This is a genomic window from Shimazuella kribbensis DSM 45090, assembly GCF_000428065.1.
GTDB classification, from domain to species: domain Bacteria; phylum Bacillota; class Bacilli; order Thermoactinomycetales; family Thermoactinomycetaceae; genus Shimazuella; species Shimazuella kribbensis.
The window spans coordinates 1-57,671 of sequence record NZ_ATZF01000016.1 but is presented as its reverse complement, the minus strand read 5'-3'; the positions used below and the strand labels follow the sequence as shown (position 1 = coordinate 57,671).

42 protein-coding genes (1 of these 42 running past the window's edge) are annotated in these 57,671 nt (G+C 39.6%); 33 read left to right on the top strand and 9 right to left on the bottom strand.

From position 1 onward, the window contains the following. Positions 1-68: the 3' portion of a SepM family pheromone-processing serine protease gene (locus tag A3GQ_RS0118460; RefSeq protein WP_037465494.1), read on the top strand. The gene continues 973 nt to the left of window position 1, outside the view; the window shows 68 of its 1,041 coding nt (coding positions 974-1,041); its start codon lies beyond the left edge, outside the window; the stop codon is at positions 66-68. 177 nt (positions 69-245) lie between these two features. On the opposite strand, the gene A3GQ_RS27325 is transcribed toward A3GQ_RS0118460, so the two are convergent. Both A3GQ_RS27325 and A3GQ_RS27320 read right to left on the bottom strand, forming a co-directional pair. Then, positions 246-593 carry a hypothetical protein gene (locus A3GQ_RS27325; RefSeq protein ID WP_156877807.1) on the bottom strand — a complete coding sequence of 116 codons (348 nt, stop codon included), beginning with the start codon at positions 591-593 and terminating at the stop codon, positions 246-248. Between the two features lie 322 nt (positions 594-915). Next, on the bottom strand, positions 916-1,212 hold the full coding sequence (locus A3GQ_RS27320) for a hypothetical protein (protein ID WP_156877806.1): 297 nt from the start codon (positions 1,210-1,212) through the stop codon (positions 916-918). A 324-nt stretch (positions 1,213-1,536) separates the two neighbouring features. Here A3GQ_RS27320 and A3GQ_RS25835 point away from each other — a divergent pair, with 324 nt between their 5' ends. The 10 genes from A3GQ_RS25835 (at position 1,537) to rnc (ending at position 9,085) form a co-directional block, all read left to right on the top strand. Then, positions 1,537-2,067 carry a YceD family protein gene (locus tag A3GQ_RS25835; RefSeq protein ID WP_051272051.1) on the top strand — a complete coding sequence of 177 codons (531 nt, stop codon included), beginning with the start codon at positions 1,537-1,539 and terminating at the stop codon, positions 2,065-2,067. 64 nt (positions 2,068-2,131) lie between these two features. After that, positions 2,132-2,314: a 50S ribosomal protein L32 gene (rpmF, locus tag A3GQ_RS0118440; RefSeq protein WP_028778327.1), complete on the top strand. Its 183-nt coding sequence runs from the start codon at positions 2,132-2,134 to the stop codon at positions 2,312-2,314. Between the two features lie 152 nt (positions 2,315-2,466). Beyond that, complete coding sequence (fapR, locus tag A3GQ_RS0118435) at positions 2,467-3,015, top strand: transcription factor FapR (protein ID WP_028778326.1); 549 nt, start codon at positions 2,467-2,469, stop codon at positions 3,013-3,015. A gap of 13 nt (positions 3,016-3,028) precedes the next feature. Then, on the top strand, positions 3,029-4,027 hold the full coding sequence (plsX, locus tag A3GQ_RS0118430; protein WP_028778325.1) for a phosphate acyltransferase PlsX: 999 nt from the start codon (positions 3,029-3,031) through the stop codon (positions 4,025-4,027). Continuing rightward, positions 4,028-5,032, top strand: coding sequence for a beta-ketoacyl-ACP synthase III (locus A3GQ_RS0118425; protein WP_028778324.1), 1,005 nt, complete (start codon positions 4,028-4,030; stop codon positions 5,030-5,032). Then, on the top strand, positions 5,025-6,002 hold the full coding sequence (fabD, locus tag A3GQ_RS0118420; protein ID WP_028778323.1) for an ACP S-malonyltransferase: 978 nt from the start codon (positions 5,025-5,027) through the stop codon (positions 6,000-6,002). The genes A3GQ_RS0118425 and fabD overlap by 8 nt, the downstream gene beginning before the upstream one ends. Beyond that, positions 5,989-6,732 (top strand): 3-oxoacyl-[acyl-carrier-protein] reductase, encoded by a 744-nt coding sequence (fabG, locus tag A3GQ_RS0118415; RefSeq protein ID WP_028778322.1) that lies wholly within the window; start codon positions 5,989-5,991, stop codon positions 6,730-6,732. Before fabD ends, fabG begins: the two co-directional genes overlap by 14 nt. Positions 6,733-6,801: 69 nt before the next feature. Next, entirely contained in the window at positions 6,802-7,044 is a 243-nt protein-coding gene (gene acpP, locus A3GQ_RS0118410; protein ID WP_028778321.1) for an acyl carrier protein, read from the top strand. A gap of 89 nt (positions 7,045-7,133) precedes the next feature. Then, entirely contained in the window at positions 7,134-8,390 is a 1,257-nt protein-coding gene (gene fabF / locus A3GQ_RS0118405) for a beta-ketoacyl-ACP synthase II (protein WP_028778320.1), read from the top strand. Continuing rightward, positions 8,390-9,085, top strand: a complete 696-nt coding sequence (gene rnc / locus A3GQ_RS0118400) for a ribonuclease III (protein WP_028778319.1) — start codon at positions 8,390-8,392, stop codon at positions 9,083-9,085. The genes fabF and rnc overlap by 1 nt, the downstream gene beginning before the upstream one ends. A gap of 31 nt (positions 9,086-9,116) precedes the next feature. Here the strand turns inward: rnc and A3GQ_RS0118395 are convergent, their stop codons facing one another. After that, positions 9,117-9,722 (bottom strand): trimeric intracellular cation channel family protein, encoded by a 606-nt coding sequence (locus A3GQ_RS0118395; protein WP_028778318.1) that lies wholly within the window; start codon positions 9,720-9,722, stop codon positions 9,117-9,119. Positions 9,723-9,964: 242 nt separating this feature from the next. Between A3GQ_RS0118395 and smc the strand changes: the two genes are divergently transcribed. Both smc and ftsY read left to right on the top strand, forming a co-directional pair. After that, positions 9,965-13,534: a chromosome segregation protein SMC gene (smc, locus tag A3GQ_RS0118390; protein ID WP_028778317.1), complete on the top strand. Its 3,570-nt coding sequence runs from the start codon at positions 9,965-9,967 to the stop codon at positions 13,532-13,534. 12 nt (positions 13,535-13,546) lie between these two features. Further along, a complete protein-coding gene (gene ftsY / locus A3GQ_RS0118385) occupies positions 13,547-14,518 on the top strand; it encodes a signal recognition particle-docking protein FtsY (protein ID WP_028778316.1) in 972 nt (323 codons plus the stop codon). An 84-nt stretch (positions 14,519-14,602) separates the two neighbouring features. On the opposite strand, the gene A3GQ_RS0118380 is transcribed toward ftsY, so the two are convergent. The 4 genes from A3GQ_RS0118380 to A3GQ_RS0118365 all read right to left on the bottom strand — a co-directional run bounded on the left by A3GQ_RS0118380 (position 14,603) and on the right by A3GQ_RS0118365 (position 17,856). Beyond that, a complete protein-coding gene (locus A3GQ_RS0118380; RefSeq protein ID WP_028778315.1) occupies positions 14,603-14,782 on the bottom strand; it encodes an H-type small acid-soluble spore protein in 180 nt (59 codons plus the stop codon). 194 nt (positions 14,783-14,976) lie between these two features. After that, on the bottom strand, positions 14,977-15,744 hold the full coding sequence (locus A3GQ_RS0118375) for a sulfite exporter TauE/SafE family protein (RefSeq protein ID WP_028778314.1): 768 nt from the start codon (positions 15,742-15,744) through the stop codon (positions 14,977-14,979). A 224-nt stretch (positions 15,745-15,968) separates the two neighbouring features. Beyond that, entirely contained in the window at positions 15,969-16,883 is a 915-nt protein-coding gene (locus A3GQ_RS24910) for a DMT family transporter (RefSeq protein ID WP_051272048.1), read from the bottom strand. A 103-nt stretch (positions 16,884-16,986) separates the two neighbouring features. Continuing rightward, entirely contained in the window at positions 16,987-17,856 is an 870-nt protein-coding gene (locus tag A3GQ_RS0118365) for a LysR family transcriptional regulator (RefSeq protein WP_028778313.1), read from the bottom strand. 140 nt (positions 17,857-17,996) lie between these two features. On the opposite strand from A3GQ_RS0118365, the gene A3GQ_RS0118360 reads away from it, so the two are divergent. From A3GQ_RS0118360 to A3GQ_RS0118335, 6 genes are all read left to right on the top strand, one after another. After that, a complete protein-coding gene (locus A3GQ_RS0118360) occupies positions 17,997-19,046 on the top strand; it encodes an ornithine cyclodeaminase family protein (RefSeq protein WP_028778312.1) in 1,050 nt (349 codons plus the stop codon). A 19-nt stretch (positions 19,047-19,065) separates the two neighbouring features. Then, complete coding sequence (locus tag A3GQ_RS0118355; RefSeq protein ID WP_028778311.1) at positions 19,066-20,190, top strand: aminotransferase; 1,125 nt, start codon at positions 19,066-19,068, stop codon at positions 20,188-20,190. Positions 20,191-20,414: 224 nt separating this feature from the next. Continuing rightward, positions 20,415-21,818 carry a YfcC family protein gene (locus A3GQ_RS0118350; protein WP_028778310.1) on the top strand — a complete coding sequence of 468 codons (1,404 nt, stop codon included), beginning with the start codon at positions 20,415-20,417 and terminating at the stop codon, positions 21,816-21,818. Between the two features lie 18 nt (positions 21,819-21,836). Continuing rightward, positions 21,837-22,982 carry a M20 metallopeptidase family protein gene (locus A3GQ_RS0118345; RefSeq protein ID WP_028778309.1) on the top strand — a complete coding sequence of 382 codons (1,146 nt, stop codon included), beginning with the start codon at positions 21,837-21,839 and terminating at the stop codon, positions 22,980-22,982. A gap of 21 nt (positions 22,983-23,003) precedes the next feature. Then, positions 23,004-23,966 (top strand): threonine ammonia-lyase, encoded by a 963-nt coding sequence (locus tag A3GQ_RS0118340; RefSeq protein WP_028778308.1) that lies wholly within the window; start codon positions 23,004-23,006, stop codon positions 23,964-23,966. Between the two features lie 133 nt (positions 23,967-24,099). Further along, positions 24,100-25,029, top strand: a complete 930-nt coding sequence (locus A3GQ_RS0118335) for a PhzF family phenazine biosynthesis protein (protein ID WP_028778307.1) — start codon at positions 24,100-24,102, stop codon at positions 25,027-25,029. Between the two features lie 73 nt (positions 25,030-25,102). On the opposite strand, the gene A3GQ_RS27315 is transcribed toward A3GQ_RS0118335, so the two are convergent. Next, positions 25,103-26,023 (bottom strand): hypothetical protein, encoded by a 921-nt coding sequence (locus A3GQ_RS27315; RefSeq protein ID WP_156877805.1) that lies wholly within the window; start codon positions 26,021-26,023, stop codon positions 25,103-25,105. A 253-nt stretch (positions 26,024-26,276) separates the two neighbouring features. Between A3GQ_RS27315 and ylxM the strand changes: the two genes are divergently transcribed. The 11 genes from ylxM (at position 26,277) to A3GQ_RS0118270 (ending at position 34,012) form a co-directional block, all read left to right on the top strand. Further along, a complete protein-coding gene (gene ylxM / locus A3GQ_RS0118320) occupies positions 26,277-26,600 on the top strand; it encodes a YlxM family DNA-binding protein (protein WP_245596816.1) in 324 nt (107 codons plus the stop codon). Positions 26,601-26,616: 16 nt separating this feature from the next. Beyond that, positions 26,617-27,960: a signal recognition particle protein gene (gene ffh / locus A3GQ_RS0118315; protein ID WP_028778303.1), complete on the top strand. Its 1,344-nt coding sequence runs from the start codon at positions 26,617-26,619 to the stop codon at positions 27,958-27,960. A 35-nt stretch (positions 27,961-27,995) separates the two neighbouring features. Continuing rightward, positions 27,996-28,253 (top strand): 30S ribosomal protein S16, encoded by a 258-nt coding sequence (gene rpsP / locus A3GQ_RS0118310; RefSeq protein WP_028778302.1) that lies wholly within the window; start codon positions 27,996-27,998, stop codon positions 28,251-28,253. Between the two features lie 18 nt (positions 28,254-28,271). Further along, entirely contained in the window at positions 28,272-28,784 is a 513-nt protein-coding gene (gene rimM, locus A3GQ_RS0118305; protein ID WP_028778301.1) for a ribosome maturation factor RimM, read from the top strand. A 6-nt stretch (positions 28,785-28,790) separates the two neighbouring features. Continuing rightward, positions 28,791-29,531, top strand: a complete 741-nt coding sequence (trmD, locus tag A3GQ_RS0118300; protein WP_083964318.1) for a tRNA (guanosine(37)-N1)-methyltransferase TrmD — start codon at positions 28,791-28,793, stop codon at positions 29,529-29,531. 86 nt (positions 29,532-29,617) lie between these two features. Further along, positions 29,618-29,971 (top strand): 50S ribosomal protein L19, encoded by a 354-nt coding sequence (gene rplS, locus A3GQ_RS0118295; RefSeq protein WP_028778299.1) that lies wholly within the window; start codon positions 29,618-29,620, stop codon positions 29,969-29,971. A 71-nt stretch (positions 29,972-30,042) separates the two neighbouring features. Beyond that, entirely contained in the window at positions 30,043-30,618 is a 576-nt protein-coding gene (gene lepB, locus A3GQ_RS24905) for a signal peptidase I (RefSeq protein ID WP_037465491.1), read from the top strand. Positions 30,619-30,643: 25 nt separating this feature from the next. After that, a complete protein-coding gene (gene ylqF / locus A3GQ_RS0118285; RefSeq protein ID WP_028778298.1) occupies positions 30,644-31,522 on the top strand; it encodes a ribosome biogenesis GTPase YlqF in 879 nt (292 codons plus the stop codon). Continuing rightward, a complete protein-coding gene (locus tag A3GQ_RS0118280; protein WP_028778297.1) occupies positions 31,506-32,282 on the top strand; it encodes a ribonuclease HII in 777 nt (258 codons plus the stop codon). The genes ylqF and A3GQ_RS0118280 overlap by 17 nt, the downstream gene beginning before the upstream one ends. Then, the gene (locus A3GQ_RS0118275) at positions 32,279-32,641 is read left to right on the top strand and encodes a YraN family protein (RefSeq protein WP_028778296.1); all 363 of its coding nucleotides are present in this window, start codon (positions 32,279-32,281) and stop codon (positions 32,639-32,641) included. Before A3GQ_RS0118280 ends, A3GQ_RS0118275 begins: the two co-directional genes overlap by 4 nt. Before the next feature lie 213 nt (positions 32,642-32,854). Continuing rightward, on the top strand, positions 32,855-34,012 hold the full coding sequence (locus A3GQ_RS0118270) for a D-alanyl-D-alanine carboxypeptidase family protein (RefSeq protein WP_028778295.1): 1,158 nt from the start codon (positions 32,855-32,857) through the stop codon (positions 34,010-34,012). 262 nt (positions 34,013-34,274) lie between these two features. Here A3GQ_RS0118270 and ilvA read toward each other — a convergent pair whose 3' ends face one another. After that, the gene (gene ilvA, locus A3GQ_RS0118265) at positions 34,275-35,531 is read right to left on the bottom strand and encodes a threonine ammonia-lyase IlvA (RefSeq protein WP_028778294.1); all 1,257 of its coding nucleotides are present in this window, start codon (positions 35,529-35,531) and stop codon (positions 34,275-34,277) included. A 241-nt stretch (positions 35,532-35,772) separates the two neighbouring features. On the opposite strand from ilvA, the gene A3GQ_RS0118260 reads away from it, so the two are divergent. The 3 genes from A3GQ_RS0118260 to A3GQ_RS0118250 all read left to right on the top strand — a co-directional run. Beyond that, on the top strand, positions 35,773-42,258 hold the full coding sequence (locus A3GQ_RS0118260; RefSeq protein ID WP_028778293.1) for a non-ribosomal peptide synthetase: 6,486 nt from the start codon (positions 35,773-35,775) through the stop codon (positions 42,256-42,258). Then, the gene (locus tag A3GQ_RS0118255; RefSeq protein WP_028778292.1) at positions 42,259-52,941 is read left to right on the top strand and encodes a non-ribosomal peptide synthetase; all 10,683 of its coding nucleotides are present in this window, start codon (positions 42,259-42,261) and stop codon (positions 52,939-52,941) included. It begins immediately after the preceding gene. A 5-nt stretch (positions 52,942-52,946) separates the two neighbouring features. Then, on the top strand, positions 52,947-57,671 hold a 4,725-nt coding region (locus tag A3GQ_RS0118250; RefSeq protein ID WP_028778291.1), incomplete at its 3' end, for a non-ribosomal peptide synthetase.

Genomic DNA, 57,671 nt, shown 5'->3' with positions numbered 1-57,671 from the left:
CAGAGATGAAGGTAGTTCCTGTGGCAACACTGCAAGAGGCAATTGATTATTTGAATAAGTTAAAGTAGGAGTTTTAATTTTATTTAAAATGATTCATTACAATCTTTCCCTGTGGAAATGAAAATTCAAAAAGAAAAACATGCTCAAAGGCATGTTTTTTTATTTATATTTGTTGTGCATTCTAGTCGTTCCCCCCCCCTGCTTGAGAAGCAGAGGGGGGGACTTACCTCCTAGAGGAGATAAGATCAGGCCTTGGTGGTGGTCGGCGTCGGCACCACGATCGTCACGTCCACGAGCCACATGCCCGGAGTCCTGATGGAGCGAGCGATCGTTACGCTCAGCACATCATCGGCGGCGACCCGTGTCTTGACCTCAGAACCGATCTGGATGATGAGGTCGGTCCCCGGGATGTAGAGCGTCTGCTTGGGATCGGTGACGTCGATCTTGAAGTTGCATCGGGTCTGATCCTTCAGCTTCCTGTTCTTGCCGGTGTACAGGTAGGTTCGACACTGAGTGATCTCCGAACCGATGATCACAGAAGTGTCGATGTTGGAGGTGTCGATCTTGGTCGTGGTGGTCGCGTTGACAAGCATCTGTCGACCTTTCACCTAGATGGGAATGAACTTGCCTGATCTCATTTTAGTTAAATTTCAGAAAAAAGTCCATATCAAAAAGAAATTTCACCTAAAATGATTTCTCACTCCAAGAGTATTTAGCATTTAAAGAGTTGAAGAGAAAAGGCAATCAATGATTACAATGAGTGCAAATAAGTAACTAAAGTTAGCATAAAAAAACGGCTGATCTCTACAGGTAGCAGATAAGCCGTTTACTATATAAAAAATATATTATTTTCGATCCCCCTCTTTTTAAAGAGGGGGCACTCCCTGTTATGTGTAACGAGGAGTGATTTATCCGTTACTCCTTGGCAGGCTGGTCGTTGTTCGAGGTCTCGAGGAACTCGATCTCGACCTTCAGCTCACCGCCTCGGTATACGTGGCGGACATCCCTGACACTCTCACGAGGGATGCGCATGTGACGCTTTTCACGCCACATCACCTCGATGTTGGTGAAGGGGAGGTACACACCACCACCGTACTTGAACACGATGACTCGGATGCCATCGCTGTCTTCACCAGGCAGAAGCCTGCTGTCCTCGGGGATGATGAGCACGCTGGTGTCCACGCCCTTCGGAACAGCAATGGTCTTGGCCATGGTTTTCCTTCCGGTAAACGGATGTTACTTGTCTTATATTTTAAACAATTATTAAAAAGAAGTCGAGATAATTTTAGTTTATTTTTAAAAAATAAAACAAACTTTAAATAACTATGTTTTGATATGGAAATAATTTATAAATACCATAATTATAAATAAAAATTACCAAGTACTTTTATTAAAGGTTTCCTTATACAAAATATTTTATGGACATCATAAGAAAGAGTTATTTCAGTCTGGAAATATCAACTGGACTGTAAACATAAATAGGTTGACACTAAAAATCGTTATCTCGTATAATTCACCTGTTAGGGAGTGGGCAGATTGATCATTACTATAAACCAAATAAATCAAACAGCAGAAGGTCTCTATCCTTTTGCAGGTAAGATATATTTGGACGACTTAGTGGAAGAAGAGGCAAATATTGTGATGTTGGAGCCTGTCCAAGTGGAGGGACAAGCCAGTATTTTGGATTCCCATCTCTATCAGGTGACAGCAAAGCAGAAATGTGTTGGTAAATTAATCTGTGCGAGATGTTTAACGACATTTCCCACATCATTGGAAGCCAAATGGCAAGAAAAATTTACCGATAAAAAAGAATTGGCTTGCGACACAGAAGAAGAGACTATCCATTTTTTTTCGGAAGGACAGATAGACCTCGATCTCTTTGTGAGAGAACAATTGTTGATCCATCTTCCATATGCCCCCTTATGTAAGCCTGATTGTGCAGGTCTTTGTCCGGTATGTGGAGTAAATAAAAACGAGAAACCTTGTGAATGTGATACCCAGCGGATTGATCCGAGGCTCGCGAAGTTACAAGATTTGCTTGCAGAAGATAAAGATTCTGTATCCTAGCACTCTTTCTAGATTTGTAGTATAATGTTTCACATTGGAGTTTTTTCTCAGGAGGTGATTTTTCATGGCAGTACCTTTTCGTCGTACATCCAAAACACGTAAAAGAATGCGTCGCACCCACTTCAAGTTGACAGTAGCTGGAATGGCTACTTGTGAAAAATGTGGATCAGCTAAACTAGCTCACCACGTTTGTAAAGAGTGTGGACATTACAAAGGCGCAGAAGTAGAAGGCGTTGTAAGTCAGTAAAAAGTCGGTTATGCCGGCTTTTTTTTGTAGTTTAAATAGGGTATAACTTGTAACAAAGACTTTTGTTATTGCCAAACAAAATCATATTTTGTATACTAATTTAGGACTAGGTACTAGAATGTGGTCACAAAGGGGCTGGTTTCATTTTGCGCCTGTCCAAAAAAAAGCGTCAATCGCAGTTGATTGAATCTTTCCAAAAAAATCCTTTTTTAACGGATGAAGAAGTAGCGAGACAATGCGACGTAAGTATTCAGACCATTCGTTTAGATCGTATGGAGCTCGGTATTCCTGAGATGCGAGAACGTTTAAAACATATGGCAGAAAGAAGTTTTGACGAAGTTCGATCCCTTTCTCCTGAAGAAGTGATCGGGGAAGTAGTCTCGTTAGAGCTGGATCATAGCGGGGTTTCCGTATTGGAAATAAGTGCAGATCATGTTTTTGAACGCAATCAAATTGCAAGAGGACATTATTTGTTTGCGCAGGCCAATTCTTTGGCAGTAGCCATTGTGAATGCGGATCTTGTATTGACTCGTTCAGCAGCTATTCGTTTTGTACGCCCAGTTACACTGGGTGAGAAGTGTGTAGCACATGCAAAAGTGGTGCAAAAACAACCATCTCGTTTTCAAGTGGATGTAGAGACAAAAGTACTCGACGATATGGTATTTCAGGGAGTATTCGACGTATACCGTGCAACCAATTGAAAGGAGTTCGCTCATGCGGATCGCGCTAGATGCACATGGTGGGGATGATGCACCAAACTCTGTTTTAGCAGGATTAAAACTAGCCGCTGAAAAGTGGCCAGATATTTCTTTTACTCTAATTGGTACAGATGATTCGTTACTGAAAGGTAACGATCTTCCAAATATACAGTTTCATCAGGTTTCTGAAATTATTTTACCAGAGGACGAGCCAGTGAGATCGGTTCGGAAAAAGCGTGACTCTTCAATGGTAGTGGGTTGTCAAATGGTTCGTTCCGGTGAGGCAGATGCATTTATTAGTGCAGGTAATACAGGTGCATTGATGGCTTCCGGTCTTTTTTATACAGGCAGAATGAAAGGTGTAGATCGTCCTGCTTTATCACCTGTCTTTCCTACATTGCAAAATAAAGGTATTTTGGTCCTAGATGTTGGAGCAAATCCAGAAGCCAAAGCGAGTCACTTGCACCAATACGCTCTGCTTGGTAGTGTGTATACAAAATACGTGTTAGGGATAGAAAACCCGAAAGTAGGACTGCTCAACATTGGTGCAGAAAATGGAAAAGGTACCACTTTGACCAAAGAAGCATTTGATCTCTTGCAAAGAGATTCGCGATTCCAATTTGTTGGAAATGTAGAAGCGCGAGAAGTGTTATATCGACCATGTGATGTGCTTGTATGTGATGGGTTCAGTGGGAATATCCTCTTAAAAAGTACCGAGGGCGTAGCCAAGGCTTTATTTGATCGTTTGAAAGATGTATTTACCAAAAATATTTTTACAAAGTTAGCAGCTGGTGTGTTGCTGCCACATTTGAAAACATTGAAATCAGAAATGGATTATAAAGAGCATGGTGGCGCCCCATTGCTAGGTTTGGCTGGTGTGATTATTAAAGCACATGGTTCTTCTGATGCAACGGCTATTTTTCATGCCATTCGTCAAGCGCGTCTGTTTGCTGGAGATAATGTCATCAAACAAATGGAAGAACATCTACACCCTACAGAAGGGAAAGCGGAATAAATGAGAAACGTAGGTATTCTTGGTACAGGTGCATATTTACCTGAAAAAAGATTAACCAATTTTGATTTAGAAAAAATGGTAGACACCAGCGATGAATGGATTACCTCTCGTACAGGTATTAAAGAAAGAAGAATCGCATCAGAAGAACAGGCTTCTTCTGATCTTGCTGTAAAAGCAGCCAAACAAGCGATGGAAAACGCAGGAATTACTGCTGATCAAGTCGATTTAATCATTGTTGCTACGGTAACGCCAGATATGTCTTTCCCTGCTACTGCTTGTCTTGTACAAGAGCAGATCGGTGCGCCTAAAGCAGCAACATTTGATTTATCCGCAGCATGTACAGGTTTTATTTATGGGCTCTCTACTGCTACGCAGTTTATCGCTACCGGTATGTATCAACATGCACTTGTTATTGGAGTCGAGTGTCTCTCTCGGATAGTAGATTGGACAGATCGAAATACTTGTGTATTATTTGGTGATGGTGCAGGAGCCGCCGTTCTAGGACCAGTGAAAGAAGGTTATGGATTCCAATCTTTCGAACTCGGTGGAGATGGCAGTGGAAAAGATTTACTCAAAGTAGCAGCTGGCGGATCTCGCCTGCCAGCATCAGAAGAGACGATTGCTAACCGTCGTCTTCATAGTCTCCATATGAATGGACGAGAAGTGTTTAAATTTGCTGTTCGTGTGATGACATCTGCTTCAGATGAAGTATTAGAAAAAGCAAATCTTAGTACGGAAGATATTGATTTGTTTATCCCCCATCAGGCAAACTTGAGAATTATTGATGCTGCGATGAAACGTTATGGATTACCAGAAGAAAAAGTAGTGGTTAATCTCGATCGTTATGGAAATATGTCCTCTGCATCTATCCCTGTTGCTTTACATGAAGCGATTGAACAAGGAAGAGTTTCAGATGGAGATACTTTAGTCCTTTGTGGATTTGGCGGAGGTCTCACATGGGGTGCCACCGTGTTAAACTGGGGAGGGGCTATGGAACATGAGTAAGATCGCTGTACTTTTTCCAGGGCAAGGATCTCAAAAAGTAGGAATGGGAAAAGAAGCATATGAACTGTCTGCAGAGGCTCGAAACATTTTTGAAACAGCAGATCAGGCATTGGACTTTTCTTTATCTGATATTATTTTTGATGGTCCAGAAGAAGAATTAAAATTGACCTATCATACTCAACCAGCATTGCTTACTACTAGTATTGCGTTATACCGCTGGTTGCAAACAAAAATAAATATTCAACCATCGTTTGTTGCAGGTCATAGTTTAGGAGAATATGCTGCTTTGGTAGCAGCTGAATCCTTGTCTTTTTCGGATGCGGTTGCGGCTGTATATCAGCGGGGGCTATTCATGGATCAAGCAGTACCAGCTGGGGTTGGAGCGATGTCAGCAGTTTTAAATCTGGATCGATCGGTTTTGGATCAAATATGTGAAGATATCTCTGTTCCCGGAAATGTCGTACAAGCAGCCAACTATAATTGTCCAGGGCAGATTGTTATCTCCGGACATGCTGATGCGGTGAAGACTGCCGGAGAAAAAGCCCTCGAAGCAGGTGCAAGGAAAGTCGTTTCTTTAGCGGTGAGCGGTCCATTTCATTCTTCCTTGATGCAGCCAGCTGCGGAAAAATTACAAACCAAATTTTCATCCTATATGTTTGAACAAGCCAACATTCCTGTTGTAACGAATGTGACAGCTACTTCGATTACAGCTGCGACAGATATTCAAACATCCCTTGTCCGCCAAGTAGCTTCACCTGTTTTGTGGGAAGATACTATTCGTTATTTGCTCAAAGAGGGTGTGGATACCTTTATTGAGGTTGGATCCGGAACTGTGCTTGCTGGATTAACTCGAAAAGTAGATCGTAAAGTAACCATGTTAAATGTCCAAGATCAAGCTTCCTTAGAAAAAACGATTTCCCATCTTCAAGCGAGGACGGAAGGATTGATGACTAGCGATGTTAACAAATAAAGTAGCTGTAGTAACAGGAGGTTCTCGTGGTATCGGGAAATCCATTGCTTTGGACCTAGCGAAAGAAGGCGCAAAAGTAGTTGTTTTTTATGCCGGTAACCATGCAGCAGCAGAAGAAACAGTTTCAACTATGAAAGAACTGGGTACAGAGGCAGCAGCGTTCCAAGTAGATGTTGCCAATAGTGAACAAGTCGATCAAGCATTCAAACAAGTATTGACCCAATTTGGAAGAATCGATATTTTAGTAAATAATGCAGGTATTACAAAAGACAATCTTTTAATGCGAATCAAAGAAGCAGATTGGGATCAAGTAGTAGATACCAATTTGAAGGGTGTTTTTCTTTGTTGCAAGGCTGTCATCCGTCCGATGATGAAGCAAAGAGGCGGTAGAATTATAAACATTAGCTCGGTCGTGGGTGTTTCTGGTAATCCAGGGCAAGCTAACTATGTTGCTGCTAAAGCAGGAGTAATTGGACTTACCAAAACAATGGCAAAAGAATTTGCTAGCCGCAATATTACTGTCAATGCGATTGCACCAGGATTTATTCAAACAGATATGACCTCTGTTTTAGATGAAAAAGTGAAAGAGGCAACCCTCTCTTCTATCCCGCTGGGTAGATTTGGTGAGGCAACAGAAGTTGCAAATACAGTATCTTTCTTAGCTAGCGACAAAGCAAGTTACATAACAGGACAAACTATCCATGTAGATGGTGGATTGGTACCAAATTAAGAAAATGAATGAGAAACGTTTGCGTCTATACCTATCATTCAACTATACTACGAAAGGGAGGTGAAGAGCATGGCAGACACTTTGGAACGAGTGACACAAATTATCGTGGAACGTCTAGATGTTGAAGCAGACGAGGTAACTCTAGAAGCAGGCATTAAAGAAGACCTCGGAGCTGACTCCCTAGATGTTGTGGATTTGATCATGGAATTAGAAGATGAATTTAACCTAACCATTGAAGAAGAAGACGCAGAAAAAATCAACACCGTTGGGGATATTGTTAATTATATTAGTGGTGTAAACAAAGTCTCATAATTATTAGGTAAGTCCCGAATTATCGGGACTTATCCGTCTTTCATCTAAAAAATAAGGTCAACTTAAATGCGAAAGGCAGTTGATCACGTATGTTAAATAGAGTTGTAGTAACAGGACTAGGGGTCGTTTCACCGATTGGGAACGATCTATCTACTTTTTGGGATAGTCTGCTTGCAGGCAAATCTGGAGCTGGACCACTTACTCGTTTCGATCCTGATTCATTCCCCACTCCTTTTACAACGAGGATAGCGGCAGAAGTGAAAGACTTCGATCCTCTTCCTTATATAGATAAAAAAGAAGTTCGCAAGATGGATATTTTTATCCAATATGCTGTAGCAGCGGCAAAAATGGCAATTGCAGATGCAAAATTGGATATGGAAAAAGAAGATTTGGATGAAGTAGGTGTGTATATAGGTTCTGGTATTGGTGGTATGAATACAATCGAAACCAATGCTCGTCTCTTACATGAGCGTGGACCTAAACGAGTAAGCCCATTTTTCATTCCTATGCTAATCGCTAATATGGCTTCTGGACAAGTTTCGATTTTAACAGGAGCGAAAGGTCCAAATAGTGCTTCCGTCACCGCTTGTGCATCTGGAACCCATAGTATCGGAGAAGCTTTCCGTATTTTACAGCGTGGCGAGGCTTCTGTGATGATCACAGGTGGAACAGAGGCAACCATAACCCCACTTTCTTTTGCTGGTTTTTGTTCCGCTCATGCTATGTCTACCCGTAATGATGATCCTGGGCGTGCAAGTCGCCCATTTGATAAAGAACGTGATGGTTTTGTAATGGGAGAAGGTTCTGGTATTTTGGTATTAGAAACATTGGAACATGCTTTGGCACGTGGAGCAAACATTATAGCAGAAATGGTTGGTTATGGTATGACCGCAGATGCTCATCATTTGACTGCTCCAGCACCAGAAGGTGAAGGCGCGCGACGCAGTATGATTCGTGCGTTAAAAGATGCAGATTTAGAGCCAACTGAAGTCAATTACATCAATGCCCATGGTACTTCAACTGATTTGAACGATAAATTTGAAACGATGGCGATCAAAGGTGCATTTGGAAACCACGCTTACAAATTAGCTGTTAGTTCAACCAAATCCATGACTGGGCATTTATTGGGCGCAGCTGGTGGGATAGAAGCGATTGTGTTGGCAAAGTCTATTCAAGATCAAGTAATACCTGCAACGATAAATTACGAATACCCAGATCCAGAGTGTGACCTTGATTATGTGCCAAATGAAGCTCGTAAAGCCAATGTGCGAGTTGCTTTATCCAATTCCCTTGGATTTGGAGGCCACAACGCGACGATTATTATGAAAGCCGTTGAGGAAGTATAATGTTGATAGATTTTGAAAAAGTGGAGCAAGTGACGGGAATCTACATTCAAAATAGAAATCTATTTGTACAAGCATTTACTCACACATCCTTTGCCCACGAACGAAAATCTCCCGGGCGAGTTCAGGATAATGAACGCTTGGAGTATCTAGGAGATGCAGTACTTGAGTTACTCGTCTCCGAATTTCTGTATTATCGCTTTCCTAAAATGAGTGAAGGGGAACTAACCAGAACGCGAGCAAGAGTGGTTTGCGAACCATCGCTTGCTTCCTTTGCTCGTGAACTCCAATTTGGTCAATTTGTTCGTTTAGGTAAAGGAGAAGAACTGACAGGAGGTCGAGAGAGACCGTCCTTATTGGCGGATTTATTTGAGGCATTCATTGGCGCACTGTATTTGGATCAAGGTTTGGAGAAAGTTCGGCAGTTTCTCAATAAGTTAGTTTTCCCGCAGATAAATGGAACGTGGTTGGATCAGATGACGGATGCCAAAAGTCAACTTCAAGAGTTGGCACAGCAAGAGAAAAGGGGATCATTGGAGTATCGCATTGTGGATGTACAAGGACCAGCACATGATCGTTTCTTTTCGGCTGAAGTATATCTAGATGATCGAAAACTAGGTAGAGGGTCCGGGCGTTCCAAAAAAGAAGCAGAGCAACAAGCAGCTAGTACTGCTCTTAAAGCATGGAAAGCACGTTAAACCACTGTGAGGAAATCACGGTGGTTTTATTTCACTTGTATTTCATTATTTTAAGCGGTAATTTTAGTTGGTAATGGACAGAAATCATACGCAGCATAATAACAAGAATAAATAAGAAAAACAGTTCGATATCCGTAATTTTGGTGTGCAGACCGATAATAAATCCACTCAGCATAGACCATACAGCATAAACATCCTCTTTGAGTAAGAGAGGTTTTCTACCAGCTAGTATATCTCGGATCAATCCGCCTCCAATACCTGTTAAAGTGGAAGCGACCACAACGGCATGGATCGAAAGATGTTGGTCTACCGCAAATAGTGCACCTTGAATGGAAAAAGCAGATAGACCAATTGCATCAAAAAAAACAAGCCATCGTTTCCATTTATGAAACCACAACGTAGGAGTAATAATGGTCAGGGTAATAGCAATTAATGCTGTATAGATACCTATGTTTTGCTCCCATAGCAAGGAAGCTGGCAATCCAATCAATATATTTCTAACCACGCCCCCTCCAAATGTAGTGATAAAACCTAGTACATAGACACCAAATAAATCATATTCTTCTTCGATTGCCATCATTGCACCGCTTATGGCAAAGGCTGCGATTCCAATATAGCTAAAAATATCCCAAATCATGGCATGACCTCACTAATCAATCAAAAACATATTATTTTCTTGGAGATAAATATAATTTATGTCTTTTATCAGTAGAATAGTCACATTTACAATGAAAGAAGAAGAAAGGAAAGCCTAGAGGTATTCTTTTACAAATGCTTATTTCTATTCTGTAATACTCATACGGGTTAAGATACCCTCTTTTTCTGAATTTTGTGCTACAATATGCAAGTTAAGGGCTTATGAGAGGAGGTAGCTTTTTCGTGCATTTAAAAAGGTTGGAAATGTCAGGGTTTAAGTCTTTTGCGAGTCGAACGGAATTGGAATTTGTTCCTGGTATTACAGCAGTAGTAGGGCCTAATGGTAGCGGAAAGAGCAATGTTACAGATGCGATCAGATGGGTCTTAGGAGAACAAAGTGCGAAATCATTACGTGGCTCCAAAATGGAAGATGTCATTTTTATTGGAAGTGACTCACGTAAGCCAGTAGGGTTTTGTGAAGTCTCTATTACAATGGACAATTCGAAACGAATCTTGCCACTGGATTATGCGGAAGTGACAGTAACACGACGAGTGTATCGTTCTGGGGATAGTGAATATTTACTCAATCGACAAGCATGTCGGTTAAAAGATATCCAAGAACTGTTTATGGATACAGGGATCGGTAAAGAAGCATATTCGATGATTGGACAAGGTCGTATTGAAGAAATGATCAGTAATAAATCAGAAGATCGAAGAGCTATTTTTGAAGAAGCTGCTGGAATTGTGAAATATAAATCTCGTAAAAAAGAAGCAGAGAAAAAACTAGCCGATGCAGAACAAAATCTTGTTCGTATCCGAGATTTGATACACGAACTTCGAAATCAATTGGAACCATTGCAGGAACAAGCAGAACGTGCAGAGCAATTTAAAGAATGGCAACAAGAATTAACTGATGTAGAGATTTCCTTTTATGTACATAAAATCGAGACATTACATGAAGATTGGACCAAAACATCCAAGCAAGTGAAACAACTTCGAGAGGAACATGTTTCAGGTGCCTCCAAACAAAGTAAAGAAGAAGCTGATCTTGCTCAAGTCAAATTTCAACTGATGGAATTAGAAAAAAAGTGGGAAGCCCTCCAAACGGAGTTGCTTGAAACAAGTGAAAAACTGGAGAAGGTTGATGCAGAAAGACAAGTATGGCAAGAACGTAGTAAAAACAGAGAAGAAATGGAAGTCAAGTTGCAGAAACAACTAGATGATTATTTGTTGGAACAGGAAACAATAGTAAAGGAAAGAGAAGAAAAGCAAGCGTTATCTATAGCGAGAAAAGAAGATCTTATTCAATTACGCAACAAAATTGCAAGATTGAAAGAACTATCCGTGCATAATCAGACAGAACAAGATGCTTCTGCTACTCAAAAAGAGTGGGAAACGCTCAAAAATGATCTGTATCGTTTAGAGAGTGAAAAAAAGTACTTGATCAATCAACAAGAAGAAATGGAGCGGAATGTTGTTTTCCAACAACAAGAATCCCAAGCCTTACACCACGAGCAGGAAACATTAAAACAAACAGGGATTCATATCGAACTAGAAATAGAGAAGATCCAAGCGGAAATAAAAACACAAGCAAGTCATGCTTCGACTCTTCATTCGCGAAAGATAGATGACCTATCCGCACAAAAAAACATACATAATGAGTTATTACTGATGGAAAAGCAGTTGGTGCGTTCTCAATCTGAACGAGATGTTTTGCAATCTATGGAGCAGAACCATGCTGGTTTTTTCCAAGGAGTAAAAGCGGTTCTCGAAAACCGCTCTATTTCAGGAATTATTGGTGCAGTTGCAGAATTGATACAAGTACCAAAAAGAGTAGAATTAGCAATGGAGACAGCTCTAGGTGGGGCTTTGCAACATGTTGTAGTAGAAGATGAAATTTCAGCTCGAGAAGCAATCGCTTTTTTAAAAGAAAAGCGATTGGGAAGAGCAACCTTTTTGCCAATGAATGTGATAAAAGGAAGAAGTATTTCATCTGCGGAGCTGGCAAAACTAGAACATATTAGTGGATATTTAGGTGTAGCAGATACGTTGGTTACTACTGATTCTTTCTATCGTCCTTTATGTTCACAACTTTTGGGTAATGTTTTGGTGACAGACACTTTAGCAACAGCTAACGCCGTAGCAAAAACAATGGCACATCGTTATCGAGTGGTAACATTAGAAGGGGATGTTGTGAATCCTGGTGGCTCGATGACGGGAGGGAGCAGACAATCCAAAGCACCAAATCTCCTTTCCAGAGGAAGACAACTAGAAGAATTAAATCAACAAGTGAATCAAGTCCAGGTCAAACTAGCAGCTTTGCAATCCGAAGAAAAGAAAATTAGGGCAGATCTAATAGATTTAGAAGAACAAATCCAAACCATTCAATCGAAAATAGATGAACAGAAAAACTTCCAAAAAGCAAAGGAAACAGAGGGACAAGAAAATCATCTGCAATTACAAAATCTTGCCCATCGGATCGAGCATTTTTTAAAACAAGAACAGGAAGTAAATACCAAAAGAAGTCATTTGCAACAACAACTCACTGCAATGGATGATAGATATCAACAAAATGCGGATAGAATGAAAGAATTAGAGTTGCTACTCAAAGAAGAAGAAAAAATGCGTCGTCAACAAGTAGATGAAGAAAAGGAAAGAGATTCTCAATTAACAGAGCATCGCATCGAAGAAGCGAAATTACAACAAATAATAAGAGGCTTGGAAGAAGATCTCCAACGAATTATAGAAACACAACAAAAAAATCAAATCTTGGTGCAGAGTACGAGAGAAGAACAACAGAAGTTAATGGAAATAGGTGATTTAGGAGAAGAGGGATGGCAAGCTCTGCTATCTTCACTCTATCATTATCAAGAAACGAAAAAATCACTCCAAACTCAAATAGCAGAGCTTCGTGAAGAGCGAGATGCTTGCAGCAGACAACATCAAGAACTAGAGCAAGTCGTATATGAAAATAGCAAGTTGCTCCGATCGTATGAAGAGAAATTACATCAACAAGAAGTAAGGGTCAATCGATTGGATGTTGAGTTGAATCACTTGTTGCAAAAGCTTGCTGAAGAATACGAGACTAGTTTTGAAGGAGCAAAAGAGAAATACGGTGTTCCCGAAAATCCAGCACAAGCAGAAAGAAAAGTAAGGTCGTTGAAACAAAAACTGGATCAACTCGGCGATGTAAATATTGGGGCGATTGAGGAATACCAACGACTGACAGAGCGTCTTACGTTTTTGACCACACAAGAGGACGATCTTTTACAAGCGAAACAACAGCTCTACCAAATGATTGCGCAGATGGTCTCTGAAATGGGGAAACGCTTTGCCGATAGTTTTGCTCTTATTCGAGAAGAATTTCAGGATGTTTTTGTAAAGATGTTCGGTGGGGGACGGGCAGACTTACAACTTTCTGATCCGAGTAATTTATTGGATACTGGAATTGATATCGTCGCTCAACCTCCAGGGAAAAAATTACAACAACTATCTTTATTATCTGGTGGAGAACGTTCTCTTGCTGCGTTAGCTCTGCTTTTTGCAGTTCTTCGGATCAAACCAGTCCCATTTTGTTTTCTAGACGAAGTCGATGCAGCTTTAGATGAAGCTAATTTGACTCGATTCACGTACTATTTACAGAAATTTGCCAACCAGACTCAATTCATTATTATTACACACCGCAAACATACGATGGAAGGTGCACATGTATTGTATGGAATTACCATGCAGGAATCTGGTGTCTCTACTCTGGTATCTGTCAAACTAGAAGAGTATGATGAAAAAAGAGAAGTTGCTGCGGTACAAGCATGAGGAGGATAACCATTGAGTTTTTTTTCAAAGTTAAAAGAAAGTGTTGCAAGAACAACGGAAACTGTGACACAAAAATTTGTTTCTGGTTTGAGCAAAACAAGCTCTAACCTAGTTGGAGCAATGGGCAGTATTTTTTCGGGTAGAAGTAAAATTGATGAAGATTTGTATGAAGAACTAGAAGAAGTGTTGATTAGTGCTGATGTAGGTGTTCCTACAACGATGCATTTGGTAGAGCGCCTAAGAGAAGAAGTAAAAACAAGAAAAATCAAAGAACCAAATGAGCTGCAACCAGTAATGTCTGAACTTATCGCAGAATTGTTAGAAGACCAAGACGAACCAGCTTTACGACTTAATGCCAATGGGATGAGTATTATATTGTTTGTTGGTGTGAATGGAGTCGGTAAAACTACCACCATCGGGAAATTGGCGCATACTCTAAAACGAGAAGGAAAAAAAGTGGTTTTAGCAGCTGGAGATACTTTTCGCGCTGGAGCGATCGAACAATTGGAAACATGGGGAGAACGAGCGGGAGTTGATGTAATTAAACAACATGCGGGCTCAGATCCTGCTGCAGTTATTTTTGATGCGATTCAAGCAGCAAAGGCCCGGAAAGCGGATGTGCTACTCTGCGACACGGCTGGACGTTTGCAAAACAAAGTTAACTTAATGGAAGAGTTAAAGAAAGTATTTCGAGTTGTTCAACGTGAAGTACCAGATGCCCCTCACGAAGTTTTATTGGTATTGGATGCCACAACTGGCCAAAACGCAATGCAACAAGCAAAGCAGTTTGGACAGGCGGTGAATGTATCTGGGATCGTTCTTACCAAATTAGATGGAACAGCAAAAGGTGGTATCGTAATTGCCATTCGCCATGAGTTGGATTTGCCAGTAAAATGGATTGGACTTGGCGAAAAAGCAGATGACCTTCAACCCTTTGATCGAGATCAGTTTTTGCATGCGTTGTTTCAAGAAGGCAGCAGGTAAGACTTGAAATGATGTTTTTCTCAACAAGTAGGCGGCTCTAATCAGAGCCGCCTACCATTTTTTATTCCCTCTCATTGAAGCCTTTTATCCCTCTTGTAGCTCACTAACAGGAACATTTTTTTCATTTTTTTGATTATCTAGCGCATATACACTAGCTATTTGGGTAACATCATTGACGGATTGAATCCAGACAGGATCACCTTGATAGGTAACCGTTATCTTTTCGGGAGAATTCAAAATTTCTTCCACTCGATTAACATCCATTTGTAAATCCCCCTTTCACTGTAGAGTTTTTTGGATAATGTCTACTTGTTGGTTTATGCTTATGCGATTATCCATACTTTCTTTGATAGTAATTTTCTTTTTTGGAAGTTTTATTCATGTTTATTTTGTTAAAAAGCATTTTTTCTATGCTACACCTAGAAAAATAATTTCATTTCTCAAAAAAACATGTGAAATTAAATTTGTATGTAATCAAATATATTTTTCCCTATTAGAAATAAAGTCACAGTTAAAAATAAGATTTTCACATAAGAAACTCCTTTTTTTATTGCGAACTGAGATCCAATGAAAGCACCTAGAACCATGAAAATCCCCATGACGATGCCATAGGTAAATTGTACTTCGCCTAAATACAAAAATAGGAGGAGGGCAGTAATATTACTGCAAAAGTTTAGTATTTTTGCATTGCCTGCTGATTCTACAAAATCAAAGCCAATGATTAAGAATGCAAATAATAAAAAAGAACCTGTTCCTGCTCCGAAGAAACCGTCGTAAAAACCAATAATGAAAACCGTAAGTGGGAAGAAAAATTTTTTCTTTGCTGTAAGCTTCGTATATGTTGTTTTGTTACCCCAATTTTTTTTCATAATGGTGTATATGGCAACTACAACTAGTAAGATTAATACAAGAGGTTTTAGTATTTCAGAAGCGATATATTTGACAACAAAGGTTCCGAAAACAGCGCCTAAAATAGTAAGTGGGACCAATCTCCTTACCAATGGGAAATGGACTTTTCCTGAACGGATAAAAGATATCGTACTTGTTAAAGCACCCATAGAACTTGCTAATTTGTTTGTTGCGATTGCAGAAATGGGAGGAAGACCTGTAAAAAGCAATGCTGGGATAGAAATTAACCCACCTCCACCTACAACGGAATCGATAAATGCAGCTAAAAATCCAGCGACTGCTAAAAAAAGTAAGGTGTAAAAATTGATATCGTCCATCTATGATTTCCCCTCATGTCTATTAGTGACCACTAAAATAGTAACTAATAATTTACGATCTGTAAATAAGCATTTCAAAATAAAAGGATAGGGAGAAAGGAAAAATTTTTCTCTTAAGACATGGAACGATTTGCAGAATAAAAAAATGGATCGACTGAATTTGCTTTGCATAGGTAGCAAACAGTCGGTCCATTTGTATTTAGAAGGAGAATTCACAGAAAGAATTATACTTTTTCTGCACCAGTTTCAGGTTCTTCCAATATCTCCATCGGTTTCCCTTTTTGTTTTAAAAACATCCAAACCCCGATCATCGTTACCATACATGCTCCAATCTGCATCAAAGTTGGAACATGACCATAAATCAAGAAAACCAATATATTGGAACCAATAGGTATACCTAAAATACTGACAGATAGTACCAAAGCACTTATATGTTTTAGTAACCAATTTTGCAAATAGATACCAAAGATAGTAGGTACAATCGCTAATAGAAAGAGATAACCCCATTGCTCAGAGGAATACTCAATAAAGGGTTGATCCATGATCACATTGGTTAGCAGCAAAACTGTACCAGAAAAGGCGAAAACATAAAAATTGTATACACTCACATGCATCTTCTTCACAAGGAATTGTCCAATCAACATATAGATGGAAATGGAAATCGTACCAAGTATGGTCAACGCATCACCTAGTATAAGATTTGGTGCTATTGCATCCGTATGAAGAAAGTCAGATAGAGCCATCCATAATGCACCCATCATGGCAATAATCATGCTGAAAGCCGAGCGAAGATTCAATTTATCTTTAAACAATAGGATACTTCCGATAAATACAATCAAAGGTTCCAGCGTAATGAGGATTGTATTACTAGCGATAGTGGTATATCGCAAAGCGATAATACCTAGCAAAAAATGAGCTGCAAGAAATAGCCCTGACAGACAAGCAAGCAAAATGGATTTTAAAGGGACTGCGTGAAAGTGTTTCCGATCTTTGATAAACAAAGGAAGGAAGAGAATCAAAACAATCCATAACCGATACATTCCGATAACCGATGGAGGCATGGTAAGGGAAGAAATAAGAATAGGCGTAAAAGACATAGCAATAACACTCAAGAGAAGTAGAAAACGTGGTGATAGCATTCATGATCCCTCTTTGCAGTTGTTTCGTATGTGTTTACTTTACAGCCTATGTGTGCAAATGACGAATTGGAATTTCTTATAGTATGTATAATTTTCTACATAATTAAGCTGGCCAATTCTCTTTCAAAAGTTGATGAAAGCTCATAATATTTGGTTCATTTGCACGATTTTGTAGAAAGATTGCGTTTGTTTTTATTTTTCGATCGGCAATCTTGATTTTTAAGATGGATTTGTTGTTTCGTTCTGATTCTATCGATTTGGAGCTGAGAAGTGCCCAGCCAGAAGCTTGGAGAACCGCTTTTTTTATTGCTTCTTCGCTGCCAGATTCTATGATCCATTCGGGACTGAGATTGTATTCTGCTAAACTGCTTTTGATTACATCGACAAAATTACATTGATCGTGATGCATGAAGAATGGGAATTGCTTTAGTTTACTGATGTCAGATGGCTCTGTGATTAGATCTTTGGATGCGACCAATAATACTTCTTCTTCATCTATGGTGTGTTCCTGTATTTCTGTTTTGCTACTTTCACCAGCGATGACAGCAAAATCGGCTCGGTTATTTAAAACATGAAGAATGGCATCTTTACTGTGACAAGAGATTAACTCTAGTTTTACTAAGGGGTAAAGGCGAAAATAATCCCGAATGACAGGAGTAAGATGGTGAACACAATAAAATTCAGGTGCTGCTATACGTAGTTGACCTGACGGACCTTGCATGGTTTGCAATGCTGTTTCCATATTTCTGATCACTTCGAACAACTCATCAACATGTTCTTTAAGAATTGTACCAGCAGGTGTCAAAAAGGTTTTTTTTCGAATTCTTTGGATGAGTGGATAGCCAATTTCTCTTTCTAAAGCTTGAATCTGTAACGTAATCGTTGGTTGTGTATATCGAAGGATTTCAGCTGCTTTGGATAAATTTAAATGTTCAGCGACCACTTGAAAGGTACGTAAATTGCGAAGCTCCAAAACAAAACATCCCTTCTTTATGATTTTTTATAGATGCTATTAATTCTTTTAATTTCAGATTGTTATTCGACTATGGTAGATTATCGTTTAGATTATGGTATCGAAAATAGCAAACGTTTGCAATTGAGAGGAGCTGTCGTATGTTTCCATTTCGGGTTTTAAATCAAGCAGCTATACAAGAAAATCTCGATATGAGAAGTTGTTTGGAAATTGTAGAGAGAGCATATACATTAAAAGACGAGCAGAAAGCAACTTTGTTTCCTATGGTCTTTCATGAATTTGAACCTGGTGTAGCCGATATGGATATCAAATCCGGTCATTTAGCTGGTGCAAATATATTTGGTTTAAAACTAGTATCTTGGTTTGGAGAAAATCCAGCTAAAGGTTTGCCTGCCATTATCGGAACCGTTATGGTCTTAGATAGTAAAACGGGAGCACCTATTGGGATCATGAGTGGAGAAGCGATCACCTTAATGCGTACAGGAGCTGCGGCCGGTGTTGGTGCAAAACAGTTTGCTAGAGCAGATTCCAAAGTGCTATTATCTGTCGGTTCTGGTCATCTTGGACCTTATCATATTCTTGCAACATTAATGGTACTTGAAAACATAGAAAAAGTATTGGTGTACAACCCAAGATCAGTAGAACGAGCAACAGCTTTTTGTACAACGATTAGAGAAAAATGTCTGGGATTGCTCGCGCCTTACCGATCAGATCAGGAATTTTATGACGAAATGGTAAGAAGGATCCATGTTCCTTTTGAAGTTGTACAAGATATAGCACTTGCTACTGCAGAAGCTGATGTAATTAATACGGCAACCCCTTCCAAACAAGCCTTGATTAAGAAAGAGTGGGTAAAAGCTGGTACCCATATCACTTGCCTTGGTGCAGATATGGAAGGAAAACAAGAACTAGATGAACATATTTATGCTAACGCCAAAGTGTTTGTAGATGATGTTACGCAAGCCGTAAATGTCGGTGAAACTGAAATTCCTATTAAAAAAGGAACCATACAAAAAGATGCGTTGATCGAAATCGGTAGTGTTATTCGCGGACGGAAACCGAGTAGAACATCAGATCATGATATTACTGTATTTGATAGTACAGGCATTGCGCTACAAGATTTGCTTACCGCTGAATCCATTTTAAAAGAAGCGGAGAAAAATGGTTCTGGTGTAGTAGCAGATATTTAAACGGAAAAGAGGGTATCACATGCGTATTCCAGCATTTGCAGTAGAAGAATGGATGAATGAGTATGAACACGAAGCAATTTATAATATTGCGGAAACTTGTGTAGATTCGTTAACGGTGAAGGAACTCATTCAATTAGATGGTACACAGCCAGCTGATTTTTTTGAACATGTTGCGAAACAAAAATTGACTTATGGACATATAATCGGTTCTCCTGAGTTTCGACAACGCATTGCTAGTTCCTATACATCCGTAACCGAAGACCAAGTACTTCTGATGAATGGCGCTATTGGTGCTAACTTTTTAGTTCTTTACTCTCTTGTTGGTCCAAGCGATCATGTGATTGCAGTACACCCAACTTATCAACAGCTGTACGATGTACCTAAATCGTTTGGAGCAAGTGTGGATCTACTTTCTCTTCGTAAAGAAAATAATTACTTACCTGATCTGGACGAGCTTCGAAAACTTGTGAAGGATAATACCAAATTAATCATTATCAATAACCCGAATAATCCAACAGGTGCCTTGATGGATGATGAGATGTTAAAGGAGATTGTGGCGATTGCGAGAGAAGCAAATGCTTACATACTCAGTGATGAAGTATATCGCAATCTACTACAAGAAGACGTAAAAATTTCTTCTATCGTAGATTTGTATGAAAAAGGGATTAGTACGTCGAGTATGTCCAAAGTCTTATCTTTAGCTGGTCTTCGATTGGGATGGATTGCTGCTTCTCCAGAGGTCATAAAAGAATGTTTAAAACATCGAGATTATACGACGATTAGTTGTGGTTTGATCGATGACATGCTTGCCGTGCACGCTCTTCGAAACTACGATAAGATACTAGAGCGAAATCTGAAGATTGTTCGCGAAAATCTAGCTATTTTAGACAACTGGGTAGCTAGTGAACCAGCAATTCATTATGTAAAACCACAGGCAGGAACTACCGCTCTTCTACACTTTGATTTGCCACTTACGTCAGAAGATTTTTGTTTACAATTGTTCCGAGCTAATGGTGCTTTCCTAACCCCTGGTTCATGCTTTGATCTAGAGGGGACTGTGCGAATCGGCTATGCTTGCGCGACCGATGTGCTAATACAAGGACTGGAAAAAGTATCGGACTTTATTCGACAAGTAAATAAATAGAATCCTTGACCGCATGAAAAGAAGGTTTTTTCATGCGGTCACTTATTTTTATATATAATAAAATATAAAATTTTATAATGATTACTATTGATTAAATTAATTAGTTATCATTATGATTGCTATGCTAGAATCTTTCTAAATATAGAGTGTATAAAAGTGTGTCTTGATTTATATTTTTACATTCTATTAAAATAGTCTGCTAGCCATTAGGAGGAACGAGACAAGTGAACAAGTCAACTCCATTATCTATTTCTCAAAAAACAAAAGAAATAAATGTTTTCGTACTATTGACGATTGTACTTGCTATTGCTCTAATTCTGACTTATATTTTGCCAGCAGGTGAATATTCGAGAACAGAGGTAGATGGAAGAAGTATAGTAGTACCAAATTCGTATAAGCATGTTGATTCTGCTTCTTTAAACCTTATGGATTTTGCAGGGTCTTTTCACAAAGGTATGGTAGAAGCTGGTGATATTATTTTCTTTGTTCTTATCATCGGTGGAGCATTTGGAATTATCGTTTCAACTGGAGCTATTGAAGCATTCATTTTTAGTATTTCTCGAAAACTTGGAAATAAGGAAAAGTGGCTCATCCCTTTTATGATGCTCTTTTTTGCTATTGGCGGTTCCCTTATCGGGATGGCAGAAGAGACGCTCGTCTATATTCCGATCCTCATCTCTCTATCGTTATCATTAGGTTTTGATGTATTAACAGGAGCAGCCATCGTATTGGTTGGAGCTTCTATCGGATTTGCGACTGCTGTGATGAATCCGTTTACAGTCGGTGTTGCCCAAGGAATTGCGAAATTACCTATGTTTTCTGGCATCGGATTTCGGATTGTTTTATTTGTTATCATGTATCTCGTTGGTGTGTGGTTTATATACCGCCATGCTGTCCGAGTAAAAAAAGATCCCAGCAAAGGATTTTTCGGAGATGGCAGGTACAGTAAAATTGATCCTAACAAAACGGATGTCACTTTTACAGGGAGACACAAAGCAGTTCTCATCTGTTTTTTACTCAATTTTGTATGGATCGCCTTTGGGGTTATCAAATATGGATGGTATATGACCGAGATTGCAGGGATGTTTATCTTGCTTGCGATTGTAGTAGGATTCATCGCTCGTATACACCCTAATGATTTTGTAGATCGTTTTATGGGTGGTTCTGCGGGGCTTATTTCAGGAGCTTTGATTATTGGTGTAGCAAAAGCAGTAGTAGTGATTTTGACGGATGGTCGTGTGATTGACACCATTTTATATACTGCTGCTTCCGCATTGGATTCCTTTCCGGGTTACCTTAGTGCGATTGGCATCTATGTTTTTCAGGCAGTGATAAACTTTATTGTTCCATCTGGAAGTGGTCAAGCAGCATTGACAATGCCTATTATTGCTCCTCTAGCCGATTTAGTGGGAGTAACGCGACAAACAACAGTATTAGCCTTCTCTTTGCAAGATGGAATCGGAAACATTATCCTCCCTACTTCAGGCTATTTTATGGCAGGACTAGCTTTGGCAGGTATTCCTTGGTCACGGTGGGTGAAGTGGATTTTACCCCTGATCTTGATTCAATATGGCATTGGACTTGTAGCAGTTATTGTAGCGCATGCGATAAATTATGGACCATTTTAAGAAGGAGTGTAGGTAGCGATGGAAGTAAGTTCAACATTAGCAGAATGGGCTATCGCCCATCGTCGTCATATTCATCAATTTCCAGAGCTATCTGGGCAAGAATGGGAGACACATCAATATATCAAAAAACATATTCAAGATTTGGGTTTAGAAATATTAGATTATCAAGCGCCTAGCCTCGTTGCTTTTCTTCCTGGAACAGATGGTACAAAGACAATTGGTTTGCGTTCCGATATTGATGCACTCCCCATCCAAGAGGAAGGGGAGAAGACTTGTATTTCTCAACGATCTGGTGTTGCTCATGTATGTGGTCATGATGGTCATACAGCCATTTTGTTGTCTGTAGCCAAATGGGCCTCAGAAAATCGCTATCGGATTAAACCGAATCTCGTGTTTGTCTTCCAGTCTGCAGAAGAGATGGGACCTAGCGGAGCAGAAGCATTGATCGAACAGGGATTATTGGAATTACTAGATGAAATTTATGGGTTACATCTTTGGCAGCCACTGAAGAAAGGAAAGATCGGATTATTATCTGGTTCGATGATGGCCTCTTCAGATGAATTTGAATTGGTTATTCATGGTTCTGGTGGACATGGGGCTTTACCTCACGAGACGATTGATCCGATTTTTGTTGCGAGCCAAGTGATCAGTGGTATTCAGTCGATTATTAGCAGAAAAATCAATCCGATGGAGCCTGCTGTTATTACGGTTGGTAAAGTCGTGGCGGGGACAACGTATAATATTATTCCGCATGAAGCAACGCTGTATGGGACACTTCGTGCTTTTACCAATGAAGTCAGAGAATGGCTTCCTATTGAGTTAGAAAGGGTAGCAAAAGGAATTGCGGAAGCATATGGAGCATCCATTTCTTTTAAACTTTTACGAGGGACACCTCCTGTCATTAATGACTCCAATGTCAGTGAATTTGTAAAACAAGTAATTGTTACTTCCTTTCCTGCAAAAACATATGAGACAATAGAACCATCCATGGCTGCTGAAGATTTTTCGTTTTATTTACAAAAGAAACCAGGGGCTTTCCTATTTGTAGGGATGAATAGTGAAAAGAGCAGCTATCCTCATCACGACCCTCGTTTTGATATCGATGAAGAATCGATATCAATGGCTATTCGTTTTTTCTGTGAACTTATTTTGCATCAAGAGTAAAAAGAAATGGAGTTTTTCATCATGTTGAACGTTTCCTTATTGGATGTCATTCAAGTTAAAGCAGTTATCAAAGATCAAATACAAGCCACACCACTTTTGCCTGCTCCTGTTTTATCTGAACAAACAGGAGCAGATGTGTGGTTTAAAGTAGAAGCATTGCAAACAACAGGATCTTTTAAACTTCGAGGAGCATTTACGAAGTTGTTTTCTTTGACAGATGAAGAGAGAGCTAAAGGAGTGATCACGGCATCTGCTGGTAATCACGCTCAAGGCGTGGCTTATGCATCTTCCCACCTCCATATTTCAGCATTGATTGTGGTGCCAAAAACTGCACCAGAAACAAAAAAAGCGGGTATCCGCAGATATGGTGCAGAGTTAGTGGAGTTCGGAAATAATTACGATGAGGCAGAAACTCATGCATACGAACTAGCCAAGACAACAGGCAGGACATTTGTGCATGCATTTGAAGATAACAAAATTATTGCTGGACAAGGTACAGTTGGGCTGGAAATTTTATTAGAGCAGCCTGATTTTGATACCCTTGTTGTCCCTGCTGGTGGGGGAGGATTGATTTGCGGAGTAGCAGTTGCAGCAAAAGCAATCAATCCCGCTATCCGAGTGATCGGTGTGCAATCCCATGCGTCTCCTCCATGGTACTATTCTTTCAAAGAGAAGAAACTCGTAGATGTAACATATGAAGACTCCCTTGCGGATGGATTGCATGGTGGGATTACACAAGGAAATCTTGATCTCGCCCTTCAAGTAGTGGATGATATCATCTTGGTGAAAGAAGAAGAAATTGCTCACGCCATGTATTGGTTAGCCAAAGAGCATCATTATATGGTAGAAGGTTCTGGTGCCATAGGTGTTGCGGCTCTATTAAATGGACATCTGGATGTAACTGGTCAAAAAGTATGTACTATTTTGAGCGGTAGCAATGTAGATGCTGGGAAGCTGGCCAATATCATTACAAATCATACGTAGTTTTAGCAGCATCCTTGTTTTCAAAAGGGTGCTTTTTGTTCGTAGAGAGAGACAGTATCATTTAAAATAAGGGTAGAATTAGTCCGTTGTTTTTACTATTGAAGTCCATATCATTCCCTGAAGGAGATTTCAAATGGAAGCTTTACGTTATGCTCTGCTTGATGTATTTACCACAAAACCTTTTGGCGGTAATCAATTAGCTGTGTTTTATGATGACACTAATCTGCCAACGGAAACAATGCAAACGATTGCCAGAGAACTAAATTTATCCGAAACCGTGTTTGTTCAAACCCCATCCGATGCGAAAAAGGAAAAACGACTGAGAATATTTACGCCAAAAGTAGAGCTGCCAATGGCTGGGCATCCCACAATTGGAACTGCATATTTGCTTGCAGATAAAGGGATTTTGGATACAAAAGAAGGGGTAAACGAATGGGTTTTAGAGGAGGAAGTGGGGGAGATTCCTGTAAAAGTTTATAGGGAACAATCTCGTATTTCTAAAGTGGAAATGACACAACCATTACCAGAGTTTGGTGAAGTGTATCAGGACAGGCAAAATGTTGCTGATTTATTTTCTTTATCGGTAGAAGATCTAGATCCTGCTTTACCGATTCAAACTGTCTCGACAGGTGTACCTTTTCTGTTTATCCCGATTTGTACGCTTGACGCAATAAAAAAAATCCAATTTCGTATGGACATTTGGGAGAAACATTTTAGTAGAAATCCGGAGATACAACATATTTTTACCTTTACAACCGAAACCGAAAATATTTCATCTACCATTCATAGTAGGATGTTTGCCCCAGCAATGGGTATTTCCGAAGATCCTGCAACTGGAAACGCGAGTGGTTCTTTAGGAGCATATTTAGTGGAACATGCAGTGGTCTCACCTGTTGAACAAGAAACGTATTTCATTCGAAGTGAACAAGGGTTTGAAATGGGAAGACCGAGTTATATTGATATCACAATTGGGAAAGAGGGAGAGCAATATAAGGAAGTAAAAATTGGAGGTACCAGTGTAATCATAGGTTCTGGAGAAATATGTTTACAGACGGCGGATTAATAATGGGAAGAAAAAAGTGGCTCCCCTGTGCTGGCTCAGCACAGAGGAGTTCCACATCCGATGAAGCGATCGATCACGCTGCCATGCGGCGCATCTTTCGCGTCCACTGACGGCGACGGGACCAGTGCTTGTCGATGACCGGCTGACCAGGAGAACGGGTCTTCCAGTCGGGAGCGGTCTTCCGCAGTCCGCGAGCGACGATCCACTCACCCGTTCGCCAGTTGAGCTGTCCCTTGTTGGCGCAGGTCAGCTCTTCTGGGTTGTCGGTGGTGTTGTAGAGATGGAACTGGTGTCCCTTCTTGTCGGTGAGGACGGCTCGCGTCATCTTCTGGCCGTCGAACGTCTCGTACTGGTAGACCTTGATCGTCCCGACCTTGCTGTGCTCCCATGAGCGGATCAGGCGTTCTTCCGTCACCTGGAAGTCTCCAGGGATCTGGACGGCCTCGATCTCACCCGTGAAGTAGTTTTCCTGGGTCTTCGGGTAGTGCGTGCAGTTCGAGTTCAGCACCTCCACCGGAGTGCCATCATGGCGCATAGGAGCGCCATTGGCCCAGGTGTCTTCGTAGAGGTAGAACGAGTCTCCCTTCAACCAAATACTGCCGCCGCTCATCATCTGATTGACCTTGGCGGCAGTCGGTACACCGTTCACCCAGTGGAGTCGCGTGAAGATGAGCCGACCCTGCTGACCCCAGTCACGGAGGAGCGTCGGGTCGCAGTCGAGGTTGCCGTCTTCGTCTTCGAAGCACATCTCGTCGGTGGACTTGATGATGGCGGGATCGTACTTGTTCGTGTGCACCATCAGCGGGTTGAACGGTTCGCCGGCCTTCTGCTGCTCGAACGCAGTCCCTTCCTTCAGGTTGAAGATCAGCGTCCGACCATCGTCACACGGGATGTGAAAGCTGGGCCAGTCCTTCAGGTTGGAGCGGACGGAGCGGTCGTTCCAGTCGAAGGTGTAGTTCGGGTCGAAGTTGATGGTCGCCGTCTGGAGCTGCATGGGAAATCCTTTCCTCGGATGTGGCGAATCTTGCCTACATTCATTCTATAATAGAAATTTAGAAATGAATATCCCAATTGGCATCATATTTTGACACTTTTTCTAAGCGACAAGGGGACGGTTCTTTTGTCGCATGCTTTTTTTACTTTTTGTTAAGGGATAAAGGATTTGTCTTGACTCCCTTATTTTTTTCTGTTACTATTTTCAACTGTAAAGGAAATCACCTTGACACGAACGAGAGGTGATCATATTGTTGGAGCAAACAACGGAAATCAATTTGTTATATGATTTTTATGGCTCTCTTTTAACCAAAAAACAACAACTTATTTTAGAATGTTATTACCTCGACGATTGGTCGCTTTCAGAGATTGCAAATCACCAAGGAACATCTAGACAAGCAGTTTTTGAAGGCATCAAACGAGCAGAACAACATTTAATAGAGTTTGAGAATAAGCTGGGTCTGGTTCAAAAGTACCGTCAGCGTGATCAACTAGCGAAAAAAATTCTCTCCAAATTATCTGCTGATCCATCACTTCAAGCGGAGGTTTCTGACCTGATTCAGCAGATGATAGACTAGCGTAAGAGGTGAGAAGATGGCATTTGAAGGATTGTCTGGCCGTTTGCAGAGTGTCATGCAAAAGCTTCGTGGCAAAGGGAAAGTAACCGAAGCAGATGTAAAAGAGGCAATGCGGGAGATTCGTCTTGCACTTCTTGAAGCGGATGTAAACTTTAAAGTTGTAAAAACCTTTATTGATCGTGTAAAAGAACGAGCAATTGGTCAAGAAGTACTAAAAAGCCTTACTCCTGGTCAACAAGTAGTAAAAGTAGTGAACGAAGAATTGACCGAATTGATGGGTGGTCAAGAGAGTAAGTTAGTGGTTGCCAGCAAGGCACCAACTGTTATTATGATGGTTGGTCTGCAAGGGGCAGGGAAAACAACCTCCTCTGGTAAGCTTGCGAAATGGTTGGCTAAACAAAACAAGAAGCCGTTATTGGTTGCAGCTGATATTTATCGTCCTGCTGCGATTCGGCAGTTGGAAGTACTAGGTGAGCAATTAGGTGTTCCTGTATTTTCACTTGGAGACAAAGAAAGTCCTGTAAATATTGCTCAAAAAGGGATCGAAAAAGCCAAGAGTGAACAATTTGATACCGTAATTATCGACACTGCAGGTCGACTGCATGTGGATGAGCAGATGATGGATGAGTTAAGAAATGTACGTCAAATAGCCAATCCAGATGAAGTATTGCTCGTTATTGATGCGATGACAGGACAAGATGCAGTAAATGTGGCAGAAAGTTTCCATCGGGAAATGGATTTGACGGGTGTCATTCTTACCAAGTTAGATGGAGACACTCGTGGTGGAGCAGCTTTATCTGTAAAAGCGGTAACCAATTGTCCCATTAAGTTTGTGGGGATGGGAGAAAAAACGGATGCATTAGAGCCTTTTCACCCAGATCGCATGGCTTCTCGTATTTTAGGAATGGGTGATGTCCTTTCTTTGATCGAGAAAGCACAAGAAGCAGTAGATATGGAGAAAGCAAAAGAACTAGAAAAGAAAATGCGAAGTCAGAAGCTGACTTTGCATGATTTCCTAGATCAGTTGCAGCAAGTTCGCAAAATGGGGCCATTGGAAGATATGCTCGCCATGATCCCAGGTGCGAATGCAAAAGCTTTGAAAAATGTGACCGTAGATGAGAAGAAGATGGATCGGATTGAGGCCATTATTCGCTCCATGACTGCTTATGAAAAAGATCATCCAGAAGTATTGAATGCGAGTCGCAGAAGAAGAATTGCCTTGGGTAGTGGCACTTCTGTGCAAGAAGTCAACCAATTACTCAAGCAGTTCCAAGAGATGAAAAAGAGTATGAAACAAATGGCTTCAATGATGAAAAATACAAAGAAACGCAAAGGCTTCAAATTTCCTTTCATGGGGTAAGGCAGTGTGTATTCTAGAGTGGAGGTGAAACAAAAATGGCAGTGAAAATTCGTCTAAAACGAATGGGTGCAAAGAAAGCTCCTTTCTACCGCGTGGTTGTAGCAGATGCTCGTGCACCTCGTGATGGTCGTTTCATCGAAGAGATTGGTTATTTCAATCCTTTGACCGAACCAGCGCAAGTGAACATCAATGAGGAAAAAGCTTTGAAATGGCTTCAAACAGGAGCACAACCTTCTGATACAGTAAAAGCTTTGCTTCGTAAAGAAGGTATCCTAGAAAAATTACAAAAATAAGGTTGGGCTGACGTAAAAATGGAATTTCTTCGTGTAGGTCAATTTGTCAATACACACGGAATTCGCGGTGAAGTCAAAATCATGGCGAATACGGACTTCCCAGAGCAACGTTTTGCAGTTGGAAAACAAGTTTGGCTGGCACATCCAACGCTTGTCGAAAAACTTCCACTTACGGTGGTAGGGGTTCGTACTCATAAATCTACGCTATTGATTCGCTTTCGAGAATGGAATAATATCAATGAAGCTGAACCTTTCAAAGGTGCTTGGTTGTATGTTCCAGAGGAAGAAGAAGTAGCGGATGAGGAAGATGGTTTTTACTTTCATCAAATTATCGGCTGTCAAGTGGTTACCACTGATGGACAACATGTTGGAAGAGTAAAGGAAATATTGACGCTTCCAGCGAATGACGTGTGGGTAGTGTCCAGAGAAGGGAAAGGGGATTTATTGCTCCCTTATATTGAGGATGTTATCAAGGAAGTAGATGTAACTCAGCAAGTGATCACAATGGTTTGGATGGAAGGACTGGAGTAAATGGCGATGATTCGCTTTGATGTACTAACCTTATTTCCGGAGATGTTTCATGGATTCCTTTCTCATAGCATCATGGGTAGAGCGAAGGAGAGAGGGTTGGTAGAAGCTAATCTCATTAATTTTCGTCAGTTTTCCGACTCCAAACATCATACCGTTGATGATACTCCTTATGGAGGCGGTGGTGGAATGGTACTCCGTCCCCAACCGATTTTTGATGCGGTAGATCATTTACTAGAAAATGTTGCAGAGAAGCCTCCTATCATCATGATGACTCCTCAAGGAGAACCATTTTCGCAAGAAATGGCGGAGGAATTGGCAGTGTATCCCCATCTTGTTCTACTCTGTGGACACTATGAAGGTTTTGATGAGCGAATCCGTGAGCATTTGGTAACCCATGAAATATCGATGGGGGACTATGTACTTACGGGTGGAGAGTTACCAGCCATGATTGTCATGGATAGTGTTAGTCGCTTACTTCCTGAGGTATTGGGAAATCCAATGTCACATGTAGATGACTCATTTTCTACGGGACTATTGGAGTATCCACACTATACCAAACCGTCAGAATATCGAGGAATGAAGGTGCCAGATGTTTTACTTTCTGGACATCATGCCAAGATAGATAAATGGCGAAGGGAGCAAGCATTGCTTCGCACATGGGAACGTCGACCGGATTTGCTGGAATCTTCAAATCTGACTGATGAAGATCGTAAGTTTTTGCGTCAATTAAATACAAACAAAGACTAATTGTCTTGACGCCACGTATGTGGTAAAATATTTCCGTTTCCCTTGATCCGGAATTTTGAATAGAAAAGAAAGGAGGTTATCCGATCATGCAAGAACTTATCAGAAGCCTTACAGAAGATCAATTGAAGCAAGATATCCCACTATTTCGCGCTGGAGACACACTTCGTGTGCACGTGAAAGTAAAAGAGGGCCAACGTGAACGGATTCAGCTTTTTGAAGGAGTTGTAATCCAACGTCGTGGCGGTGGTATCTCTGCAACTTTTACTGTTCGTAAGATTTCCTATGGTGTAGGTGTGGAACGTACTTTCCCACTTCATTCTCCACGTTTGGACAAAATCGAAGTGATTCGTCGTGGTAAAGTTCGTCGTGCGAAACTATTCTATCTACGTAAACTTCGTGGAAAAGCTGCTCGCATCAAAGAAAGAATGACACATAAATAGAATGCACGTTTCGCGGAAAAGGGCTTGAGTTGATCAAGTCCTTTTCCCATATTTTCATAGGAGGCGTCCGAATGAGTGAATTTATTTCTCGCTCGGAACGACAACGGAGAGAACGTCTCGAACGACAAAGACAAAGGCACAAAAAATCTTCATCACGTGCGTTCGATTGGGTAAAAGCTGTCATTATTGCACTTATACTCGCAGTTGTCATTCGAGGGTTTATCTTAGAACCGACTTACGTGCAGGGCCCTTCGATGTTAAACACCATGAAAACAGGAGATAAGGTCATTATTAATAAACTTATTTACCGTTTAAAATCCCCAGCTCGTGGTGAAGTTATTGTTTTTCATACTCCAGAAGATCGAGATTTGATTAAAAGAGTAATTGGTTTACCGGGTGAAACGATACAAGTGAAGAATTATCATGTATATATTAATGGAAAGTTGCTACAAGAACCTTATTTGAATTTTTCTACACAAACCTCCACTGTCCCACCAACTAAAATAGCCGCTAACCATCTATTTGTGATGGGAGATAATCGAGTAAACAGTACCGATAGTCGTGAATTAGGTGCCATTCCCATTGATCAAGTCATAGGAAGAGCGGAGTTTATTTATTGGCCAATCTCAGAGTGGAAGACCTTGTGATTTTAATGTACTAGAGGTGTTGAACATGTCGATCCATTGGTTTCCGGGTCATATGGCAAAAGCTAGAAGACAGATAGAAGAGAAATTAAAGCAAGTGGATATCGTAATCGAACTATTAGATGCCAGATTGCCTTTAGCAAGTCGTAATCCGATGATAGACGAAATAACCGGGCATAAACCTCGCTTGGTTCTTTTTACAAAAGGGGATATGGCTGATGAGACAACTACGAATGATTGGATCTCGTATTTTACAGGGATAGGAGTGTCTGTTTTACCTATCGATGCAAAAACGGGTAAAGGTGTACCCAAAATTGCTGCAACATGTGAAAAAATATTGGAGCCTCTATTTGTTACACGGCAAAAAAAAGGTATTGTTTCAAAAAGGATGCGTGCCATGGTATTAGGTATCCCTAATGTTGGAAAATCATCTTTGATTAATCGTTTGGCTGGCAGACATGCTACTCAAACAGGAGATCGTCCTGGAGTTACCAAAGCACAGCAGTGGATTAGAGTAGGAAAAAAACTAGAATTATTGGACACACCGGGAATTCTGTGGCCCAAATTCGAAGATCCAGATGTAGGAATGCGGTTAGCAATGAGTGGAGCGATCAAGGAGGATATATTGCCTACGGAAGAAGTGGCATTACATACTTTAAAATACATAAGTCATCGTTATCCAAAGTTGTTAGCAGAACGATACGCTGTTGAAATAACAGATCAAACTCCAGTTGAATTATTAGATGAAATAGGAAAAAAACGTGGATGTTTAATGCGCGGTGGAGAGATTGATTGGGATAAAGCAGCTGATATCGTGATGGGTGATCTGCGCTCTGGCAGACTGGGACGTGTCTCTCTGGAAACTCCAAGTGATTATGAGGAGATTGTAGATGAAGAAAACGATTGATGCCTGGCGGGAATGGCTACAAGAAAATGAAGTTACAGAGGAAGTATTGTCTGAGCTATTAGCAGATACAAGGCAAGGTGTGAAACAACTGGCTAAACGTTATCAAAATCAACAATCAAAAGAAAAGGCGGAACAAGAACGTTTAGCAAAGATGTGGACATACGAAAAAAAATTATGGGCTGATGGAAAAACATGTATTGCTGGTATTGATGAAGCTGGTCGTGGCCCGCTAGCAGGACCTGTGGTAGCAGCAGCGGTAATTCTACCACCTGATTTTGATGTAGCTGGATTGAACGACTCAAAGCAAGTCTCCGCAAATGATCGAAACATATTACGTGAGCGTATCCATCGAGATGCCATCAGTATAGGTGTTGGCATAGTGGATGTCTCCTATATTGATGAGCATAATATTTTACAAGCTACGTTCCATGCTATGCGGATTGCGATCTCTAAATTATCAAAACAACCAGATCATCTACTGCTAGACGCAGTTAAATTGCCACAAGTAACGATTACCCAACAAAGCCTTATTAAAGGCGACAGTTTGAGTCATTCCATTGCCGCAGCATCTATCATAGCAAAAACAACGCGAGATGAGTGGATGATGGAAATACATAAGCAGTACCCACAATATGGATTTGATCAACATATGGGATATGGAGTGCCATCCCATTTAGAAAAACTTCAAAAATACGGTGCTTCTCCTATTCACCGACGCAGTTTTTCACCTGTGCGAGCAGTAATAGAGGCTACTTCATGACGTTTCAAAGAAAAGCAATTGGTCAGCGGGGAGAAGATATAGCTGCGGGGTATCTTGTTTCCAAAGGGTGGGAACTGATCGCAAGAAATTGGTCTACGAAACTTGGAGAGTTAGATATTGTCGCAAATGACGGCTTGCAGCTTATTTTTGTGGAAGTAAGGACAACCACCTCCAATCAATTTGGTCTTGGTTTTCAGTCTGTTCAATATCGAAAGCAGCAGCAAGTGAGAAAATTGGCAGTGCAATTTATGCAAAAACAAAAATTGGAGCATCTTTCCATTCGTTTTGATGTGATATCGGTTCTATTAACAAAAGAGAGAGAGTTTGTAGACTTAAACCATTTAGAAGGTGCTTTTTAATGAATTTGCAGCCAAGAAAAACGGATGATGTATTTGATTACTTGTACAAGAGTGTGAGCGAAGACTAGATTCGTGTCAAAGATAAGAAAATGCAAATAATAACATGGATGCTAGCTGTGATATGCTAGTTTTTCCTAATTTGAAGTAGTAATATATTTTTAGAAGTAGGAAAGTTGGTAATAGACAATAAAATATGGCGGGAGTAGAGACAAGATGTTAAGAAAGTTTCCTCTATTATTATTATTAGCTACTGTGATTTTCTTTTCCATGAGTACATCTTTGTTTGCAGCTGCAAGTAAACCTACTATTACTTCAAAAGCTTTTTATGTTATGGATTACTCTAGTGGAGCAATTTTAATGAGTGGTAATGGAAACACTTCCTTACCTATTGCTAGTCTATCTAAGTTAATGACAGCTCTGATCGTCATGGAAAAAATCAAGCAAGGAAAGTTACATTGGTCAGACAAAGTGATCGTTAGCAAAAAAGCACAAGCTATTAATGAATCAGAAATTAAACTGGTGGCTGGTGAAAAAATTTCCATAAAAGAACTTGTTACAGGGATGATGGTTGCATCTGCAAACGATGCTGCTTATGCACTTGCGGAGAAAGTGAGTGGGTCAGAGGAAAAATTTGCTTCTTTGATGAATCAAAAGGCGAAAGAATTAGGATTGGGAAAGACGCAATTTTATACGAGCAGTGGACTGGTCTATAAGTCTTCTTCTGGCAAAGTATATACGAATACAATGTCTGCAAATGATATGGCAATCTTAACTAGATATATATTGGCGAAACATTCCGAAATATATTCGTTTTCTACGATTCTCCGACATACCTTTCATCCCGGTACTTCTCGACAAATGAAAGTGACCAATACCAATTCGATGCTGCCTACGTTGTCGTATGGTTATAAAGGGGTGGATGGTCTCAAGACAGGATTTACAACTCCTGCTAAATATTGTTATGTAGGTACCGTTACTCGGAATAATTTCCGCCTTATTTCCGTTTTGTTGGGATCTAGTACTTTAGATAAAAGATATAAAGAAACCAAACAGTTATATGATTACATTTACCAAAATTATACACCAAGTTTGATCCTCCAAGCGGGAAGAGCGATATCCAGTTATAAAACGATTAGAGTGAGTGGGCACAATGGTCCAGTATCTATTGTTTCTCTTCGTAATCTGACGATTCCGCTCCTCAAAGGCAAAGAAAAAGATTATTCTTATCATATTGTTATTTATCCAAATTTACGTGCACCAATGAAAAAAGGCACTGCAGTTGGATATGTTCAAATCTATTACAAAGGTAAGGTTGTCCTTGGCACACCGCGGATGTCTTTAGTAACGGCTACAGCAGTAACAAAAAATTAGTACACATAAAGAAAACGACTTGAAAGGAAATAGATATTCTCATTTCAAGTCGTTTTTCGTTTTATATGATTAAATCAATCTTAGTTAAAAATGGGATTCCACTTGTGTGGAGTCAATACCCATTCTTCCCATCAAGGAAAATAAGCGATGTCGACATCGTAGGGGAATCGGACCAGATCCTCACCCATGACTAGCGAAAGGTGCCACCGCCGGACATCCAACATGATCTCCTCATTTGGCTTCAAATGGGAGGGGAAATGGCTCAGATAAGTAAATTAAACAAGGTTGGATCATGATTAACCTCTATATATGGGAAACCATACTCGTCCATTCGTTTAAGCAGAGACTGGTAGTTCTTTGGATCTTTTAATTCAATCCCTACCAACGCAGGGCCGGAACTTTTGTTGTTTTTCTTTGTATATTCAAATCGAGTGATATCATCATCTTCACTTAATACATGCTGAACAAATTCGCGGAGTGCACCTGCTCGTTGAGGAAAAGATACGATGAAGTAATGCTTTAATCCTTCATAGATCATTGAAAGTTCTTTCATTTCTTGCATACGATCGATATCGTTATTCCCTCCACTAACAATACATACCACATTTTTTCCTTTGATTTCACTACGATAAAAATCAAGTGCTGCAATGGATAATGCTCCAGCAGGTTCCACAACAAGAGCAATTTGATTGTATAACTCTAAAATGGTACTACATGTTTTCCCTTCTGGTACAAGTACAATGTCACTTACTAAATCTTTTACGATTTGAAAAGTAATTTGTCCTACTTGTTTAACTGCTGCTCCGTCTACGAAAGGATCGATTTTATCGAGGGTAACCACTTCTCCAGCTTCGATGGATCGTTTCATGGATGGAGCCCCTTGTGGCTCTACACCAATGATTTTACAGTTTGGGTCGATGCCTTTCATATAAGTACTGACGCCCGCGATCAATCCTCCTCCACCAATGCCTGCGAAAAGCATATCGACTTTATCGATATCATTCATGATTTCCATACCAATCGTTCCTTGTCCTGCAATTGTTCGATAATCATCAAAAGGGTGTACAAATGACATTTGATGATTATCGCAATATGACTTGGCTTCTAAATAAGAGTCATCAAATGTATCACCAGTTAATATAACCTCTACAAAAGCTGCACCATAGCGCTTGACTTGGTCCACTTTTTGCCGAGGAGTAGTGGTAGGCATAAAAATTTTACCATTGATTCCAAGTTTACTACAGGAATAGGCTACCCCTTGTGCGTGATTCCCTGCACTTGCGCACACCACTCCTTTGTTTCGTTCTTCTAAAGATAAGCTTTGAATCATATAAAAAGCGCCACGTATTTTAAAGGATCTTACCACTTGAAGATCTTCTCTTTTCAGGTAAACATTGCAGTCATACAAATTGGATAAATATTCGTTTCGTTGCAATGGTGTTCGTAATACTACGTCTTTGATCATCTGATTCGCGATGATGATGTCTTCCATTTTCATAAGTATGGATTGTGTGGTCATTGATTCATTCATCCTTTTTCACAAGTTCTTGAAACAGATTCTATCATATTATCATAAGCAGCAACTATTTTTTGGAATCTATTAAATATGCAGAAATATTACAAACGAATACGGATCATTGACATAACTCATTTTATTCTGATAGTATGTCATTAGATTTTCCAAAAAATTCATCATGTAGAAACGAATGTATTTTAGTTTTCCATATCTACTTTGTTATAGATATATCTTAGGAGGAAACATGTATAAAATGTTTACGACCTTGATCGATATTTTGCGATATCGGGCTAAATATCAAGGCGACCAAAAAGCATATACTTTTTTAAAAGATGGAGATAAGGATGAAATAAGTTATACATACGAAACATTAGATATTCGAGCTAGATCCATCGCTGCTTGGTTACAAACAAAAGTTAAATCAGGCGAAAGAGTAATGTTGTTCTATCATCAAGGTCTCGATTTTATTAGTGCATTTTATGGTTGTTTATACGCTGGAGTAATTGCAGTTCCAGGATATCCCCCAGAAGGACAACATCGCCGAACAACTAGATTACAAGCAATTGTAAAAGATGCAGGGGCAAAGATAGCGCTAACGACAATAGATGTACTAGAAAATATGGATATTCAAAATAGAAAAGCTTTGGTTGGTCTGGAAATGCAGTGGTTTCCAACTGATACTTTATCCGATATTTGGGCAAAGGATTGGAATGAACCAGACATCGATCGCGATACAGTCACTTATTTACAATATAGCTCAGGTTCAACAGGAGACCCCAAAGGGATAATGGTAAGTCATGGAAATATGTTAGACAACTCGGCAATTATCTGTGATCGATTACAGCACACGAAAGATGATGTAAGCGTTTCATGGTTGCCTATTTTTCATGATTTGGGATTAATTGGTTGTGTAGTGCAGCCTATGTACGTTGGTTTTCATGCGGTCTCACTCTCTCCTTACCAATATGTTGTTAATCCATATCTTTGGTTAAAAGCAATTGATCGTTTTCGAGGAACTACAACCTGTTGTCCAAATTTTGGTTTTGACTTATGTGTGCGTAAAACATCTCCTGTACAACGGGCATCTTTGGATCTTAGTAGCTGGCGAGTAGCAGTGAATTGTGCAGAGCCTGTTCGATATCAGACTTTGGAGAAGTTTACAGAAGTATTTTCGCCTTACGGCTTTCGAGCAGAAGCTCATTATCCGATGTATGGTATGGCTGAAACCACTCTGTTTATAACAGGTGCCAGTTGGGATCAAAAACCTGGTTACTGTTCTGTTTCCATTCCTGATTTAAACAAAGGACATGTACATGTCAGTGATGACCAAAATGCGAGAATGATGGTTAGTTGTGGATCGACAGGAACAGGTTTAACAATAAAAATAGTAGATCCTAAAACATGGAAACTTTGTGACCCAAATATAGTCGGAGAGGTATGGGTAAAAGGGTCCAGTGTAGCACATGGATATTGGAATCGTCCGGAACAATCAAAGGAAGATTTCGAAGCATATATCGGTGGGGATGGACCTTACTTACGCACTGGTGATTTGGGATTTTTCATTGATGAGGAACTATTTCTTGCAGGCAGATATAAAGATCTTGTCATCATACGTGGGAAAAACCTTTATCCACAGGATTTAGAATTAACCGTAGAATCTTGTTCATCCTTCTGTCGTCCTGGATGTGGTGCTGCTTTTTCAATCGATGATGGTGAGGAAAAATTAATTATTGTTCAGGAATTGAGACAAGATGCTTTCCAATTGGTTGACATTCCCCAATTAGCAAGACAAATTCAGCAGGCATTAGCAGAAGAACATGGTGTCAAATGCCATGAACTCATTTTTATTGAAGAAAATAGTGTGCAAAAAACCTCAAGTGGCAAAATTCAAAGAAGAGCTTGTAAAAAAGCATATGCAGAGGATCAACTGCATGTTGTATATCGTCTTATTGACAATGAACCTTTAGCATCTACAGAAGAAGAATTATTTCAGTGGCAAGAATGGAGTCTGCTTACTCCAACCAGACAACGGACAGTGTTGGAAGATCATGTCGTTTCTCATTTAGGATTGCACGGAGTAGAAAAGGATTGGATGAAACGAGAGATATCTTTTTTTGGTTTTGACTCTATCCGGATACTTCAATTTAAATTTTCAATAGAAGAGTATTGGGGTGTAGAGTTACCAAAAGTAGGAATATTGCTTGGATGGACATGGGGTCAGTTTTTTGTTTGTGTTCATGCTCAGTTATTGGAACCTCCAACGGATATAAAAAAATTGGATCAACCTTCATCGGCAAAAGATTCGGCCATTCCATTAAATCGTGGGCAAGAAGCCATTTGGTATATTCAAGAAACGTTCCCGAATAATTCGGCTTACCACATACCTATTGCATTGCGTTTTGCAAAAGAATGCAACAAAGATTTGTTATATCAATCATTCCGTTATTTGGTTGAAAGGTATCCTATTTTACTTAGTTGCATCCAGCAACGAAAAGATGGAAAATTAGAATTTATCCTCCCATCTGATATTCAGTTGAATTGGGAAGAAAAAGATGCAATCGTAGATTTTACGAGTCAACTAATCGAAGATGCGTATCAGCCATTCTATTTAAATCAAACACCACTCTTACAGATCAAACTATACCAACATGTTGATCAATCTTTTACATGTTTGATCTGCTTTCATCACATCGTTTGTGACCTATGGTCATTGGATATGTTTCTATCCGAACTGCGATTTTGCTATGAGTCATTGGAAAACGGCAAAAAACCCTATTTTAAACCAATAAAACCTGTTTGTATAGAAGAAAAAGAACCAAAACCAATAAATTTAGCTTACTGGAAAGAAAAACTAGCTGGTGAATTACCTGTTCTTGATTTACCACAAAAACAAACTCGTGGGAGTAGTCAATCCTTTAAAGGAGAGCAAGTGGCTAGTATTTTGCCAAAAGAGGCTGTCCTTACTTTACGCGAATTGGCGAGCACAAATGGAGCTACTCTCTATCAAGTGCTTCTGGCAGTTTATCAGATGGTTCTTTCTCGGCATAGTGGTCAGACAGATATCATCATTGGAAGCCCGACTGTTGCAAGACCAACGATTGCGTTATCAAAGCAAATGAATTATATGGTAAATCCGATGGTAATCAGAGGAGATCTATCTGGTTCTCCAACCTTTACTCAGCTATTACAACAAACTCGACAAAATGTACAAGAAGCTACTGAATATGACATTTCATTTATTGATCTAGTAGAGAATCTAGCTATTAAACGAGATCCGAGTATCCCATCTATATTCCAAGCGATGCTAGCTTTTGAACAAACATCCTTCATACCCGAAATTTCAGCAATGTCATTAGGTCTAGGTGAAATCACTATTCCATGGGGGAAATCAGAGACTACCAGCGTTGCAATACCTGACATCACATCCCAATTTGATGTAACATTAAAAATTGCCGAAAACAACGGTGATCTTGCTCTTCACTGGCAATACGACAGTTATCTATTCGAAAAAAATATGATCCAACAATTGGCAGATAGCTATGTCATGTTGCTTGAACAAATAGGAAATAATCCAAATCAATCTATTCATTCGTATACATATATGTCAGAAGAAATGCAATCTACTATTTTGCAATTTGGTGATGGTGGTAAAAGTGTAAATCCTGAAGTTACTTTAAGTCAGGCATGGCAAGAGCAAGTTGCAAAATCCCCAGACAAAGTCGCAGTGATTGATGGATTGGATCGCATCACTTATCAACAAATGCATGAAGATGTCAATCAGTTCGCACAACTATTGATTGAAAAAGGAATTGGAAATGGACAAATCGTTGGGATTGCTCTTCATCGTAAGTATTCTTTGATGGTAGCAATAATGGCAGTATTACAAACGGGTGCAGCTTATCTTGGTTTGGATCCATCCTATCCAAAAGAACGTTTGCAATATATGGTTGAAGATGCCAATGCAACGCTTCTTTTAATAGATCAAGAAATGGAATCAAAACTAAGTGATTTACAAGTAGTAAAACTAACAGTGAAACGTGAAATGTGGAGCAATTATTCTACAACATCCGTTCAAACTGTACAAGAACTCCATCAACTAGCTTACTTGATTTATACATCAGGCTCTACTGGGAAGCCAAAAGGGGTAGCAGTAGAGCAACGTCAAGTCATGACTTTTGTACAGTGGGCAAAAGATGTATTTACTGAAAAAGAGTTAGAGGGAGTACTGTTTGGAACTTCGGTTTGCTTTGATCTTTCTATTTTTGAAATTTTTGTACCCTTATTAAGCGGTGGGAAAGTTATTCTTGCCGAAAATGCACTTTCTCTACCTGTGTTACCAGCTGCAAATGAAGTGACATTGATCAATACCGTACCATCAGCAGCAAAAGGGCTGTTATCACTTGGATTTCCTTCATCCGTGCTGACTGTTAATTTGGCTGGAGAACCGTTACCAAGGCAGCTTGTAGATGATTTATACCAAATCCAGTCTGTAAAAAGAGTCTACAATTTATATGGACCATCGGAATGTACAACATATAGTACCTATGCACTTATGAACCGTGAGGATTGCCAATCTCCATTTATCGGTAAACCCATCCGAAATACGAAAATATTTATTCTCGATCACCATCAACAAATGGTTCCAATGGGTGTGACTGGTGAGTTGTATATAGGTGGGAATGGTGTTGCAAGAGAGTACTTTGGTCAGCCTGACAAAACAGCAGAAAAATTTATGGATCATCCTCATTACGGCAGGCTATACAGAACTGGTGATTTGGTTCGTTTCTCAAAAGATGGAGAACTTATTTATTTAGGAAGAACAGATTTTCAAGTAAAGGTGAGAGGTTTCCGTATTGAATTAGGTGAAATAGAGACAGCATTATGTGAACATTCAACAGTGAAAGAAGCGGCTTTGATTGCAGATGAACAACAACTAATTGCCTATATCGTGCAACAAGTAGATTCAATAGTGGATACGGAAGTACTTCATTCGTATTTAGAAGAAAAATTGCCACAATATATGATTCCAAACCAGATCATTGTATTATCTTCTTTTCCTTTAACATTGAATGGGAAAATCGATCGAAAGGCATTACCAAAACCAGCGGAACATGAAAATCTATGTGGTATGGTTCAGCCTGCAAATGATCAAGAAGCAAAACTTTTAGCAATCTGGAAGCGGGTATTAAAAAAAGATCAGATTGGAGTAACGGATAGGTTTTTTGAATTAGGTGGAGACTCTATTCTCAGTTTGCAAGTAATAGCAGAAGCGAAGCAACTAGGTTTTAAGATAAATCCCAAACACTTTTTCACCCATCCGACAATTGAAAAGATGGCTCATATTACTAGTGATGACTCAAAACTTCACATAGACCAGAGTGTGGTTACTGGCGATGTGCTACTTACCCCTATCCAAGAATGGTTTTTTTATCAAAAAATACCAAATCATAACAATTGGAATCAATCGATGATTCTCACCCTAGACAAACGGGTAGAGCCACTCCTTCTGCAACAAGTCTTACAAAAGTTAGTAGATCATCATGATGCATTGCGTCTTCGTTTTTATCTAAAACAAGTACAGTGGACATCAAGTAATGCAGAATCGGAGCACAATGTACTTCTGGAAGTTGTAAATGAAGCTGATAGTTCTATTGAATATCTGCATCAAGTTACGGAGCAACAGCTGAATATTAGGAAAGGTCCAATAATTGCAGCAACATTTGTCTCTCGTGATCAGCAAGATCCAGTCTTAATCATCGCAATCCATCATTTAGCAATGGATGGTGTTTCTTGGAGGATTTTAATTGATGATATCAAACGATTATACCAACAGCTCGAAAACGGTGTGCCGTTGTTGCTAAATGCGAAAACAACGTCTTACCAACAATGGGCTCGTTATATCCAGCAAGAAAGTTTAGATACTCAAAAGATGGAACAAGAAAAAAAGCATTGGTTAGGAATTGTTAAGCCAATGATTGAACGGTTTCCAGTTGATTATAAAAATGGCGTAAATACAGATACACAAACCGAAGAATACATTCAAATATTTACCAGAGAAGAAACATATGCGCTTCTAAATCAGTCATCCAAGATGAAAATCAATGAGTTACTGCTAGTAGCGCTATGGAAAGGTTATCAAAAATGGTCTGGGAATAAAGCATTGCGCTTGGATTTAGAAGGACATGGACGAGATCATGAGAATGAGCAGATCGATGTTTCACGAACAATTGGATGGTTTACTAGTATCTATCCAGTTCTTTTACAAGGCGATTCTAACGACAATCGTATATCTATCATTCGAGAACAACTGCAACGTAGATCAGATGGCGGAAGAGGATACGGAATTTTACGATATATGAACAAAGATCCAGAATTGATGGCAGCTGATTCGTCCCCTATTCTTTTTAATTACCTTGGCCAATTCGATCAAATGATAGAAGAAAAAACAGGTTTAATTAAAAAATTGTCATTCTATGGACCTCGTAAATACCAAGAAGCTGTCCGGCCTTATTTGTTAGAAATCAATAGCTACATCCAAGATGGGAAACTGGTTTTATCTTGGGGGTATAGCAAGGGATTGTATCGAGCAAGTACCATATCGACCTTTGCTAAGTATTTTGCTGAAGCTTGTTTAACAATGAAGCAAGGGAAAACAAAAATTAAAAACAAGGTAAGAGAAGCAGATTTATCTAGAATTTTTTCTAAAATCAAAGAGAGAAAGGGCCGATAAATGTTGCAAGAAGGAATTCAAGATGTGTATCCATTGACACCGGCTCAACAAGGGATTTTATTTCATTCATTGGATGAAAGCTTGTCAGGTGTATATGTGAATCAATTATGTCTTCAACTAAATGGCTCTATCGATTTGGATCGATTTGAAAAAGCATGGCAACAGATTGTGCAAAGACATGAAGTATTTCGAACTGCATTTTTCTGGGAAGAATTAACTACCCCTCTTCAAGTTGTAAAAATGGAGGGGAACATCCCTTTTGTTCTGATAGATTGGAGTCATCTTTCCGCGGACTGTCAAGAAAAAGAATGGAGTCAATTACTCCATCGTGATCGTAAATTGGGATTTGACTTGCAAGATGCACCTCTAACACGAATTACGATGGTGAAAATAACAGAGAAACAGTATCGTCTCTTATGGTCTTTTCATCACCTTCTTCTCGACGGATGGAGCTGCCCTGTTGTTTTAAAAGATTTGCTGGCATTATATGAGGGAGAAGGGAGTCTCCTTTCTGCACCTGTTTTTTCAGAGTATGTAGCTTGGTTAGAAACGGAAGATACACAAGAAGCTTCCGTTTTTTGGAGAAAACACCTTGAATCTCTTACAGAGCCTACCATTTTGCCAATAAAAAAACAGGTTGATGGTCCATATCAGCTCGAGCCTACTGAACATGACCTTATCTTCTCAAAAGAACAAACAGCTAGAATACGTGAAGTAGCAAAACAACTAAATATTACAGAATCTACTCTTTTATTAGGAATATGGCTATTGACTGTTAGTCTGTATACTTCTAAAACCGATGTGGTAGTGGGAATGGCTGTATCAGGGCGATCACCATTGATAGAAGAATATGAACATCGTGTGGGAATGCATATGAATACGGTTCCTGTACATGCTGTGCTTTCTCATTCTTCTACGATACAAAGTTGGTTGCAGGAGTTACAAAAAGAGCAACTTGAAATGAAGATGTATGAACGAATGCCTCTTGCTGAAATTCAAGCTTGTAGTCAAGTTCCAAGCGGAAATGACTTATTTAATTCTCTATTTGTTTATGAAAATTATCCAACTGAAGCTTTGGTACATAAGGATTTTTCTTTATCTATTGGTAAATCTATCGAGAAATCGCACTATCCACTTACTCTTATGGTTTTACCAAGTGAGGAAATTCGTTGTAGATGGATTTTTGAGGCATCATTAATGGATTCAACTCAAGTAACCAAGATGGGTACTCATTATCAATATCTTTTGCAACAAGTTCTAGCAGATCCATGGAAAAGCCTTGATCGACTTGAATGGACAACGATGGAAGAGAAACAGAAAATTTTATCTGGGAATCAATGGGAGATTCCTGTATCTATACCGACGGAACAAATGCATCAATTGTTAGAAAAACAAGCGGAAGAATCACCAGAAAAAACGGCTCTCATTTGGGGTAATGATTCCGTGACGTATCAAGAGCTGAATGATAGAGCAAATCAACTTGCCCGTTTGTTATTGGAAAAAGGGCTAAAAGTAGGAGATTTTATAGCAGTAGGGATGCCTAGATCAATTGATATGGTTGTGTCTTTCTACGCAATCTGGAAAATCGGCGCTGCTTATGTTCCTATTGATCTATCCTATCCAGAAGCTAGACTTACTTACATATTAAAAGATTCACAAGTAAGACTTTTGATTACAAAATCAACTTCGTTTTCATCTTTACCTGATTATGAAGGGGAATCTCTTTTTCTTGATCAAATAAAACAATCATTAGCAACCTTATCTACAATCAATCTAAATATGGAAGGTAGCAGAGAGTCCCTTGCCTATATCATTTATACTTCTGGTTCCACAGGTCAGCCTAAAGGTGTAATGATCTCTCACCGAAGTGCAGTTCATTTGGTGAAGTGGGCAAGTACCGTATTCACTCCAGAAGAAAGAAATGGTGTATTAGCATCGACGTCTATTTGTTTTGATTTATCTGTTTTTGAGTTGTTTTTCCCGCTTAGTTATGGCGGAGTTGTTATTGGTGTGGAAGATGCTCTTGGATTAGTAGATTTGGATAGAAAAGATCAAGTGACTTTGATTAACACTGTTCCATCCGCCATCACCCAATTACTTGATTTAGGTGCTATCCCATCTACAGTAAAAACGATTAATTTAGCAGGAGAATCACTAACAAATCAATTGGCACAATCCATTTATGATTTAGGTCATGTGGAGAAAGTTTATAATCTCTATGGACCATCTGAGGATACAACTTATTCAACTTATTCCCTTGTGCAAAAAGGTTCTATCCATGCCCCTGCTATTGGTCAACCTATTGCGGGCACTGAAGCATATGTAATGAATGAACAAGGTAACTTACTGCCAATGGGTTTCCCTGGTGAACTTTATTTAGGTGGAGTTGGAATATCAAAAGGATATTTGAACCGTTCATTATTGACAGCAGAGAAGTTTGTAGAACACCCTTTTCGTTCAGAAGAGAAGTTATATCGAACAGGAGATCTTGTAGTATTACAAGAAAATGGTGAGTTCATTTTTTTAGGTCGAATGGATCACCAAGTGAAAGTCAGAGGTTATCGAATTGAATTAGCAGAGATCGAGCATGTGTTGGAAAAACACGTGATGGTAACGAAATCGTTGGTAGTAGCAACAGACGATCAATTGATAGCTTATGTTACCAGTCATGATAAAGGAATGGATTACGCTGATTATGTTAGGGAGTTTTTGCCTACCTATATGATTCCGAATCATTTTATTGAGTTGGATTCGTTTCCATTGACACCTAATGGAAAGATTGACCGCAAGGCGCTTCCGGATGCAGTTGATAAATCGATTTCTTCGCTTCCTCTATCGAATGACTCTCCATTGGAAGAAATTTTAAAGGGAATTTGGCAAGGGGTATTAGGAAAAGAAGTAAATAATTCGGATAACTTTTTTGCACTGGGTGGACATTCTTTGTTAGCAACACAAGTCATTTCAAGAATTGCAAGAATATTTCAAGTGGTCATGCCTATTCGTTCTCTCTTTCAGTCGCCAACAGTGAAGTTGTTGGCTCGTGATTTGGATCAAATGCTACATATATCAAAAGAAGATAGTAAATCAATAAAAAAATATGATCAAGCTGGAAAAATACCACTTTCCCCATCACAAAAAAGAGTTTGGTTTTTGGAACAAATACTTCCGTTAAAACATGTCTATCATTTGCCATTTGTATTAAAAGTGGAGGGTCCTCTTCAAAATCAAGGACTGAAACATGCTGTTGACCGTTTGGTTATGCGACATGCGGCTCTTCGAACTTCTTTTCATGAAGAAGAAGGCATTCCTTATCAGATGATTGCAGAAAATAGAACTGTATCTGTAGAGGAGATGGATCTTCGATCAGCGGAAGATCCAGAAAGAGAGGCACGATTACAAATAGAACGTGAAATAGAAGTTCCGTTTGCTTTGGAGAGTGCTCCACTTATACGAGTAAAGCGATACCAATTGTCGGATGACAAGTGTTATCTTTTCTTTCTGATGCATCATCTAATCGCAGATGGATGGTCTTTGTCTATTTTACAACGTGAATTATTTCAATTCTATGAGAGCAAATGGATGGATGTAGAAGTAGACGTACCGGATTTGTCTTTGGATCCAACTGACTATGCTTTTCATCTAGAGGAACAGGCGAAATCAAAAGGATGGGAAAAGAAAGTCGACTACTGGAAAGAAAAATTAGAAGATGTAACTCCAATCATCTTGCCGACAGACTTTCCAAGACCTAATGAACAAACCTATGAAGGTAATACAGTTTATCATTTATTACCCATTCCATTAGCAGATGAATTGAACGCAGTGAGCAGAGAATATGGTTCTACATTGTATATGGTTTTACTCAGTTCGTTTCAAGTATTACTCAGTCGATATACTGGACAGACAGATATTGCAGTGGGAAGTCCAGTAGCTGGTAGAGACAATGAACAATTGGAAGGTTTGATTGGTTTCTTCGTAGAGACCATGGTAATTCGTACAGATATTAGCAAAAGTGAGACATGGGAAGACTTGTTACATCAAGTTCGAGAGATTTCACTTGAAGCTTATGCGAACAGCCAAGTTCCATTTGAGAAAGTAGTGGATGCTGTTTCTCCTGATCGAAAACTAAGCGAATCACCACTTTTTCAAATTATGTTTGCGATGCAATCGGTTTCGAACGAAAAAGAATACAAAGAAAACTTGGTTATTCAACCTATCCCGGTCCCCCTACCATCGGCTAAGTTTGATTTAACATTAACAGCAGTAGAACAATCGAATGGTATCTTTTTAACTTTTGAATACAATCGGAATTTATTTTCACCAGAAACAATGGAAAGAATGATAGCCAATTATGAGTACATCTTGGATCAAATGGTACAAGATTTAGAACAAAATTATCACATGCTGTCACTTCTTAGTGAAAAAGAAGTGAAGTTGCTTGCTTCATGGTCCAAGACAGAAGAAAATATTCATTCTGATTTTGAACCTCTGCCAGATCAAATTCTAGCACAAGTCCAAATGGTTCCTGAGGGGCTTGCTGTAGTAGAGGATCAAAAAACATTGTCTTACTTGGAGTTAGATCAACAATCTACTCAATTGGCTCTGTTTCTTCGTTCTATAGGGGTCGGTAAGCATGACCGGGTAGCTATTTGCGCGAATCGATGCTCAGAACTAGTAATCGCACTATTAGGTGTAATGAAACTAGGAGCCTGTTATGTTCCATTAGATCCTACTTATCCATTAGAACGTTTGGCTTATATGTTTGAAGATTCAGGGGCATCTGTCCTCTTAACGGAAAATCACCTTACCGAACGGTTAGCTGGTCTTGCAACAACTACTTTTGTATTAGATAAACATCCTGTTTCATGGGATCATATGCCAACAAGTGCCGCATTTTCACCTATTGAGGAGAATCAACTTGCTTACATGGTTTATACAAGCGGTTCTACTGGAGTACCTAAAGGTGTATGCATCACGCATGGAGGATTACACAACTTGGTGAATTGGCATCAACAAACTTATGAACTAACCATTGAAGATCGCACTACTATGTTAGCTGGACCTGCGTTTGATGCTTCTGCTTGGGAAATTTGGCCAACACTGGCTGCTGGCGGTACATTGGTAATCCCCAATGAAGAGAAAAAGACAGATCCAACAGAACTAAGAGATTGGTTGATCAGACAAGGTATTACGATTAGTTTCATTCCGACACCATTACTTGCTCAGTTGTTGTCCATTCCTTGGTCGAATGGAGGCAGTTTACGACATATACTAACAGGTGGAGATCAGTTGCATGTATACCCATCACACGATTTTCCTATTCCTATCATTAACCATTACGGGCCGACAGAAAATACAGTCGTAGCGACTGCTGGATTGGTTCCAACCGAAGGGCCTTGGTCCCCATCTATCGGAAAACCGATTTCGGGAGTACAGGTCTATGTACTGGATGAACAGGGAATGCAAGTACCGATCGGTATACCAGGAGAACTATGTATTGGCGGAAATCAATTAGCAGCGAGATATCATCAGCAACCTGATAAAACCAAACATTCTTTTATTCACCATCCGCTTTTTGGTCGGTTGTACAAAACTGGTGATCGAGTACGCCTAATGTCAGATGGAAATCTCCATTTCCAAGGTAGAATGGATCGACAAGTTAGCATACGCGGATACCGAGTAGAGTTAGGTGAAATAGAAGCGACTTTAATCCAGTTAGATCATGTTCGTGAAGCTGTCGTTATGATTTTGGAGAACAACCTTGTTGCTTATGTTGTTACAGAAAATGATTATGATGTTCCATTGTTGAGAGACGAACTAATGGAAAAGCTTCCTTCGTATATGATCCCAAAACTTTTTATCGCTTTATCAAGTTTTCCGCTTACTGCAAATGGAAAATTAGATAGATCCAATCTTCCAGAACCAAATTGGGATCAACTAGTTGATGAGGACAATTTTGTTGCTCCACGTACAAAAGTAGAGTGCCAATTAGCAGAAATTTGGCGCCAACTATTGCATATCGATCAAATCAGTGTACATGATAACTTTTTCCAACTTGGCGGAGACTCCATTATTAGCATTCAGATGGTAGCACGTGCAAAGAGTGCAGGTGTAGCAATTACAGCTAAACAAGTATTCAGCCATCAAACCATTAGTGAACTTGCAACAGTAGCAAAAGTGGTAGAGCACACCAATCATGATCAAGGTTTAATTTTTGGAGAAGTTCCATTAACTCCTATTCAAAAATGGTTTTTTGATCAGAAGATGGAAAATTTACATCATTTTAACCAAGCGATGTTGTTGAGTTTATCTCATCCACTTTCTATTTCTATTCTGACGAATGCTTTAGAAAAATTAATCGAGCATCATGATGGATTTCGTCTTCGCTTTGTAGAAACAGAAAAAGGATGGCGTCAATCATATAGCACAATATCCAATAGTGTTCCACTTCAAATCTTGGATATTAGCAGCATGACCGACTTGGAACAGATAGAAGCCATCAAACAAGTTGGACAACGTGCTCAAACTAGTCTTCATTTGCAAGAAGGTCCTTTGTTTCGTGCAATTTATTTTAAGCATGGTTTTGGAAAACAAGACAAACTACTCATGGTGATTCATCATCTTATTATCGATGGTGTATCATGGAGGATTTTATTAGAAGATTTATCACTAGCGTATCAGCAGTTAGCTACAGGAAAAGAATCAATACTACCAGCCAAGACAACATCTTATCAAGCTTGGTCTAACATTTTGTTGAAATCTTCGCAAACGGAAGCTTGGTCCGACGAAATAGAGTTTTGGAAGCAACAACAGGCAAGTCCAGATGAGTTGCCGCCTATTTTTGATACAGCTAGTGAAAACAGGGAACAAGATGCAGGGCATATTTCTTTTAGGTTACCTGTGGATGAGACAAAACTACTATTAACTCAAAGTTATCAAGCATATCGAGCTCGTGTAACAGAATTGCTACTAGCCGCTTTGATTCGTTCTTATCATGCGTGGGCCGGTAATGATGCGGTGACAATCGATTTGGAAGGACATGGACGAGAAGAATCATTTGGAGTGGGTACAGATTTATCTAGAACAGTAGGATGGTTTACTTCCATCTATCCTATTCGATTTCAAATGGATGGAGAAGACTGGGATATCCTTGTTCCAAAAGTACAAGATCTGATTTCGCGTGTACCAAAACAAGGAATTAGTTATGGGATGTTAAAACATCTGAATAGACTGGATTTGGCTGCTTCTTCTCCTATTAGCTTTAATTACCTTGGTCAATTTCAGGATGATCCTACTTCAATTTGGGATTCCTCTACTTCTGAGGGAATTGGTACATTAGTGGATCCGACATTGCGTCGGCCATATGCTTTAGATATATGGTCTATTATTCAGGATGAACAATTAGAAGTGAAATTTATTTATGATCCTGTTCAATTTTCCAAGGTGCAGATCACTTCTTGGATTACGCTGTATCAACAACAGCTGAATTTATTAATTCAACATTGTGTGAAGAAAAAACCTCAACCGATGTTGGTAGATTTTCCATTAGCAAAACTAGAGAAAGAAGAATTGTTACAAGTACCATCTCTACAAGATGTAAAAAGCATTTATCTGCTAAGTCCATTACAAGAAGGAATGTTATTTCATAGCCTCTATGAGGCTAATGAGCAAGCTTATGTCATTCAAATGACAATGGATATCACAGGAGAATTAGATACCCGCTTATTTGCAGAAGCATGGGATCACTTGGTAGAAAGACACTCACAGTTGTCTATCTCTTTATGGTGGAAAGGAGTAAAAATTCCTCATCAGATCGCTTGGAAGCAGATGAATATTCCTATCTATCACGAGAACTGGATTGGGTTCAATAAAGAAGAACAAGATCAGTTTCTAGCAGACTACTTAACAAAGGATAGTAAAAAAGCATTTGATTTGGATAAACCGCCGTTAATGCGTTTAGGGGTTTTTTCTATCAAAGAAAATAAGCATCAAGTTGTCTGGAGTTATCATCATGTTATTCTAGATGGTTGGAGTATGCCGGTTGTATTAGAAGAGTTTTTGCAAATCTATCAGTTACTTTTGGATCAAAGAAGTGTACAGCTTCCAACGATTTCATCTTATGAAGTGTATTTTCAATGGTTACAAGAACAAGATGAAGAGTTAGCCAAATCATACTGGTCACATCAATTAGCTGATGCAAAACCTGCAGAGATAGCTATTTCTACTACTTCTGGTATATCCACACATGGAGAATGGATTACGTATCTATCAGAAGAAATTACGGAGGATATCAAGCGATTTGCCAAGAGTCAAAAAGTAACAATGAATACTGTTATTCAAGCTGCTTGGGGAATTTTCTTAGCTGCTTATAGTGGACAATCTGATTTGGTTTATGGAACGACTGTATCTGGTAGACCTGGTTCATTAAGTGGTGTCGAACAAATTGTGGGACCATTTATTAACACGATTCCAGTGCGCATAGATTTGAGCAAGGATATGCAAATGGAACAATATCTCACTAGTTTACAACAACAATTGAAAGATACAGAAGAATATTCATATGTCCCATTAACCAAGATTGCGGACTGGGCTGGAATTGGCATAGAAGAACCGCTTTTCCACTACTTATTGGTGATGGAAAACTATCAAATGCGTGATTTTAAGAATGCAACTTTGCAAATCTCAAATCTAAAAGGATTGGAGAAAAGTCATTACCCACTAGTTTTAGTTGTGGCTCCTGGTGAAACTCTGTTTTTTAAATGGATGTACGACAACAGTAAATTTGATAAAAAGATGATTGTTCGATTTATGCGGTTGTTTACACAGTTACTGAAACAATTTATTCAATCATCCAGTACATCTGTAGCTAATTTGGATCTTTTATTAGAGGAAGAGAAAGCCCAGTTAAACAATTGGCATCATTCAAAAGAGATAGCATATCCATTATCAACATTAGAAAGAATCGTTGCACATTCGATGAATTGTCCAGATCAGATTGCTATCCAAAGCAAAGATGGGGAATGGACTTATGGGGAGCTTTATCAAAACGCATCACAATTGGCTTACTACTTAGGAATGTCAGATGTAAAAACGGGCGATTGTGTTGGAGTTCTTTTAGACCGATCGATAGACTTGGTGACTAGCGTGATGGCGATTCATCTCATTGGTGCGGCATATGTGCCGATTGACCCGGCTTATCCTGAAGATCGAATCAAATGGATGATCCAAGATGCAGATTTAGATGTAGTGATTACAAACAGTTTATTACAAACTAAATGTGCTGCTACCAAGAAACATCTAATATGTATGGATAAAGATAAATGGAAATGGAGCAGTATGCCAGCGATTCATACACGCTCAGGTCTACCTCAACATCTTGCATATGTGGTTTATACATCTGGATCATCAGGTACTCCCAAAGGAGTAGAAATAACTCAACAATCTTTGCAACAACTAGTTGATTGGCATCAATCTACCTATTCGATTACGAGTGAGGATAAATGTTCCATGCTTGCAGGAGTTGGTTTTGATGCTTCTGTTTGGGAGATATGGCCAACATTAGCAAGTGGTGCAACTCTGTGCATTGTAGAGGAAGAGGAACGTTTATCTCCAGCTCGGTTGAGAGATTGGTTGATTCGCAGCAAGATAACTGTTAGTTTTGTTCCTACCGTTTTATGTGAAGCTTTCTTTCAATTGGATTGGACAGGTGAAACAATTCCGCGTTTGTTACTAACAGGAGGCGATCAACTTCGTCAATATCCACCTGCAACTTTTCCAATAAAGGTAGTGAATCACTATGGACCATCTGAAAATACGGTTGTTGCAATTGCGGGTACAGTAACAGAGGGAAATAAAAATGATCTTCCTTCTATAGGATCACCGATAGCAGGTACAAAAATAGCGGTAGTCAATCATTTTGGGCAAAAATTGCCAATCGGTGTGTCAGGAGAATTGTGGCTTGCAGGAACTAGTCTAGCCAGAGGATATCGAAATCGACAAGACCTCACAGAGGAAAAATTTTCAAATGATATCCAATTGGGGAGGATTTACCAAACGGGTGATATCGTCCGTTATGGAACAGACGGTCAACTATTTTTTATGGGTAGAAAAGATGATCAAATTCAGCTCCGAGGTTTTCGTGTGGAACTTGGAGAAATCGAGACCGTTTTACTGGAACATCCAGATGTGACGCAAGTGGTTGTTCTTTACAAAGAGCAAGATAATAACGAAAAGGTTTTACTTGCTTTTGTACAAGCGGAAAAAGATACACAATCAGATTGGAAAACACTTATTAAGCAGAAGTTACCTGACTATATGCATCCAGCAGGGTACAAATGGTTGTCTGATTTTCCTGTAACGCCAAATGGGAAATTGGATAAAAAAGCACTACTAGAATTAGAGATGGATATCCAATCTTCTTATGTAGCACCTAGCACACCTATGGAGCAGCGTTTGGTATCAATCTGGGTGGAAGTCTTAGGAATAGATGGACAAATTGGTGTGGAAGATAATTTCTTTCAACTAGGTGGTCATTCGCTCATGGCAACTCAGGTAATTACGCGTATCAACGAATTGTATCGTTGCCAATTGCCTCTTCGCGTTCTTTTTGAATGTCCGACCATTGCCGAGCTAGTAAAACTGATCAAACAAAATCTCCTTCGTAAGGCTTCTGTGAGAAAGGGCTGACGAGTGTGAACAAAAAGAACCTTGAGATAAAAGGAAGAGAGTTAGAATTATTTCTAATTCACCATCCTTCCGTATTGCAAATAAAGGTGGAGGAGGAACAAGATAAGCAAATTGCTTATTTTGTTCCAACTGCCAACCAATCTCCTAAAAAATATGAGTTGAGACAGTATGTAAAACAGAATATGACAGTTGACCTTAGCTCTACCGTATTCGTTGAAGTTCCTTCGCTCGAACAAGCGGAGGGAACTTTTTTTCCTATGTCTCCTAGTACAGTAACAGAAGAATTGGTTGCTGAGATTTGGGAGATTTGGAGTGATCGAGTCGTTACAGATGTTCATGAATTGTTTCTAGAACAGACAGTAGCAGAGGATATGGTAGACCACTTACAACAAACATTCGAAGTGGAGCTTTCTACTGAAATACTTTTGGGTTTTCCATTGAACGAGGTAGCTGAATATATTGATACACAATTAGAAGTTGGAAAGGTAACGGAAGTAGTCAATAAAGACAATCCTGTTATTCTTTCTTCTTCTCAACAAAGATTATGGTTTTGGGAACAATTGATTCCAGGAACAACCGTGTATTCTGTTCCAGCTGCTTATCGATTGACTGGTCATATAGAGGTAGAGAGGTTACAACAAGCTTTTGAGCAAGTTATAACCAGACATGGGATCTTGCGTGTTACTTTTCATGCAAATGAAAAAGGAGTACCAGAACAAAGAATCCAATCTAGTATGGAAAATTGGTTTTCCTTTCAAGACTTATGTAAAGAAGAACAACCGGAGAAAGTCGTAAATACTCTCATTCAACATCACTTAGATCAACCTTTTGATTTGGAACAAGGCCCTCTGTTTCGCGTTTCCCTCTATCGTCTGGAAGAAGAATGGAGATTGCTTATTCAAGCACACCATCTTGTAATGGATGGATGGTCTTTGGGGATTTTAATAAAAGATTTTGCTTCTTTTTACGAAGGAGTTCAAGTATCTCCCAATCAGTATGATTATTTGGATTATGCGATTGCAGAACAAGAAAAAGATTGGAATCGTGAAGAGGAGCAACTAAAGTATTGGGTGGATAAACTTCAAGATATGCCTGCAACGCAATTGTCTACCGATTATCCTCGTCCAGCAAAGGAATCCTATCGTGGTTCAGCTGTCACAACAAGTCTTTCAAGCAGTTTGGTAAGGCAACTTCGCCATGTGGCACAATCGACAAATTCGAGTTTATATATGGTATTGCTTACCGCATTTAAACTGTTACTTTCCAGATATAGCGGGGAAAAAGAAATGGTTGTAGGCAGTCCGGTGGCAGGCCGTTTTCAATCAGAATGGGAAAAAGTGATCGGATTTTTTGTCAATACAATCGTACTACGTACAGATTTTTCTGATAATCCTTCGTGGAATCAAGCGTTAGATAGGGTAAAAGACACAGTATTAGATGCATTTTCTTATCAAGAAGTCCCCTTTGATAGAGTAGTGGAAGCAGTATTACCAGATAGGCAGTCTTCTTTATCACCGTTGTTTCAAGCTATGTTTGTTTTACAGAATATGAATTTGGATACCAGTTCAGATTCCTCTTTGCATTTAGAACCAATAATATTAGACCAAAAAATAGCAAAATTTGATTTAACCTTGACGATGGTAGAGCGTGCTGAAGAATTAGATGCCATTTTAGAGTACAACACAGATTTATATGCAGTTAGTACGATTGATCGCATGTTAGAGCAATTTAAAATGATACTAGAAAGTTTGGTTACAGATCAGTACACTCCAATAAATGAAGTAAACATAATAACAACGGATGAAAAAAGAAAATGGTTAGAGTGGAATCAAACCGAGAAAAGATACAAAGAAGAGTCTCTAGCTACCCTGTTTGAACAAATGGTTCAGCAAGATCCGAATGCCATAGCAATACAAAGTATGAATCAAACTTGTAGTTATCAAGAACTCAATAATAAAGCAAATCAAGTCGCATGGTATCTATCTTCTCAAGGTATCGGTCATGGAGATAAAGTAGGAATATGCTTCGAGCGATCCATGGAGTTTTATATCAGCATATTAGGAATTGTCAAATTGGGTGCTGTTTATGTACCTTTTGACGTGAATTATCCAAGAGATCGTTTTGATTATTTATTGGATGATGCACAGCTTTCTCATGTATTGACAAGTTCAACATTTGCAGACCGATTTGACCATAAATCATTTCGCTTTTCAATCTGGGAAGAAATAAAGTTTTTCGATCAGAATTCTCGTGATTTTCCGTGCCATGCCACGATTGATTCATTGACGTATGTGATGTATACATCTGGTTCGACTGGTCTTCCAAAAGGTGTTGAAATCACAGCAAGAGGTATTGTGCGTTTGGTTCAAAACCCAAATTATATGCAGATTCATAAAGATGATGTCTTTCTCCAGTTGTCACCTGTTGCTTTTGATGCTGCTACGCTGGAAATATGGGGGAGTTTTTTAAATGGAGCAAAGTTAGTAATCATGCCTTCAGGCTCACCTACTTTAGAGGAAATCAGTCAGGAGATTATAAAGAATAAAGTTACCATACTTTGGTTAACAGCAGGATTATTCCGGCTTTTTGTAGAAGAGCAATTATTTTCTCTTTCCGGACTACGTTATTTGTTAACAGGTGGAGATGTGGTATCTGCAAGTCATGTAAAACAGGTTCTTTCGCTTCATGGGCCACAAGTAATCAATGGGTATGGTCCAACAGAAAATACTACCTTTACTTGCTGTTACCCTCTGCCAGCAGACTGGGATGGTGAGAATTCAGTACCTATCGGACGACCGATTTCAGGCACATATGTCTATATACTAGATGAAAATGGTAAAGATGTTCCTATTGGAGTCCCAGGAGAATTGTACATTGGAGGCGATGGTCTAGCGTGTGGCTATGCCAATCGTCAGGAATTGACAGACGAAAAGTTTGTGACTTTGTCAGATAAAGGTCGATTGTATCGATCCGGCGATTTGGTTCGAATTGATTCCAATGGGTTGATTCATTTTATTGGACGGCTTGATAATCAAGTAAAAGTTCGTGGATTTCGGGTAGAACTGGGTGAAATCGAAGCCGTTTTGGCTACACACGCGGATGTAAATGATGTGGTTGTGTTAGCAAAAGAAGACCATAGTGGCAAGCAATTGGTTGCATATGTACAAACAAATAAAGAAATCAATTGGAAATCATGGTTAGAAAGTACATTACCAAGCTATATGATTCCAAGTCGTTTTCTATCGTTACCTACTTTCCCGCTCACCTCAAACGGCAAAATAGATCGTAAACAGTTGGATGCATTAGAACTGCCCATGGATCGCACAACAGAAAATGTGGTGGAGCCAGTAAAGGAAGAGGAAAAACAACTGCATTCTATCTGGTCAGAAGTATTAGGTCATGATCAATTTGGGATACATCATAATTTCTTTTCTATTGGCGGTCATTCTCTACTCGCAACCCAAGTGATTGCTAGGGTGCACAAAGTTTTTGATATTTCCTTGCCTCTGCAATCATTGTTTACAGCACCAACCATTGCTGAGTTTGTTCTTCATTTACAAAATCAGAATGAAAAAGAGACTTTATTTTCGATTCATACAGAAAAAAATGGAGAGATACCTGCTTCATTTGGGCAAAAAAGATTGTGGTTTATGGATCAATATACAACAGATCAATCCATATACCACATGCCGTTTATGGTAGAAATCAAAGGAACACTCCACCAGGATCAGTTAGAAAAAAGTTATCTAGCCTTATTGGAACGTCATGCTAGCATGCGAACCAATTTCTATTTCAAAGAGGGACAGTTATTTCAAAAAATATCAGAACCGTCAAATGATTGTTTTGAGTATGAAGATTTACGCTACAGTGACCATTCTGAGGATGAAGCGAAACAGAATATGGATCAAGTAATAAATCGAGCTTTTGATCTCGCTAATGGACCACTGGCAGTATTATATGCATACCAGTTAACCAATGAGCACTGGTATCTGCTCTTCCATTTGCACCACATTGTAGCAGATGGAGGATCCTTACCTATCTTAATGGATGAATTATTTGTCATTTACCATGATAAAGAACTTCCGCCTCTGACGTTGCAGTATGCGGATTATGCATGGCAAGAGCAAGCATGGATGGAAAACGAAAGTATGCAGCAAGAGCTGGGATATTGGAAGACGAAGTTGGCAGATCTTCCTGTACTCGATTTACCGACAGATCATCCTCGCGGCAGTGAGCAAACCTTTGCTGGAGCAACATATTCGGTCACGTTATCGGAAGAACTGCGAGCGGGAATAGCAAGATGGTCCAAGAAGCAGGGAACAACGTTTTATATGACCACGTTGGCCGTTTTCCAAACGCTATTGGCTCGTTATACGGGAAGTACCGATATTGCAGTAGGAAGTCCTGTAGCAGGCCGATCTCACGCAGAATGGGAATCACTTATTGGTTTCTTTGTCAATACGCTGGTGTTCCGCAACGATTTGTCGGGAGAACCTACATGGAACGACGTATTGCAACGCGTGAAACAAGGAGCAATCGAAGCTTATTCCCATGCGACTGTTCCGTTTGAACGGGTGGTCGAAGAAGTCGCCCCTGATCGTCACTTGAGCCACTCTCCGCTGTTCCAAGTGATGTTTTCAGTCGAAACGGATGCATGGCAAGCACCTGAAGTAGCAGGTCTTGCGATGCAGGAAGTGGCATTGCCACAGACGACAGCCAAGTTTGACTTA

Bases quoted from the DNA above. Each gene is read 5' to 3' on its own strand.
- A3GQ_RS0118375 (WP_028778314.1), bottom strand. From the start codon at position 15,744: ATGGACGATATCAATTTTTACACCTTACTTTTTTTAGCAGTCGCTGGA.
- rimM (WP_028778301.1), top strand. From the start codon at position 28,272: ATGGAATTTCTTCGTGTAGGTCAATTTGTCAATACACACGGAATTCGC.
- rpsP (WP_028778302.1), top strand. From the start codon at position 27,996: ATGGCAGTGAAAATTCGTCTAAAACGAATGGGTGCAAAGAAAGCTCCT.
- lepB (WP_037465491.1), top strand. From the start codon at position 30,043: ATGAGTGAATTTATTTCTCGCTCGGAACGACAACGGAGAGAACGTCTC.
- A3GQ_RS0118340 (WP_028778308.1), top strand. From the start codon at position 23,004: ATGTTGAACGTTTCCTTATTGGATGTCATTCAAGTTAAAGCAGTTATC.
- rnc (WP_028778319.1), top strand. From the start codon at position 8,390: ATGTTGATAGATTTTGAAAAAGTGGAGCAAGTGACGGGAATCTACATT.
- A3GQ_RS24910 (WP_051272048.1), bottom strand. From the start codon at position 16,883: ATGCTATCACCACGTTTTCTACTTCTCTTGAGTGTTATTGCTATGTCT.
- A3GQ_RS0118395 (WP_028778318.1), bottom strand. From the start codon at position 9,722: ATGATTTGGGATATTTTTAGCTATATTGGAATCGCAGCCTTTGCCATA.
- A3GQ_RS0118355 (WP_028778311.1), top strand. From the start codon at position 19,066: ATGCGTATTCCAGCATTTGCAGTAGAAGAATGGATGAATGAGTATGAA.
- A3GQ_RS0118380 (WP_028778315.1), bottom strand. From the start codon at position 14,782: ATGGATGTTAATCGAGTGGAAGAAATTTTGAATTCTCCCGAAAAGATA.
- A3GQ_RS0118345 (WP_028778309.1), top strand. From the start codon at position 21,837: ATGGAAGTAAGTTCAACATTAGCAGAATGGGCTATCGCCCATCGTCGT.
- A3GQ_RS0118425 (WP_028778324.1), top strand. From the start codon at position 4,028: ATGAGAAACGTAGGTATTCTTGGTACAGGTGCATATTTACCTGAAAAA.
- rpmF (WP_028778327.1), top strand. From the start codon at position 2,132: ATGGCAGTACCTTTTCGTCGTACATCCAAAACACGTAAAAGAATGCGT.
- ilvA (WP_028778294.1), bottom strand. From the start codon at position 35,531: ATGACCACACAATCCATACTTATGAAAATGGAAGACATCATCATCGCG.
- rplS (WP_028778299.1), top strand. From the start codon at position 29,618: ATGCAAGAACTTATCAGAAGCCTTACAGAAGATCAATTGAAGCAAGAT.
- A3GQ_RS0118360 (WP_028778312.1), top strand. From the start codon at position 17,997: ATGTTTCCATTTCGGGTTTTAAATCAAGCAGCTATACAAGAAAATCTC.
- fabF (WP_028778320.1), top strand. From the start codon at position 7,134: ATGTTAAATAGAGTTGTAGTAACAGGACTAGGGGTCGTTTCACCGATT.
- plsX (WP_028778325.1), top strand. From the start codon at position 3,029: ATGCGGATCGCGCTAGATGCACATGGTGGGGATGATGCACCAAACTCT.
- A3GQ_RS0118270 (WP_028778295.1), top strand. From the start codon at position 32,855: ATGTTAAGAAAGTTTCCTCTATTATTATTATTAGCTACTGTGATTTTC.
- A3GQ_RS27325 (WP_156877807.1), bottom strand. From the start codon at position 593: ATGCTTGTCAACGCGACCACCACGACCAAGATCGACACCTCCAACATC.
- A3GQ_RS0118275 (WP_028778296.1), top strand. From the start codon at position 32,279: ATGACGTTTCAAAGAAAAGCAATTGGTCAGCGGGGAGAAGATATAGCT.
- ffh (WP_028778303.1), top strand. From the start codon at position 26,617: ATGGCATTTGAAGGATTGTCTGGCCGTTTGCAGAGTGTCATGCAAAAG.
- A3GQ_RS0118260 (WP_028778293.1), top strand. From the start codon at position 35,773: ATGTATAAAATGTTTACGACCTTGATCGATATTTTGCGATATCGGGCT.
- A3GQ_RS0118255 (WP_028778292.1), top strand. From the start codon at position 42,259: ATGTTGCAAGAAGGAATTCAAGATGTGTATCCATTGACACCGGCTCAA.
- fabG (WP_028778322.1), top strand. From the start codon at position 5,989: ATGTTAACAAATAAAGTAGCTGTAGTAACAGGAGGTTCTCGTGGTATC.
- trmD (WP_083964318.1), top strand. From the start codon at position 28,791: ATGATTCGCTTTGATGTACTAACCTTATTTCCGGAGATGTTTCATGGA.
- A3GQ_RS0118335 (WP_028778307.1), top strand. From the start codon at position 24,100: ATGGAAGCTTTACGTTATGCTCTGCTTGATGTATTTACCACAAAACCT.
- fabD (WP_028778323.1), top strand. From the start codon at position 5,025: ATGAGTAAGATCGCTGTACTTTTTCCAGGGCAAGGATCTCAAAAAGTA.
- acpP (WP_028778321.1), top strand. From the start codon at position 6,802: ATGGCAGACACTTTGGAACGAGTGACACAAATTATCGTGGAACGTCTA.
- A3GQ_RS27315 (WP_156877805.1), bottom strand. From the start codon at position 26,023: ATGCAGCTCCAGACGGCGACCATCAACTTCGACCCGAACTACACCTTC.
- A3GQ_RS0118280 (WP_028778297.1), top strand. From the start codon at position 31,506: ATGAAGAAAACGATTGATGCCTGGCGGGAATGGCTACAAGAAAATGAA.
- ylqF (WP_028778298.1), top strand. From the start codon at position 30,644: ATGTCGATCCATTGGTTTCCGGGTCATATGGCAAAAGCTAGAAGACAG.
- A3GQ_RS27320 (WP_156877806.1), bottom strand. From the start codon at position 1,212: ATGGCCAAGACCATTGCTGTTCCGAAGGGCGTGGACACCAGCGTGCTC.